Source organism: Serratia silvae (genome assembly GCF_023282985.1).
In the GTDB taxonomy this organism is placed as follows: Bacteria; Pseudomonadota; Gammaproteobacteria; order Enterobacterales; family Enterobacteriaceae; genus Chania; species Chania silvae.
Genome location: NZ_JAGQDC010000023.1, coordinates 1 through 46,309 on the forward strand (window position 1 = coordinate 1; position 46,309 = coordinate 46,309).

Genomic DNA, 46,309 nt, shown 5'->3' on the forward strand with positions numbered 1-46,309 from the left:
TGTGCGTTTAAACTCGGTCATTATCACGTTCTCCGGATTTAAGTCGAAAACGTGTCAACGCTATTCAGGACGGGTCATAATCATAAAAAAGGCCACCTGTGTTCGGTGGCCTTTTTGCTGTCTTATCCTGCAACTTACTGGAACAGATTCAGGTTTTCTTTGGCATAGGCTTCAAAATCGGTGCAGCCGCCAATGTGGGTCTGATCGATAAAGATCTGCGGCACGGTTTCTACCGGTTTGCCCACGGTTTTTTCCAAATCGGCCTTGGTGATGCCTTCTGCGTGGATATCAACATAACTGAAGTTGAAATCGTCACGCTCTTCAGTCAATTTCTCTGCCAGCTCTTTAGCACGGACACAGTAAGGACAGCCTGGACGCCCGAAGATTACAGCAAACATGTAACACTCCTAGTCTGTTATTAATAATTAACCGTTATTGTAACGACATTCCTTCCGTCATAAAAAGACTTCAGTTGCGCTATCACTCACGTCTGTCGCTTACTATGCCCGTTGGTTGAGCTAAAAAAAAGCAGGATCTGCCTCTTGGTCTGATTTATAGAACCGATTAATCAACTAGGGCTGTTGCTGCGATGGCGAATTAACTACACTGAGCACAGTGAGTCTGGAGAAAAAAATATGCGTTCATTCGGTGACTTACCGCGTTCGGTGCTGGTGCTTGAAGGGCTGGGCATGGTGCTGTTGATACTCTCTTATCTGAGTATTCATGACTACGTGCGTTTGCCGGGCATGCTGGCTTCGCAACAGGCGGCGGTTGGCATGATCTTTATTGGCGTCTTCATGATGGTTCCTGCCGCTGCGTTTTTGGTGTGGCGCGTAGTTCAAGGGTTCAGCCCGCTATTGCGCGGTGGTCTGCCGCCGCAGAACGATCGGCGTACTCCGCCGAAAGATAAACAAGACCAGGGACCGCAAGACTAAACGCGGCTATGGGGAATGCCTGCCAATGCAGGTGAGCAACGCCTTTAGGGGTGACGAGTGAAAATTGCCATTCTTTCACGCGATGGTTCGCTGTACTCATGTAAGAGACTGCGCGAGGCCGCAGAGCAGCGTGGGCACCATATCGATGTTATCGATCCGCAGTCTTGCTATATGAATATCAACCCGGCGGCACCAAGCATTCATTATCGTGGCCGCCAGTTGGAACGCTATGATGCGGTGATCCCGCGTATTGGTTCCGCCATTACGTTTTATGGCACCGCCGTGCTGCGCCAGTTTGAACTGCTCGGCAGCTATCCGCTCAACGAGTCAGTGGCCATTACCCGAGCGCGTGACAAGCTGCGTTCGCTGCAACTGCTGGCGCGCCAGGGGATTGACCTGCCCATTACCGGTTTTGCGCATTCGCCGGATGATACCGGTGATTTGATCGCATTGGTGGGTGGTGCACCGCTGGTGGTGAAGCTGGTTGAAGGGACTCAGGGGATCGGTGTGGTATTGGCCGAAACTCGCCAGGCGGCGGAGAGCGTGATCGACGCCTTCCGTGGCCTGAACGCCCATATCCTGGTGCAGGAGTATATCCGTGAAGCCAACGGCTGCGACATTCGCTGTCTGGTCGTTGGCGGCAGGGTCGTTGCCGCGATTGAACGCCAGGCAAAGCCTGGGGAGTTTCGTTCTAACCTGCACCGTGGTGGCACGGCCCGTAAAGTGCATATCACCGGCAAGGAGCGCGCTACGGCGATCAAGGCCGTGGAGACGCTGGGGCTGGATGTTGCCGGGGTTGATATCCTACGTGCCGATCGTGGCCCGCTGGTGATGGAAGTGAATGCATCGCCGGGGTTGGAAGGTGTTGAAACTACCACCGGGTTGGATATTGCAGGCATGATGATCGAGTACATTGAGCAACGAGCCCGGCCTGGCTTTCGTCTGAAATCTGGCGGATGAGAAATGGCGCTTTCCTCTGTTGCGCCAAGCGTATACGTGGGATAGCTGCTGTGGATACTCGTGGAATGTTGTCGCATTAGTGAATTAAGCGGCTTTGATCGTGGCATCTCGATTGAATATTCCGTAAGCTATGCGCCTTTTCATATTTTTGAACCCTGTGAGGCTGGTAATTTATGGATTCACTCATCGTCCCCGATTTGGCGTTATTACGACGTTGGTTGGATCAGTTGGGGATCTCGTTTTTTGAATGTGATTCTTGCCAGGCGTTACACCTGCCGCACATGCAAAACTTTGACGGCGTATTCGATGCCAAGCTCGATCTGGTGGATAACGTGATCCTGTTTTCCGCGCTGGCCGAAGTCAAGCCAACCGCACTGATCCCGCTGGTGGCCGACCTCAGTCAAATCAATGCCAGTTCGCTGACCATCAAGGCCTTTGTTGATATTCAAGACGATAACTTGCCAAAGCTTATCGTGTGCCAATCGTTGAGCATTGCTGTAGGCGTGGCCTATGAGCAGTTTGCCCACTTTATGCAACAGGGCGAAGAACAGATCTCGATGGTGATCCTGGAAGCCAGGGCGAACGATCTGCTGTTTATGGGTGATGAAGAAGAGAACCCGGCTACCGTAGCCAGCCAACCGATGCTGCATTAATTTTCGCTGTACATTATGTGTGCCGCAGATCTGGCGGCACGCAGCCCGGACTTTCCCCCACAACCAGATATTCTGCGTTTCTCCCTTATTGCCAGATATTTCTCGTCTTTTAGGGCGTTATTGCCGCATCACATACAGAACCCGTGCATAATTAATCGATAAAAGGCGTTTTTTACCCTGGAGGCTGGCACCGTCTGGCAACTCCGGTTATGCTGCTGATCTTGCTAAAGGCTCACGCTCCTGTTTGTGACCTCGTGAACTGGCAGGTGAGAGAATTGCATGCAATCAACTGCATAGCTATTCACTCGCGATCGCAACGATTGCGCTCGGTTAATCAAAGGCGTTGTATCATTTCAGGATACAAATTTACCCCTTGTTTTGGAGGAAGTTACGGATGGTCACCCAACGTAAAAAATGGTTATCGGGTGTGGTTGGCGGCTTGCTGATGACGGCTTGTCTCACCGCGTCGGCCGCAGACAACACGCTGCACATCTACAATTGGTCCGACTACATTGCGCCGGATACCCTGGCCAAATTCCAGAAAGAAACCGGCATCAAAGTGGTGTATGACGTCTTTGATTCCAACGAGGTTCTGGAAGGCAAACTGATGGCGGGCAGCACCGGTTATGACTTGGTGGTTCCTTCCTCCAACTTCCTTGAGCGTCAGTCCAAAGCCGGTATTTTTGAAGCGCTGGACAAGAGCAAGATACCTAATTACAAAAACCTTGATCCCGAGATGCTGCAACTGGTTGCACATAACGACAAGGATAATAAGTACGGTATCCCTTACATGATGGTGACCACCGGCATTGGCTATAACGTTGATAAGGTCAAAGCGGTGTTGGGTAAAGATGCTCCGGTCGATAGCTGGGATCTGCTCCTCAAGCCGGAAAACCTGGAAAAGCTGAAAAGCTGTGGTGTCTCCTTCCTGGATGCGCCAAGCGAAGTCTATGCCACCGTCTTACATTATCTGGGCAAAGATCCTAACAGCACCAGCGCGGAAGATTATACCGGTGCGGCCAACGACCTGTTGATGAAGCTGCGTCCGAATATCCGCTACTTCCACTCCTCCCAGTACATTAACGATCTGGCTAACGGGGATATTTGCGTGGCCATTGGCTGGTCTGGCGACATCATGCAGGCCGCCAACCGTGCCAAGGAAGCCAAAAACGGCGTCAATGTGGCTTACTCCATCCCAAAAGAAGGGGCGCTGACCTACTTTGACATGTTTGCGATGCCAGCCGATGCCAAAAACAAAGATGCGGCCTACCAGTTCCTGAACTTCCTGCTCAAGCCGGAAGTGATCGCGGATATCAGCAACCACGTGTTTTATGCTAACGCGGTGAAAGATGCAACGCCGCTGGTGAATGCCGAGGTGCGTGATAACCCGAACGTTTATCCACCGGCAGATATTCGCGCCAAGCTGTTCACGCTGAACGTGCAGTCGCCAAAACTTGACCGTGTTGTTACCCGGGCATGGACTAAAGTTAAAAGCGGGAAGTAAATACCCGTCGTCTTTCAAGCTGCAGCGTTTCGCCTAGCTTTAGCTCGAAATCCATAGGGTATTGATAAGCAGACGGGACTATAACCCGTCTGCATTGCCATTTTGGGCCATGGCAATTGCTGTGGTTGTTCGTATTGTTTTAGCCGGAGAGCACCCCGATTGAACGACGTTATCCCTCGTCCGCTAGCCAAATCGCAGAAGGTTTTCACCCCTCTGCTGGAAATCCGTAACCTCACCAAAACCTTTGACGGCCAGAACGCGGTAGAAGACGTCAGCCTGACGATCTACAAGGGCGAAATCTTTGCGCTGTTGGGGCCTTCCGGCTGCGGAAAATCGACGTTGCTGCGCATGTTGGCCGGTTTTGAACAGCCGACGGAAGGGCAAATTGTCCTCGATGGTCAGGACATGTCCCATGTGCCGCCATACCAGCGCCCGGTCAATATGATGTTCCAGTCCTATGCGCTGTTCCCCCATATGACGGTGGAGCAGAACATCGCGTTTGGCCTCAAGCAGGACAAAATGCCGCGCGCGCAAATTAACGAACGCGTCACCGAGATGCTCACCTTGGTGCATATGCAGGAATATGCCAAACGTAAGCCGCATCAGCTTTCCGGCGGGCAACGTCAGCGTGTGGCACTGGCGCGCAGCCTAGCCAAACGGCCGAAGCTGTTGCTGCTGGACGAACCGATGGGGGCGCTGGATAAGAAATTGCGCGATCGCATGCAACTGGAGGTAGTGGATATCTTGGAGCGCGTGGGCGCGACCTGCGTCATGGTGACTCACGATCAGGAAGAAGCGATGACCATGGCTGGCCGTATCGCCATCATGAACCGCGGCAAGTTTGTGCAAATCGGTGAGCCGGAAGAGATCTACGAGCACCCGAACAGTCGTTTCAGCGCCGAGTTTATCGGTTCGGTCAACGTGTTCGATTGCGTGTTGCAGGAGCGGCGGGACGATGCACTGATCCTGCAAAGCCCGGGTTTACGCCATGCGCTCAAAGTCGATCCTGATTCTTCGGTGGTAGACGGCGTGCCTATTCAGGTCGCGCTCCGCCCGGAAAAGATCATGCTGTGTGAGGAAGTGCCGGAAGACGGCTGCAACTTTGCGGTGGGTGAGGTGGTGAACATCGCCTATCTGGGCGATCTGTCGATCTACCACGTTAAGCTGCTCAGCGGGCAGATGATCAGTGCGCAGCTGCAAAACGGCCATCGCTTCCGCAAAGGCATGCCGACCTGGGGTGATGAAGTGCGCCTGTGTTGGGAAACCGACAGCTGTGTGGTTCTGACGGTGTAGTTGAGAAAGTGAGGAGTAACCACCATGACATTGCTTTCTGAACGTTCGCCGGAGCCTCCGGCAAGAGTACCTGGCCCGATTAAGGCGTTTATCCAACGTTTGCAGATGGCCCATGGCCGCAAGCTGGTGATCGCGCTGCCGCTGCTGTGGCTGCTGCTGCTGTTTATGTTGCCGTTCCTGATCGTTTTCAAGATCAGCCTGTCTGAGCTGGCCTTGGCGGTACCGCCTTATACCGATCTGATGAGTTGGGCAGACGGCAAACTCGATATTGCGCTGAACTTTGCCAACTACCTGCAACTGGCCGACGACCCGCTATACATTGATGCCTATCTGCAATCTCTACAGATTGCGGTGGTTTCAACGTTGTGCTGCCTGGTGATCGGCTATCCGCTGGCGTGGGCGGTAGCGCACAGTAAGTCGTCGACCCGTAACATTCTGCTGCTGTTGGTGATCCTGCCTTCCTGGACGTCATTCCTGATCCGCGTGTATGCCTGGATGGGGATACTGAAGAACAACGGGGTGTTGAACAACTTCCTGATGTGGCTGGGGGTGATCGATCAACCATTGGTGATCCTGCATACCAATCTGGCTGTGTATATCGGCATCGTTTATTCCTATCTGCCATTTATGGTGTTGCCGATTTATACCGCGCTGACGCGCCTTGACTATTCGCTGGTTGAAGCCTCGCTGGATCTGGGGGCCAAGCCGTTGAAAACCTTCTTCAGCGTGATCATGCCGTTAACGCGTGGCGGTATCATTGCCGGCTCGATGCTGGTGTTTATCCCGGCGGTGGGGGAGTTTGTGATCCCAGAACTGCTCGGCGGGCCAGACAGCATCATGATTGGCCGCGTGCTCTGGCAGGAGTTCTTCAATAACCGTGACTGGCCGGTCGCCTCGGCGGTTGCCACCGTGATGCTGCTGTTGCTGATTGTACCTATTCTCTGGTTCCACAAGCACCAGAACAAGGAAATGGGAGGGCAGGGATGAATAACTTGCCGGTAGTGCGCTCACCGTGGCGCATAGCGATTCTGGTGGTCGGTTTCACCTTCCTCTACGCACCGATGCTGATGCTGGTGATCTACTCGTTCAACAGCTCCAAGCTGGTTACCGTGTGGGCAGGATGGTCGTTCCGTTGGTATATCGAACTGTTCCACGATTCGGCGATGATTAGCGCGGTCGGCCTGAGTTTGACCATCGCGGCGGCTTCTGCCACGGCGGCGGTGATCCTCGGCACCATTGCCGCGATGGTGATGGTGCGCTTTGGGCGTTTCCGGGGGTCGACCGGGTTTGCCTTTATGCTCACCGCACCGCTGGTTATGCCAGACGTGATCACCGGTTTGTCGCTGCTGCTGCTGTTTGTGGCGATGGGGCACACCTTTGGTTGGCCTTCTGAGCGCGGGATGTTCACCATCTGGTTGGCGCACGTCACCTTCTGTACCGCCTATGTGTCGGTCGTTATCAGCTCGCGCTTGCGTGAGCTGGATCGTTCGATTGAAGAGGCGGCGATGGATCTGGGGGCGACACCGCTGAAAGTGTTTTCCGTGATCACCTTGCCGATGATTGCCCCGGCGCTGATCTCCGGCTGGATGCTGGCGTTTACCCTCTCCTTAGACGATCTGGTGATCGCCAGCTTCGTGGCCGGGCCTGGGGCCACCACCTTACCAATGTTGGTATTCTCCAGCGTACGTATGGGGGTTAACCCGGAGATCAACGCCTTAGCAACGCTGATCCTGCTGGTCGTGGGGATCATCGGGTTTATTGCCTGGTGGTTTATGGCGCGGGCGGAAAAACAGCGCGCGCGTGAACTGCAAAGGGCCGCTCGTGGCTGATGCTGTTGGCGATTCATCGAGCTTCAAGCGCCGCCTGACTGGGCGGCGTTTTATCTTCTCCTGGCCTGGTAAATAAGTTTTTGTCTGCGTTGGGTGGTACAATCTGCGCCCTCACTGGTCATCCTGATTTAACGGTTACTATTCATGCATTGCGCTTTGTACTCGGCGGGTACCTGCCGTTCCTGTCAGTGGTTGGAAAAACCCTATCCCCAGCAACTGGAAGAAAAACAACATCATTTGCAATCCTTACTGGCGGATCGCGATGTCGTGCAGTGGTTGGAACCGGTGACGGGTGAAGAGAGTGCATTTCGCAACAAGGCGAAAATGGTGGTCAGCGGTAGCGTTGAGCGTCCGCTGCTAGGCATGTTGCACCGTGATGGCACGCCGGTAGACCTGTGTGATTGCCCGTTGTATCCGGTCAGTTTTGCCCCGATTTTCGCGGTCTTGAAAGACTTTATTCCTCGCGCTGGTTTAACGCCTTATAACGTGGCGCGCAAACGTGGCGAGCTGAAATATTTACTTCTGACGGAAAGCACCTTCAGCGGCGGTCTGATGCTGCGCTTTGTGCTGCGTTCAGAGAGTAAGCTGGCGCAACTGCGTGCGGCCTTGCCTTGGTTACAGCAGCAGTTGCCGCAGTTGAAGGTGATCTCCGCCAATATTCAACCGGTGCATATGGCGATCATGGAAGGCGAGCATGAAATCCCGCTGACTGAACAGCAGGCGCTGGAAGAGCGGTTCAACCAGGTGCCGTTATACATTCGCCCGCAGAGCTTTTTTCAAACCAATCCGCAGGTGGCCAGCCAGCTGTATGCCACCGCACGGGAATGGGTACGGGCGCTAGGGATCGCTAGCATGTGGGATCTGTTCTGTGGCGTTGGCGGTTTCGGGTTGCATTGCGCACAGCTGCAAACCAGGCTGACCGGCATTGAAATCAGCGCAGAGGCGATTGCCTGTGCCAAACAGTCGGCGCAAACTCTCGGTTTACAGCAGGTGGATTTTCAGGCGCTGGATTCGACCCGATTTGCTACTGCTGAGGGAGAGGTTCCTGAGTTGGTTTTGGTGAACCCGCCGCGCCGGGGAATTGGCAACGAGCTGTGCGATTATCTCAACCGCATGGCGCCGGGTTTTATTCTTTATTCCAGCTGCAATGCGCTAAGTATGGCGAAGGATTTGGCGATGTTGCCCGATTACCGCGTTGAACGTGTGCAGCTATTTGATATGTTCCCGCATACTGCCCATTACGAAGTATTGACGCTGTTGGTGCGGAAATAATGGCCCTCCAGCGAGGGCCATTAGTCTAGCGGAGCGGGTTACTGTGGGAACCACTTATCGTTAATCGCCTTGTAGGTCCCATCCGCCTTGATCGCGTCCAGCGCAGCATTCAACTTGGCCAGTAGTGCCTGGTTATCCGGGCGCACGGCAATGCCCAGGCCGGTACCAAAGTACTGCGCGTCGGTTACGTGCTCGCCTACGGCAGCCAGTTCCGGGTTATTCTTCAGCCATTCATTAACCACTGCAGTGTCACCGAACACGCCATCGATACGGCCATTTTTCAGCTCCAGCACGGCGTTTTGGTAGCTGTCATAAGACACGGTATTAATTTCTGGGTGCTTATCCTGCATGTATTTCTGATGCGTGGTGCCGTTCTCCATCCCTAGCTTTTTGCCTTTCAAATCCGCCAGCGTAGCGAACTTGCCTTTCTGAGCAATGACGATGGCCGAGTTGGCATAATAGGGCTGAGTAAAGCTAACTTGCTTGCTACGCTCTGGCGTGATGTCCATACCGGAAATCACCGCATCATATTTTTTGAATTTCAGCGCGGCGATCAGGCTGTCAAAGGCCTGGTTAGTGAAGGTGCAGTCAGCCTGCATCTGTTTGCACAAGGCCTTGGCCAAATCGATATCGAAACCGACGATCTGGTTATTGGCATCCAGAGATTCAAACGGCGGGTAGGTCGCTGAAGAGGCGAAACGGATAGTGTCTGCGGCGGCAGCGTTAAAGGTGATCCCGGCGAGAATGGTGGCGGCAAGTAACAGCTTTTTCATCGGTACGGCTCCTGTCGTAAATTTGATTTTGTCTCGCCACCTTTTTTCTGACAACGCCCCAAGGGCATTGTGAGTGGCTATGCCGATAACAATGCCATTTAGTGAATTACTATGCAATATATATGACTAGAAAATTATTTTAGCCATAAAAAAGCCCTGCGCGTGGCAGGGCTGGTTCAGCGAGGCTTGGCTCAGTTACGCCGTTCAAACGCCAATGCGCGGCGTTCAACCATACGCATCAATAATGTCAGCAGGCCATTCACGCACAGGTACACAATGCCAGCGGCACCGAAGACCATCACGTCATAGGTTCGACCATACATCAGTTGGCTGTAGCCCATCACTTCCATCAGGGTAATGGTATAGGCAAGCGAGGTACTCTTGAACACCAGAACCACTTCATTGGAGTAGGATGACAAGGCACGTTTGAAAGCATACGGCAGCAGAATACGCAGCGTTTGCTGACGTGACATGCCCAGCGCTTCACAGGATTGCCATTGGCCCGCCGGGATAGCGCGTACCGCCCCATGGAACAGCAGGGTGGTGTAGGCCGCACTGTTCAGCGCCAACGCAATCATCGCGCAGAGCCAGGGTTGCGACAGCAGGTTCCACAGCCAGGGATACTCACGGATCGCCGGGAACTGGCCAGGGCCGTAGTAAATCAGGAAGATCTGCACCAGCAACGGCGTACCGGTGAACAACGTAATGTAGACCTTCACCAACTGCGTCAGCACCGGGGTTTTTAACGTCAGGATCACCGTCAGCACTAGCGACATCAGCAAGGCAACAATCAGTGCGACAATCGTCAGAGACAGACTGGTATGCAAGCCTTTAATGATTTCGGGGATGAATTCAAGCATCAGGCTGGCCCCTGCTCAAAACGCGTTGTGCGTAGTTCGATCCGCTTAAGGATGTACTGGCTCAGCAAGGTAACAACCAGATAGATCGCCGCCGCAATCACATACCAAGTAAACGGCTCCTGGGTGCGTGTGGCAATACTTTTGGTCTGCAACATCAAATCGTTAACGCTGATCAACGACACCAGCGCGGTATCTTTCAGCAGCACCAGCCACTGGTTGCCCAGCCCCGGCAGCGCGTGACGCCACATTTGCGGCATGATCAAGCGGAAGAAGATGGCGGTCTTGCTTAGCCCCAGAGCCTGGCCGGACTCCCACTGGCCCTGTGGCACCGCTTTCAGCGCCCCACGCAGCGTTTGCGACGCATAGGCAGAATAGAGCAGGGCCAGAGCGATAACGCCGCACAGGAACGGGCTGACTTCGAAATTATCGATGGACAGCTGTACCGGCAGTTGGAACAGGCCGAAGTTCAGGACGAAGCCGTCGGACAGCACCATCAGCAGCTGTGAAGAGCCGAAATAGATAAACAGCACCACCAGAATTTCTGGCAAGCCGCGCAGCAGGGTCACCCAGGCGGTACCGAGCCAACTGACCGCTTTCCAGCGGGATGACTCCCAGACGGCAAACAGCATCGCCAGGATCAGGCCGAGGACCAGGGCACAAACGGCAAGGCCGACGGTCATCCCGGCGGCGCTAGCTAAAGGTTGGATTTCATTCATGGATAATGATTACTGCTGGAACCATTTTTTGTAGATGGTTTCGTAAGTCCCATCCTGCTTGATTTTATCCAGGGCAGCGTTGAATTTGCCCTGCAGTTCGGTATTTTGCAGGCGCATGGCAATGCCCAGACCGCTACCGAAATAGTCTTTATCCGTCACTTTATCGCCCACGGCGGTCAGCGCAGCGTTCTCTTTCAGCCACTCGTTAACCACGGCGGTATCACCGAACACTGCATCAACACGGCCATTTTTCAGATCCAGAATGGCGTTCTGATAGCTGTCGTAACCCACGGTGGTGATTTCCGGGTGTTTATCGGTAAGGAATTTCTGGTGCGTGGTGCCGTTTTGCACGCCAACGCGTTTGCCTTTCAGCGCGGCCACGTCGGCCACTTTGCCTTTCTCGGCAATAAACAGGGCCGAGTTATCGTAGTAAGGTTTGCTGAACAGCACCTGCTTTTCGCGTTCTGGGGTGATATCCATACCGGCCATTACCGCGTCGAAACGCTTGAACTTCAGGCTTGGGATCAGGCTGTCGAAGCCTTGGTTGGTAAAGGTACACTCAGCCTGCATCTCTTTACACAGAGCATTGGCCAGATCGACGTCGAAGCCCTGGATCTTGTTATCCGCCGCGACAAATTCGAACGGAGGGTAGGAAGCTTCGGTAGCGAAACGGATAGTTTCGGCTGCTGAGGCAGAAACGCTGATGCCAGCCAGAACGGCGGCGATTAGTAGTTTTTTCATCGCAAACTCCCAGAGAACAGCAAATATGGCTATTAGTGTGATAAGTAATTGGCAAACTCTACGGTTTGCGGTTGTGCAAAGAGGCTGGCATCGCCCTGTTCGACGATATGGCCATTTTCCATATACACCACGCGGCTGGCGGTTTTACGCGCGACTTCAACCTCATGGGTGACGATCACCTGAGTAATACCGGTGCCCGCCAACTCGCGAATGATGCTGACGATCTGTGCGGTAATTTCCGGATCCAGTGCGGCCGTCGGTTCATCGAACAGTAGAACCTGAGGTTCCATCATCAGCGCACGGGCAATGGCTACGCGCTGCTGTTGGCCACCAGAGAGATGGAGTGGGAAACGATCGGCAAAATCGGTCAGGCGTAACCGGGTCAGCAACTTGTCGGCACGCGCCATCGCTTGTGCCTTGGTCAGGCCAAGAACGCGGCAGGGCGCTTCGATCAGGTTTTGCACCACGGTTAGATGTGGCCAGAGATTGTACTGCTGGAACACCATGCCCACGTTTTGGCGCAGTTCGCGGATGGATTTCTCCCCCGGTGACTGTTTAAAGTCGAACTGATTGCCCGCGATTTGCAGGTGGCCAGAGCGTGGCATTTCAAGCAGGTTAAGCACCCGCAGCAGCGAACTCTTACCCGCGCCGCTTGGACCAAGCAGCACCAGAGTCTCGCCGGCAGGGCAATCCAGTGTAATGTTAAACAGCGCCTGATGTGCGCCGTAAAAGCAGTTGATATCGTTTAGTTGAATACTCATGCGCTGAAATTGAATAGACATTGATGCCGAGAATGGTAACTTCCACAGAATACTTATGCAATCTTTGTGAGTTAAAATTTATTAGTACGTCGCAGAATGACTAAATAATAGCAGAAGATACCGTGAGCGCTGGCTGAATGGCGGATTTGTCGCGCACACTGTGATATAGCTAGCTATTTTTCTCAAGCTGATGGAATTTTGAGCATTTCTGAGGAGGTTAATTGGCAACCGGGTAAGACGTTACCCCCGGTTGCCATCTCGGTATTACTGGTTCTCAAGGACCTGACGCAGTGTACCGCTGGCGGCATGTTGCGGGATGTTGAGGAAGCGGATGTCGTCCACCACCCAGCAGGTGCCTTCACGTACCATCAGCACTTCATCCTGCCAGTTGATTGCACTGGCACCCTCTTTCTGGTGGGTCAGCTGTACGCGCAGCGGGATGTTTTTGGCATCGGTGTTAGGAATGGTGGAAGCGCTAGCAACCGATGCGCTGGTTGGCCCCTGGGCATTGCCAGAGAACAGATCGCCAGTGATGGTGTGTTTGCCAGGGTGCTGACCGGCACTGACCAGATCCTGATACAGCACCTGGCTCAGGTAAGGCTGCAACTGTGCCAGACGGCTGCTGTCCGGCAGTGCGGTGCTTGGACCTTGCTGAATGCGCAGGTCATAGAATTTCTGGGCCACCGTATCCGGGCCACCTTCCACGCAGGCGCCGGTGCGAACGCCAACATCCTTAAAGGCCGGATCGACGGTGGTACAGGCGCTTAAGAACAGGGCCAAGGGTAAAACAACAGCAAGCGTTTTTGTTTTCATCTCATAACCTTATGTAAAAGTCTCTCAACCATGAAGACCGAAAACCTCGGGACTAGCCTACAGTATAAAGGCGTTTTTGGTCCTTGCATTGGTGCTATGTGCCATTGTGCCACAGAACATCCGCTTAAATTAGCTGTCATAACGCAGCAATGATTTGATTTTATGAGGAGTTCTTGATGCCGTTGATTGGTTTACATCAATGCTATCCAATATTCACCGTACCGCTGCCAAGCACCATCCCCCCGCAGTCAATAGAGTCACCGGATCTGGCGGCGGCTTTACCATCAACAAAAACTGTTGTAGATCCTGAGGCTATTTTACGCGGGTGTAGGGGATGATTCGGTCTGCTATGGGGAAGTAAAGCATCCCCAACACGAGCCAAGCCGTGGTTATCCGCTTTCACCGTGGAAGAACCACTAATAACTACCGTTGCCGGGAAGCCATCATGGTCAGTTCCGATATCTCCTATTTTCACCGCTTGTGTCATATGTTTCCCTTTACTTTATGTATGTGGCATAAAAAACCTGCCACGATTAATCTATTATCAGCGTGTTAGTACCATTTTCCCATTAATCAAGGAGAAATAGGGGGCGTAGCCTGAAACAAAATCGCCATTTTTATCTAAAAGTTGCAAGGGTGAATTTCCCCGACTATCCAGCTTAACCAGACGGCCATTGTTTATGCTGATAAGTTCATATTCATCCCAGTTAATCGGCTTTGCAGAATCTATCTTTGGTAATCGATCTTCAAATAGTGATTGATACCAACTACCTGAAGGTAAAGATTCAGCCACTTCTTTTTCACTAAAAGAGAACTGAGCCATTCGCTGGATACCGGTGGCATCTTTATTTAACATAAGCTGCCTTAATTCCATATACGCTTGGTGTAATTTGGTCATGTTTTCGACATTAGGCTCAAAAGGTGTTGCTTTTGTCCAGGCCCATTCAGGGATACCTTGAATAGTAAAATTGCGCTTTACTTTATAAAGAAAAGTATCTTTCACCATACTCTCAGTAACCATGGTACCGCTTTCTTTTGGAGAAGAGGCCCCAGTTGGCTGAGATTTTTCATTGGACGTAGCAATAATTTTTGCTATCTCCGTCTCGCCTTGTGGGGTTGCAGCAGTGATCCGTAACTCACATTTAGCATCAGAGGGATAAGTATCATCTCCATCGAATGCCCCTAGTCCGGCGACTGCTACTGAGAGACTGTTTTTACCATTCATGAGGTAAGGTGTGATATTTACACCAGAGGTAAGGGGACCTTTCTCATAGTAATTATAGAACGTTTCCGTATCATTAACGTACGTGATACAAATAGAGTTATAAATATTAAAGTAAAGTAGATATTTAACCGGTGGCATTTTACTCCCTCCCAACACTGATGATGAAAATAGGCTTAACAATAAAAAAAGTTCTTTTTTCATTTGGCTACTCGCTATCGTCCCTGCGGCTTATCCGCTTAGCTTAATTCGATATGTTGATTCAGCTTTGGTCAACCCCTTATGGATCTTCCAGACTTTTTTGTTTTTACCCTTGAAAGGATCGCTGGTAGTTACTTGAGTGGTTGTGCGCCCAGTGACAACACCTCTGTCATTTCTTTTCGGTGCTGGCCTATTCTGAGGTTGTTTATCCTCCCCGATCCCATACTCCACCCAATACTCGGCCTGCACACCATTATGATAAAAAACCAGATACAGCTCTTTATTTTCCGGCAACAAGCCAAAGCATCCCTCAGCCTTCATTCCGCCACCGGCTTTAAAGTAACCGCTGATAAATCCTATTTTTGCTCCTGCCCGCAGGGTTAAATCCGCTGCAATGCTGAGTTTGCCTTCCAGTCTTTCATCGGCTTTGTAGCATAACTCTAGATTCTCATCAGTTTCCACGCTAAACTTGGTAGAGAGCGAGCCGGAAACAATCAAGTCAAATACCGCGCCCAAATAGGCCCCATTACGTCCAGACTTAACGCCACTCTCGCCTGCAGCCCCAGCTTCCCGTAGTACTTCAACAAAGCGTTGAGAACCATACTGAGCAGCGAAAGCCTGAATCAAGTCAATGGTGAATTTCACTCCGACTAGTGGGTCAAGTCCTACGCTCACCTTACCCCTCAAATAAGGCTGGGTGGTTTGCTTGGAAAAGGCTAGTTCATGTGTGCCATTAATTTTCAGCTTCGGATAGGCAAATTCACTCCTGAATATGGGGTAACCACCGCCGTCCTTGGGGGTACTAAACATCTTCCCCACCGTACTCAATGCCTTATCCGCATGGTCCAGCAATGAGAGCTTGTTTTTATAACGTGCAAACTCCTTTTTAAGCGTATCGGATTCTTTTTTGATTTCTGGCAGGTTGCCATAGATCACACTGGCTGACCCGTTGATACTTATCCCGGTTTGAACGGATTGTTTCCCCGTGCGTCGAGTCCACCCAGTGTGATTGTCTCCTTTACCAGATTGTTGGTTACTGTCACGCATTATTTCCCGTCGTTCATCTGCGGTGAGCTCTTTTACCTCAGACTCCAATCCAATCGTCACATCCATACTCAATTTATAATTTGGGTAAATCTGTATCTCACTGTCACTGACCGTATACGTTCCTACTTGAACTGCCGAGGAAGGGCTTGCCTTCACCAATGGATTCCCCTGGCACTCTGTGACGCGAAAGCGATATAGGGCAAAGGGTAATTGTTTAAAATTTGCTAACAGCACCAGTGTGATCAATGAAACAATATTGTATTTTGAGCTGAGTTCATTTTGATTTTTTTCTTCAGTATACTTAAGTTGGTAGGTTTTATTTCCTACGACCGTTTTGTAAACCTGTCCATATTGATCGTAAATAATCCCTTTAGGACAATCACTGTGTTTGCCAATGCAGCCTTTGCTTATAACATTAATCTTAACATCGGCACCTTCGCCTTTGCTGTCATGTGCAGCAATGTTTGGCAAATTTCCTTTTTGATTATAGGTATAAGTCGGTGCACCTTTGATGTTCGATGTAATATCAATCTTGCATATACAACTGTTGGGGAGATCACAGTCACACACAGCTTTCCCTGCTCCCATCATTATTATCCTTCTTCTAAAAGTGGCACGGAGCCAAGTTCGTCGATTAACAACAGCTCGGCATTGACTAGTCCCGGAGCGCCCAAAGACTCCAAGCGTGTTGTAATATATTCTGGAACATCACTTAACTGGTTATACCCTCTGGCGATAAACAAATTAGCCAACCCGCTGATGACTCTATCATCGGTAATGTCCCGTTGCTGAAGATAATAGAATAATGCTTGGGCAAATGGATGATAGTTATCATCAGTATATCGCTTGGCATTTGTTTTCATTCTTGCTGCTAACTTATTAATGTAACGCTCTTCAAAAGCCAAGTTGAAACGCACTAACTGATCTGGTTGTAAAACAAGCATTTTCTGCCGGGAACGTGCGTCGGCAGGGAATGCTGCACGCCGAGTAGTGAAATCACTCGCAATTTCAGTGCCTTTGCTTACTGTGACAATCGTCTTGATAGGACCGAGAAAGTGGTGTAATTGCCAATCAGATAAAACATCGCAGAGCAATTCGATATTACGTGGGTCATAGAAGCGAAAAAAAACCGGTTTTTCTTGGTCAGGGATCAGTACCTGAAGATACTTGCGTAAATGCTGGCGCAGCGTTTTCAAATCCGCCTCCGACATCAGATAGTATCCCCATGGGGTGTCTCGAGTGGTGAGCCAACGTTTAACTTCCTTGGTGACCAGAACCAGATAAGGTGCTAGTTCGACCAGCTCTGGCTGTACGGGCTCGGCATACAGGCAGGAGGCAGGGGGATCTAGCGCCTCTAACATAGGCAGGAGTCCTTTTTCCATGGCTCCATCGATAACGGCATAAGAAATCATGTCCAGTATGTCTCCTTTTTACTTGTCGGCATTTGGGCAATGTGCGACGAACAACGCTCCTTCTGCCGCCGCAGCGGCAAGTACCCTTGGGCTACTGGGCAAAGCCACTTCACTGGCAGCCCCTCCGCTATTCAGATTGATCATAGGGGCCTTAATATCAACACCGCCCGAGTGAATGGCAATAAAGCTGCCGCCGACTCGGAAAGTGATTTTACTGTCGCTATGGAACACCAGCTCATTACTAACATGCATCCCCACAGAACCGTCGATTTTTTGCGACAAATCGCCTTTGATATGGAGGTGGTTGTCCCCTTCTATAAGCTCAATAAAATTACCCGTGGTTTTTTGATCCTGCTGTCCTTCTACAGTCAAGGTTCGGTTGTTGGCGATGACAATCTCTTCATCATGGCCTATGCTGCTACTTCGGTTGTATGCCACCCGTTCATCTTTGGAGTTGAGTACCCGTATGGCCATGTTTTTCTGTGCATGAATAAAGACTTCTTCGTTATCTTTTTCATCCTCAAAACGCAGTTCATTAAACCCATCCCCTTTGTGGGTTTGTGAACGGATCGACATTTGGGTTTTGGTCCCGGGTAAATTACCGGGGGGCAAGTTGCTGGCGTGATAGGTCCTGCCAATAATCACAGGCTGGTCTGGATCACCATTCAAAAACTCCACTATCACTTCATGGCCAATACGTGGGATAGCTGACATTCCCCATCTTGGGCCTGCCCATGGATGGGATACCCGGATCCAACAGGAGCTGGTGTCATCTGTTCTCCCTGAGCGATCCCAGAGAAAACGAACCTTAACCCGTCCGTAGTTATCACAAAAAATTTCTTCGGTATCCGGACCTGTAACAATTGCAATCTGTGCACCATCGATACGCGGTTTCGGCAGCACATGGGGGCGCCAGGTTTGAATATCTGGAATAAAGGCGAATTGACAAACTAATGTTGTTCCTTGCCCACCGGTTGCCTTTTCCAGTGCTTGAGGTTGCCTGCCAATGTGAGTTGCCCCGCTGATTTGCCAGCGTCGATTGTTGCTCTCCAGCGGGTGGTTTTCCAATATAAAACGTTTGCCGGGTAGCAATGCTGGGCTATTGCTGGTCCCTTCCCCTTGATGGGCATCGTTGCGTAATGCTTGAACTCGCCAACGGGCAAAAGCTTTGCCTGCAGAGTCTTTATAGCGGCCAGGATAATCATAATGCATATATCTATTTGGCTGATGTTCTGTATCGCGGCCATAATCACGATATTCTGCGCCCCATAGGGGATCCTTAAAGGTATAATCTTTTAGCAAGACTTCAGAAGTGCGTACGCTTTCTCGGCGACGAAAACTGGTAATGCATAACTCGTCAGCTTGTTCTGTGCTGCTGGGGTAGTAGGGTAATGTAGGGCCATCCTCAGATGAGGCACTATCATCGAAAAATACCACTGTGTGCGTGTTGTTTCCATGCTCAAAGAGGTAGTAAATCCCTTCCTCTGCGGCGAGCCTGTTTATAAACTCAAGATCGCTTTCATCATATTGAACACAAAACTCACGGACACCATGGAGATGACGAAAAGCGTGATCGTAATCGCTGATTTTATTTTCTTTCAGCAGGGTCTCCAGTATGGTCAGAAAGTCCTGTTGCTGAAAAATTCGCGAGCGTCGCCCTAACCCTGCTCGCCAAAGCATGGGGCGGACACTAAGCCGGTAACAGGTCTGATGACGTCCAGTATCCCCTTGTTCGACGGAACTGATTATGCCATTGACGATGCGTAGCACCTCGGTATTGCGCCAAATGGTTAGAGTTGCGTTATTATCCAGAATTGAATGAAATTCCACACTGGGATTACCACTTGCGACTTCGAGTTCCAGCTCAAAAAGGGCAGAAAGTTGCTCATGCAAAGTATAACTCGATACTACGAAAGTATCAGGTGGTAGGCTACCTACACTGAGCGTAAACCTCAAACCCGTTGCATCCTTGCCAGTATCCAACATATGATTTTCCTTAATCTAAAGCGTTACTGCATCAGAAGCCTGCGATCTGCCATGTTTTGTGAGATTTTATAAATATTCAAATTAAAACAGTAGGATAATGCGAGGTGAGCGCTACGTCAATCTTGGGGAAGCATATTGATTCAACAATACTAGATGTCAGTAATGTGATTTTTAGTAAACTATATTTTTCTATCGTTGAAGAAGAATAAACCAGGCTTTTGTTCTGAGTGGATAACGTGTTGAAATCTCATCTTATTGTTTAATATTGATTTTGCTTATGAATATATATAGGGTTATCTGTACCCGTCATACTTTAATCATCAAATGTTAGTGGCAAGCGGTAAGAGTCAACTGCTGAGCGACAGCGCCGTTTACACGTTGAAATAACAAGGAAGTTAAATGGAAAATACCACACAGATCAGCAATGAACTGCAACAGAAAATTAGCCAACTGACCAAGTTGATGACTTGGCTGTTGATCGGGGGCGTTGCCACGCTTGGAATGGCTCTGCTTAAGTTCTTTACCGGTGAGTTTGACCCCATATATCATTCGATTGAGGCCGCGCTTGGGCTGTACTGTCTGGCTACGTGGGTCAAGAGCTATTACGGTCGACAAAAGCTGTTGCAGCAATTGCGTGCGGCAGAGACTGCGTCAGATTCCGCCATATCCTGATGGCGGCATTTCGCAGCAGGAAGGAGCATATTTTGGTTAAGTGGTTGTGGATCGCTGCGATTGGAGTTTTGACGGGGTGCCAACAGCAATCCACCAGCACGCTGGTGGATCACGGCAGCTATCAGTTGGAAACCCTGCATCAGGCTCCTGGGGCCGATCAGCGTATTCGGTTCCTGGTGATGCATTACACTGCAGAAGACTTTCACTCATCGCTGAAAACGCTGACGGATGAGCACGTCAGCGCCCATTACTTGCTGCCCGCCCATCCGCCACAGCGGAGCGGCAAACCGGTGGCTTATCAACTGGTACCCGAAACGCTACGTGCCTGGCATGCCGGGGCCAGCAATTGGCGTGGGCGTAGCAATTTGAACGATACCTCGATCGGCATTGAGATCGTCAACCAGGGCTTCACCCATAACTTGCTGGAGACAGACTGGCAGCCCTATACACCCGAGCAAATTGCGTTACTGATCCAGCTTAGTCGCGATATTGTGCAGCGTTACGCGATGCAACCGACGGACGTAGTAGGGCACAGTGACATCGCCCCCCAGCGCAAGCAGGATCCTGGCCCACTCTTCCCGTGGCAACAACTGGCGCAGGCAGGTATTGGTGCCTGGCCGGATGAGCGGGAAGTGGAATGTTATCTGGCCGGTCGTGACAAGCAAGCACCGGTGGCGATGGCATCACTATTGGAAAAGCTGGCGCGTTACGGCTATGGCGTCGATCCTACATGGGATACCAAGCAGCAGCGGAACCTGGTAGCGGCGTTTCAGATGCATTTCCGGCCCAGCGATTATCGCGGTGAGCCAGATGCGGAAAGCGAGGCGATTATAGAGGCGTTGCTGAGTAAATACGGAGCTATGCGCTAACGCCAAAAGAAATGCCCTCACGCTCTCCCACAGTGGGCCGATCGAGTTTGCTGAGATTATCTCTTTACTGCCAAATGTGCAGGGACTATCAGCTCCCTCTCCCTGTGGGTGAGGGTGAGTTATAGCCCGTGCAGATTACCGTGCTCTTTTAACCAGCGAGCGGTACGACTAATGCCTTCTTCCAGCGAAACAACTGGTTGATAGCCTAGCTCCCGCTGTGCGCGGGTGGTGTTCAGCGTCAGATCGAAATTGAGCTTGGCCACGCCGTAATGGGTCAAAACGGGTTCTTTGTCGCTTTTACTGCCCAGCTTTTCCATGCCACGCGCCATCATATCCAGCATCGGGTAGGGTACCGAACGGATGCGGCACTTCATGCCCAACTCATCGATCAGCTGTTGCAACACGGTGCGCAGCGGGCAGGCTTGCTGGTTGGATATGTTGTAGGCCCGTCCTGAAGGGGTGTCTTCCTTCATAGTGGCCAGCCACATGGCGTGTACCGCATTATCCAGATAGGTCATATCAACCAGCGCATTCCCGCCTCGCGGTAACAGCAGGCTGCCGTAATGTTTGATCATATGCAGCAGGCGCGGCAGCATGATCTTGTCGTGTGGGCCAAATAGCCCCTGTGGGCGCAGGATGGTGAAGTGGGTTTGCGGGTTGGACAGCGCCAACTGTTGCACCACCTGTTCCCCGGCGGCCTTGCTGCGGGCAAACTCGTTGGCATAACGAACCGGGCGGAAGTCTTCATCCACATTGCGGTGATGGTGATAATCAAAGTAAATCGCCGGCGACGAAATATGAATGAACCGTTCTACGCCGTAGGCCGCAGCCCATTCCCCCAAACGGCGGGTAGCGCGGACGTTGGCCAGTTCGAAGGCTTCTTCCGTGCCCCATGGGGAAGTGAAACCGGAGCAGTGCCACAGCACGTCCACATCCGCCAGCATGGCTTTGGCCTGCGAGGAGATCAGGTTGGTGAGGTCGCAATGGATGAATTCGGCACCCAGCTTTTCCAGCAGGCAGCCCATGGCCTGATTGCGCCCGGTGGCACGCACTTTTATGCCTTGGCGGCGGAGATATTCAACGGCGTTACGGCCTAACCCACTGGTTGCACCGGTGACCAATACCTTCATAACTCACTCTGTTCTCACCAAAAATCAGGATGCTGAGGGCGTTTTAGCGCGTCCCAGCAAATAAGATGCCATTCTTTCGTGATTTTGTGCGCTATGCAATGAGAAAGGACCTAACCGCAGCAGCAAACTGTGCGGTTGATCGACAATTAGACTAATGAGGACGTTGGTTATCGTACTCTTCAGCCAATTGGGCAATCCGTTTGGCCATGCCACGGAAAATAAACAGGTGGGCAGGCATCATGACAAACCAGTATAACAGCCCGCTGAAACCGGCAGGATGCCACCAGGCGCGGACATCGACCTGGCGGCGATCGCCCAGGTCTTTGATGCTGAAGGTCAGGCGGCCTAGTCCCGGCGCTTTCATCCCGAACATCAATGCCAACTGGCGCAACGGTTTCTTGGTGATCACCTTCCAGCCATCGACCAGATCGCCGATTTCCAGGGTGTCACGCTGCGGTCGGCCATAAACGACGCCGTTGCCGATCATATCGTCCATGCGGGCGCGGATTTGCCACAGGATATTGGCGTAGAAGTAGCCTTCTTTGCCACCCAACTGTTGAACGACATGCCATAGCGCCTCACTAGAGGCCTGTGTTTCCAGCTCACAGCCCGCATGTTTGGGGTAGAAGCCATAACCGGGGCGCCAGCGGGCCCGGGCTTCAGGATCATAACCCCAGTCGGCAGAGTCGACCACCTCATCTTCGCGGCGTAGCGTTTCCTTCACTGCCTCATCAAAGGTTTGGAGTGGCTGTGGGATCAAGGCTTGCAGCGGTTTACCATCGGCAGGCAGGTCATGGTTCAGCCCCTGGATGAGCGCGCTGGCAATCGAGGTCGGCACAGAAGTGATCATGCTGATAAACCATACCGAGATAAAGCGTGTCGGCAGCGGTACCGGGATCAACCAGCGCTTTTTGCCGCTAATCTTGATAAAGCGCTCAAACAGGGTTTGGTAGCTGATGTACTCCGGCCCGGCCACGTCAAAAGTACGGTTTTCCTGCGCCGGGTGTTGCAGCAGTTCGGTCAGGTAAGTGAGCAGGTTATCCAGTGCGACCGGGGAGGATTTTGACCGCACCCAACGCGGCGGCGTCAGGATCGGCAGGTTATAGACCATATCGCGCATGATCTCGAACGCGGCTGACCCTGGGCCAACTACAATACTGGCGCGCAATTCGGTAACAGGAATGCCGCTTTGGCGCAGGATTTCGCCGGTCAGTTTACGGGCAATGAGGTGAGGAGAGCTATTGCCCTCTGGTTGCAGTGCGCCAAGGAAAATAACCTGTTTAACGGTGGAACCCCGCAGGGCATCGCGCAGGTTTTCCGCCGCCTGGCGCTCCTTTTCGATAAAATCATCGCCATCGCCCATGCCGTGGATCAGGTAGTAAACGGCATCGATCTGCCATAGCGCCGCCGTTAGCGTTTCTGGACGATAGACATCCACATAGCGGCAGCTTACGTGCGGCCAGTTTTGCTCTTCCAACCATTCTATGCGGCGTGCTGCGGCGGTGATCTCGTGGCCTTGCTCGGTCAAACGGGGGATCAGGTGTTGGCCGATATAACCGCTGGCTCCAAGAACCAGAATACGTTGGGAGGTCATTGCGCTGCCTTAATTGATTGATGTTAATGTGAGCGTAGTTTTACCCGTCGTCTTTCAAGCTGCAGCGTTGTTACCTGCACTTACTCACCCCAGTCACTTACCCAAAAGTAAGCTCCTGGGGATGAGTAAGCTTGTCGCCTAGCTGCAGCTTGAAATCCATAGGGTATAGAATGACAAATTAGCGAGCTAAATGCACTTTTTGTATGGGTATCAAAAGTTGCATCTGCACGTAGGGCGGTTCACACTACGCGGCGATCAAGCAATGAGCCTATGCCCGATGAAAATCAATTCTCTGTGTTATTTGCTGCTGCTAATTGCCTTGGCTGGCAGCCTGTGTTTTCCCGCTCCGCTGTGGACGTGGTTGCTGCTGGTAAACTTGCTGACCCTGCTGATCTACGGTGCCGATAAGCTGGCCGCCTGCAAAAGTTGGCAACGGGTGCCGGAAATAACCCTCCTGCTGTTCGGCGTGCTGGGCGGTTGGATAGGGGCCATTATCGGGCAACGACTGTTCCGCCATAAAACGCAGAAACAACCGTTCAAAACCTATTTTATCCTCAGCGTAGTGCTGAACCTGCTGCTGATACTGGCTGTGGGTTACTGGCTCTATGGCCGGATGGTGGTTTGAGTTCCTGCAATGTGCACAATTAAACGGGCGCCGCATGCGCCGCCCGTTGTCATCAACTGCGTTAAGGTTTCTTCTCGCCGACGACCACTGGAGCATATTCAACCGGCACCCACGCATAGCCTTTACCTTCGACTCGTATATGGCCCAGGCCAGGGAAAGGTAAGTGCGCTCCGCCAACCCACAGCTTGTTTTCAGCCGCATCGGCAAACACCTTCTGCCGGGTAGCGATTGCCTGTTTGGAGTCCGTGTCAAAGTCCACTGCGACTTCAGGTTTGGTAAACTGCAAAGAGTGACTGTGGACGATATCCCCCCACAACAGCAGTTTCTGGCCGCCGGAGCTGAACAGGTAAGAGGTATGCCCAGGCGTATGGCCCGGTGTCGCTATCACCTCCAGCCCAGGAAGTAACTGCTCCCCAGGGCTGTACAATTTCAGCTTGCCCTGTTCGGCATAAGGGGCCACGGCGTCCTGGGCCATCTTGAACATCGGCTGCGCGTCCTTCGGGGCTTTGGACGCTATCTCTTTACTCAACCAATAATCTCCATCGGCCTTGGAGGCATAGACAGTAGCGTTAGGGAAGGCGGCCTTGCCCTGATCGGTGATGCCGCAGGCGTGATCGGGGTGCAGATGCGTCAGCAATATCATATCAACCTGCTCTGGCTGATAACCTGCCGCACGCAAGTTGTTTTTGATAGCCCCCAACGTTGGTCCAAAACACTGCGAGGTACCGGCATCGACCAAAACCAGATGCGTACCGGTATTCACCAGAAACGCGTTAACCGCCGTCTGTATGCCTGACTTGCTGTCGGTAAACATGCGGGCGAACAGCTTTTGCATATCCGGCTCGCTGACACCGTGGAACAGTTTGGCGTCCAGTTTGACGTAACCGTCGTACAGCGCTGTCACCTCCAGGTTACCCAACATCATGCGGTAATAGCCGGGAACCTGCGTCTGCTGTTGGGCTGGCGCCGGGGCGGCGCTGGCTGGCAAGGTAAACATCATTCCACTGCTAGCGAGGGTGAGAGCTAATAACGTCTGGCGAAATTTATGACTCATAGATGACATCCCTTCAGGTATTGGAACTAGGCTGAGATAGCGGGTTTGGCGAGAACCGGGAGGCGGGGCCTCCCAGTGTTACTGCAAAAAGTTAGGCGCGCTGCTGCAAGAATTCCCGCCACAGATCGACCACTTTTTGCAGATCCTGGCGGCTAACGTTGAGGTGCGTCAGGATACGGGTCAACGGCCCGGCGCTGATTAACACACCACGTTCGCGCATCCAGGGGCCGAGCTTGGCCGCCAGCTCCGGGGATTGGCGCAGGTACAGCACGTTGGTTTGTGCGCCAGGTTCGGCAATATCCACGCCAATGTCACGTAGCTGCTGTTCGAGCCATTTGGCGTTGTCATGATCTTCTTTCAGCCGCTCGACGTTGTGCTCCAGCGCATAGAGCCCGGCCGCCGCCAGAATACCGGCCTGGCGCATACCGCCACCGGTCATCTTGCGCCAGCGGTTGGCACGTTGAATAAACTCTTCGCTACCGCATAGCAGTGAGCCGACCGGTGCACCCAGGCCTTTCGATAGGCAAATGGTGAAGGTGTCGCAATACTGGGCAAGGGTTTTCAGCGGCACGTTAAGCGCCACCGCCGCGTTGAAAATGCGCGCGCCGTCAATGTGCAGGGCCAGCTTGTGTTCACGGGTGAACTGCCAGGCCTGTTGCAGATATTCCAGCGGCAGCACACGGCCGCTGATGGTGTTTTCCAGGCTCAGCAGACGAGTCTTGGCGAAGTGAATATCATCGGGCTTGATGGCGGCGGCGACTTTGTCTAACGGCAGTGTGCCATCGGGATTGGCTTCGATCGGCTGGGGTTGAATACTGCCCAGCACGGCGGCACCACCAGCTTCATATTTGTAGTTATGCGCCTGCTGGCCAACGATATATTCCTCACCACGTTGGCAATGGCTCAGCAGGGCTACCAGGTTGGCCTGGGTGCCGGTAGGCAGGAATAATGCCGCCTCTTTGCCAGAGAGCCTGACCGCTTCAGCCTGGAGGGCGTTGACGGTGGGATCGTCGCCATATACGTCGTCGCCGACGTCAGCCTGCGCCATGGCGGTGCGCATCTCTGCGCTAGGTTGGGTAACGGTGTCACTGCGTAAATCGATAAGCATACGGGTCCTTGGTAGCCGATGAGGAAGTGGCTTTCATCATAACCGGATTAGCGCGGGGCAAAAGCGGAAAATGCAGGGGACAACCAACTTCATTGTCCCCAGAAGCGATTAACGCAGCCAGTTGGTTTTAGCCAGTTCGACGACCTCATCACCACGGCCATTGATGATGGCGCGCAGCATATACAGGCTGAACCCTTTGGCCTGCTCGAATTTGATCTGCGGCGGCATCGCCAGCTCTTGTTTGGCGGTGACCACATCAAGCAAGGCGGGGCCTGGATGGGCCAGTATTTCCTGTAATGCTGCGTCCAGCTCGGAGGCCTTTTCTACCCGAATGCCTTTGATACCTGCCGCATTGGCGATGGCGGCAAAGTCCGGGTTGTGCAGATCGGTGCCATCGGTAAGGTAACCACCGGCCTTCATCTCCATCGCCACAAACCCCAGCACGCTGTTATTGAACACCACCACTTTGACTGGCAGCTGCAACTGGGCCAGCGAGAGAAAATCTCCCATCAGCATGGTGAAGCCACCGTCACCGCACATGGCGATCACCTGTTTATCCGGTTCGGTACCTTGGGCACCAATCGCCTGCGGCATGGCGTTGGCCATTGAGCCATGGTTGAACGAGCCGAGCAGGCGGCGTTTGCCGTTCATTTTCAAATACCGAGCTGCCCACACCGTCGGCGTGCCGACATCGCAGGTGAAGATGGCGTCATCCGTGGCTGAGTTGCTGATTTGCTGTGCCAGATATTGTGGGTGGATCGGCTGGTCATCGTTGGCGGTAGCCAACCCGTCGAGATCTTTACGCGCTTCTCGGTAATGCTCCAGCGCCTTATCGAGAAACTTGCGGTCGCTCTTGGCTTGCAGCTGTGGCAGCAAGGCGCTTAGCGTCGTTTTGATATCGCCCATCAGCGCCATATTGACCGGGCAATGTGCACCGATACTGCCGGGGTTGATATCGATCTGAATGATATTGGCATGGGTAGGATAAAACGCCCGATAAGGGAACTGAGTGCCTAGCAGCACCAGCGTATCCGCGTTCATCATGGCGTGATAGCCGGAAGAGAAACCGATCAGCCCGGTCATGCCGACGCTGTAAGGGTTATCCCATTCGATATGCTCTTTACCGCGCAGGGCGTGCACAATCGGGGCCTGCAAAAGTTCGGCCAGTTTGACGACTTCGTCATGCGAACCGGCGCAGCCGCTGCCGCACATCAGGGTGATATTTTTGGCGCTGTTCAGCGTTTCTGCCAGTTTTTGCAGCTCGCTCATCGGTGGCTGCATCAATGGGTGCGCAGGCGTATGCCACACCATGCTGGCATCTTCTGGGGCCATTTGCAGGGCGACATCCCCCGGCAGCACAATCACCGAGACGCCACGGTTGAGGATCGCTTTGCGCATGGCGATCTCGAGTACTCGCGGCAGTTGCTCTGGATTGGACACTAGCTCGCAGTAATGGCTGCATTCGCGGAACAGCTCTTGCGGGTGCGTCTCCTGGAAGTAGCCACTGCCGATCTCGCTGGAAGGAATATGAGCGGCGATGGCCAGCACCGGGACGTGATTGCGGTGGCAATCGAACAGGCCGTTGATCAGGTGCAGGTTGCCGGGGCCGCAGGAGCCTGCGCAGACCGCCAGTTGGCCAGTGAGCTGCGCTTCGGCACCGGCAGCAAAGGCGGCGACTTCCTCGTGGCGGGTGCCCATCCAGGCGATGGTTCCCATCCGATGCAGGCTGTCACTCAGGCCGTTGAGCGAATCGCCGGTAACGCCCCAGATCCGTTTTACACCTGCCTGTTCCAGCGTTTTGGCGATCAGCGTGGCTACTGTTTGCTTCATCGTTCCTCCAGTCATTATCCAAAATGAGGGATACTCGCCCGGTTAGAGGCAAACAGAAAGTGTAGAAGGGCATTAAGGGATACGCTTACCGATATGTGCCCCGTCGGGAAGATGGGGCCAAAGCTTCAGGCGAGGGTGACGTCACCCTGTAGCTGGCAGCTACAGGCCAACACGTAACCTTGTTCGATTTCCGCCGGGGTTAACGTCATGGTGCTGGTGGTGGTGTATTGGCCATCGATAATACGGGTTTTGCACGAGCCGCAAACGCCAGCACGGCAGGCGGCATTGACCGGTAACTTATGGGCTTCTAAAGCGGCGAGCAAGGTGCTGCCGACTGGCACGCGGAATTCACGCAATGGCTGACCGATGCGCAATGTTAACTGACCGCTTTTCCCATCGTCCAACGTTGCCGAGGTGTGGAACTGTTCCTGGTGGAAATTGGCGGCAGGGACGCCGAGCCCCAGGCAAAGCTGTTCAACCTGTTGCATGTAAGGGGCCGGGCCGCAGGTCATCACGGTGCGTGAGGCGATATCCGGCGCGGTCTGTTGCAACACCTGCTCATTGATGCGACCAGACAGGAAGCCGGGTTGCGCATCCTGCTCTGCCATTAAGGTCAGTTGCAATTGTGGATGGGCGGCACATAGCCGTTGCCACTGTTCGGCAAAAATCACATCGGCAGGGGTGCGGATGTTAAAGATCACCCGGATATCACATTGCGGCTTGTTCACCACCAGCCAGCGGCACATCGACATAATTGGCGTGACGCCACAGCCGGCAGCCAGCATCAGGTAGCTATCGCTGGGGTGTTGCACGCAGCTGAATTCTCCCTGGGCGTCTGATAGCCAAAGTATTTGGCCAGGTTTGACCTCTTGCGTCAGCCAGCGTGAGCCGAGGCCATCCGCCAGGCAACGTACGCTGATGCTGATAAAAGGACTCAGGCCGGGTGAAGAGGAGAGAGTATAGGCGCGCAGCGTATCTTCACTGTCGCGAATGCTGACCAACGCAAACTGACCGGGCTGATAAGGATAAAAGTCGTTATTGATCAGGTTCAGCGTCCAGACGTCGGCGGTTTCCTGTTGCAAGGAGTGCACCTGCATCGGGTTGGGGCAAAGTGGGCTGGGTTGGCTCATAGGGCACCTCAAAACAAACGGGGCCGCCGCGATGGGCAGCCCCGGAATAACGGCCTTAGCCGAGAAGGGTTTGCATATCCTGCTCTACGGTGGTGACCGAACGCAGGCCGAATTTTTCATTCAGCACCGCCAACAGATTGTCAGTCAGGAAGGCCGGGGCGCTTGGGCCGGTGACGATATTTTTCACCCCTAGCGACAGCAGCGTCAGCAGAATGACGATTGCTTTCTGCTCGAACCACGACAGCACCAGGCTGAGCGGCAGATCGTTGACCGTGCCACCGACTTTCTCGGCGAGTTTGACTGCCAGCATTACGGCGGAATAGGCATCGTTACATTGGCCAACGTCCAGCAGGCGCGGTAGCCCTTCCAGCGTGCCGAAGTCCAGCTTGTTGAAGCGGTATTTACCGCAACCCAGCGTCATGATCAGACAATCTTGGGGTACGCTGCGTGCAAAATCGGTGAAGTAGCTGCGCTCGTCACGGCTGCCGTCACAGCCTCCTACCAGGAATACGTGGCGCAGTTTTTTCTGAACGACCAGATCGACCACGGTATCGGCGGCGCTGAGCAGCACCTCACGGCCAAAACCGACCGTGATCAGTTGTTCGATTTCGCTGTAAGGGAAGCCAGCCAACTGCTGCGCCTGAGCGATCACAGTGCTGAAATCATCCCCTTCCAGATGGTTGACGCCAGGCCAGCCAACGATGCTGCGCGTCCAGATGCGATCGCCATAATTGCCGACGTTCGGATCGATAATGCAGTTGGAGGTCATGACTATCGAACCCGGGAATTTGGCGAACTCGGTCTGCTGATTCTGCCAGCCGCTGCCGTAGTTACCCACCAGATGCGGGAATTTCTTCAGTTCTGGATAGCCATGGGCCGGTAACATTTCACCGTGGGTATAGACGTTGACGCCTGTGCCTGCGGTCTGTTCCAGCAGTAGGCGCAGATCTTTCAGATCGTGGCCGGAAATCAGGATCGCCTTGCCCGCCACCGGGCGCACGTTGACCGTGGTCGGCTGTGGGTCGCCAAAGGCACTGGTTTCGCCGCGATCTAGAATAGCCATCACGCTGAAGTTCATTTTGCCGATGGCCATGGAGTTGTTCAGCAGGGTGTCCAGATCGCTCGGTTGGGTGCCCAGCCAGGCCATGAAGGCGTGGTAATCGGCATAGATCTGGTTGTCGAACTGGCCCAGCACATGGGCATGTTCCATATAGGCGGCGGCCCCTTTCAGGCCGTACAGGCACAGCATCCGTAGGCCGTGGATATCGTCGCCTACCTCGGCTTTATCTTTATTAAGAGCAAACTGTGCAGCCTGTTGCAACAGCGCAGGCATATCGTTGCCGGTCAGTTGCAGCTGAGCCAGCGGGTGATCGACCTGCACACTGGCGTCGAGCAGGCGGCAGCGAACCGCCAGCGAGTCACGCAGGGCAATGGTGTCATGTGCATAGCCGATAATGCGTTCGGAATCGAAGTTAACGTTGGTCAGCGTAGAGAAGAAGGCGCGTGGGGAGAAACTGTCGACATCATGATCGATAATACCCAACGCACGCGCCTGCAATGCCCAGGCAGATAGCCCTTGCAGCGCCGCTATCAACAGATCCTGCAGGTCGGAGGTTTCTGCCGTTTTGCCGCACATCCCTTGAGCGTAAGAGCAGCCGTTACCTGCCGGTGTCCGGATGGTTTGTTCACATTGCACACAGAACATAATCGCTTCCTTTTTTAAAGTTGCATTTATAATGCTTGTTTTGAAGCATAGATCGATGACGCAACCTTAAAAAGGCTTTTGTGATACAACTTTAACAAAGTTTGATTTAGAACAAGTTGGCGTGCGGATGGGAATTATTACGCTTTGATCAGCAGGCGCGGCGAGCCGCGCCCGTGGGCGTCAGGAGAACAGGGCGATTAACACCGGAGCCAACAGACTCAGCAAGAATCCGTGCACAATGGCCGGAGGCACCATTTCGATCCCGCCGCTGCGTTGCAGCACCGGCAGCGTGAAATCCATCGAAGTGGCACCACATAAACCCAATGCAGAGGAGCGACTACGACGCACCAGCGTAGGGAGCAGCATTATTGCCACCAGCTCACGAGCCAGATCGTTGAAGAAGGCGGTGCTGCCCATCACTGGGCCATAGGCGTCGGTGATCAGGATGCCGGAAAGAGAGTACCAACCAAAACCCGAAGCCATCGCCAAACCGGCTTTCAGCGGCAACCCCAGCAGCAGTGCGGCCACTGCACCACCCGCCAGCGAACTGAGCGCCACCACCACGGCGACCATCATGCCACGGCGATTGAGGGCAATCTGGCGCAGCGTCATCCCACTGTTGCGTAGCTGTGCGCCTACCAGAAGCAGCAGAAACAGTAGGGCGTATTCACTGCCTTGACCGGCATATTGCAGCCAGTGCCACTGGGTGAGGCCCAAGGCAAAGCCACCCACTACCACCCCACAAAGCTTCAGGGATTCCAATGCCATATGCAGGCGTGAGGGCAACGTTTCTTGCTTGTGGGTACTGTGCCAGGGGCGGCGGCGTTCAAACAGCGATAACCACAGGAGGTTGGCGCAGAAAATACACACAAAAAACACCAGGGTGTACTGAAAGATCAGCACCAGGTTGCTGCTGAGGTTTTCCAGGAATGCCAGGCTGATCCCCATGATGAACAGGATCACATACACCATCCAGCTCAGCAGGCGGTTAATGGCCCGGATCAGGGTGACGCTACGCAAGGGGACAAGATAACCGACGATCAGCGGTATCAGTATAATCAGCAGTCCTGAATACATGTGAAACTAGCGTCCTTTAATCAGATGGGAATACGGCAAACTCAACACGCTAACCAAAATGGGCTGCAGAGTAAAGTGGCTGATTTACGCTGTTTGCAGCACGCAGTGGGAATGTCTACTTGACCTGCAATGGCTTTATTGCTCATCCTCATGCTATCAGGCGAATAAAGGAGTCAGCAGATGTACCTGGAGCGTATTGAGATTGTAGGATTCCGCGGTATCAACCGGCTTTCACTGACGCTGGATGATAATACCGTGCTACTCGGGGAAAATGCCTGGGGCAAGTCCAGCCTGCTGGACGCCATGACCTTTTTGCTTGCCCCTGAACAGACGCTGTACCGCTTTGAAGCCAAAGATTTCTATTTCCCACCAGGCGACGAGGCGGCCAAAGATCGTCATTTGCAGATTATCTTCACTTTTTGCGAAAAGGATACTGGCCACGCGTACCTGCCGCGCTATCGCCATCTTTCACCGCTGTGGTCGAAGGGGGAAGATAACCTGAGCCGCATTCATTACTGCTGCGAAGGGGAATTAGACGATGATGGCACGGTATGCACCTGGCGGCGTTTTCTTGATGCCGATGGCAACGCCTTGCACCTGCACCATATCGATCAACTGGTGCACGCCCTGATCCGTATTCATCCGGTGCTGCGGCTGCGTGATGCGCGCTTTATCCGCCGTCTGCGGCCCAGCTCACTCAGCGATCGCCTCCCAGCCGATAACGAAGCCCTGGCACAGCAGTTGGATCAACTGACGCGTGAACTGGTGCGTAATCCGCAAAAGTTGACGAACTCCGAACTGCGGCAGGGGCTAGCGGCGATGCAGCAGTTGCTTGAACACTATTTTGCCGAGCAAGGTTCGCAGGTTGCCGGGCCTCGCCGCCATCGTCAGCCGCCGGAACAGCAGGCGTGGCGCTCGTTGGACAGCATCAACCGCATGATTGCCGAACCTAACAGCCGCAGTATGCGTTTGATCCTGTTGGGGATGTTCTCTACGTTGCTGCAGGCCAAGGGCAACGTAAAACTCGATCCCCATGCCCGGCCATTATTGCTGGTTGAAGACCCGGAAACGCGGCTGCATCCCATCATGCTGTCGGTGGCCTGGGGGTTGCTCAACCAGATGCCGTTGCAGCGTATTACCACCACCAACTCCAGCGAACTGGTGTCGCTGGTGCCGGTGGAGCATATTTGCCGCCTGGTGCGCGAGTCGGCCCGGGTTGCCACCTATCGCCTTGGGCCAAAGGGGCTAAGTGCGGAGGATGGGCGGCGCATTGCGTTCCACATTCGCTTTAACCGGCCGGCCTCGTTGTTTGCCCGTTGCTGGCTGCTGGTGGAAGGGGAAACCGAGGTCTGGCTGCTCAACGAGCTGGCACGCCAGTGTGGTTATCGTTTCGAGTCCGAAGGTGTGCGGGTGATCGAATTTGCCCAATGCGGTCTGAAACCCCTGCTGAAGTTTGCCCGACGCATGGGCATTGAATGGCATGCTTTGGTTGATGGCGACGAAGCAGGCAAGAAATACGCCAACACCGTACGCAACATGCTGGATAACCACGAAGATAACGAGCGTGATCGCCTGACCGCATTGCCTGCACCGGACATGGAACACTTCATGTATCGGGAGGGATTCAGCTCGGTCTATCATCGGGTGGCCTCGGTACCGCTAAAGGTACAGATGCCGGTGCGCAAAGTGATCCTCAAAGCGGTGCATCACACTTCAAAACCCGATCTGGCGATTGAGGTGGCCATGCAGGCCGGGGCGTGGGGCACCGACTCGGTGCCACCGTTGTTAAAGAAAATGTTCTCACGCGTGATGTGGTTGGCGCGGGGCCGGGCGGACTAGGAAAAGTGTTTGCTAATCCCCAGCTGGAGTTCATCCAGTAGTTGGTAACGGCGGCGATATTCCGCGCGTTTTTTGCTGGCGATGTCTTCCATTGGCTTGCGGGCAATGCGCTCGGGTAATAGGAAATAGTCGTTATCGAGTTGCTTGCCGCCCATTGAAAGCCAGAACTGATCGTAATCGGCATGCAACTGACTTTTCTTTTTGTGGTGGTAGCGCCAGTTCTGGTAAATATGGGTGGCGTTACCAACCGCGATCAACTGCCGGATCCCCAACTGTTGGGCCAGGTGGCAAATGCCTTCCAACACTAGGCGTTTTGGAAACAGGCCGTGGCAGGCTTTGGTCGTATTCTGGATCTCAGTGTGTGGTACCGCGCAATTAGCGCCTTGCATACCGCCGATAAATAACGTGGGTTTTTGCTGGTAATTCATCAAGGTGAAGGTCATTTCAGCCAGCATGATCCCTTGGCTATTGCGTAACAGCAGGGTCGTTTCACCCTCTTTATTCAAGTGGTCTAGCGATGCCAGTTGCAGGCAGATTTGCTCACTATTTTTGTCCTGTGCGTGGCTTAAGAGAAAGGGATGGCTACCAAGTTGGCCGAGGTGCATCTTCAGCGGCATGCGTTGGGCGATCAGATCGTAGTGATCGCGCAGGGCCAGCAGACGGTCGATGCGGCTTATGTTGTTCGCCAGATAGGGGCGATGCAGTTTGCATGGCAGATTGGGCTGTGCGCTTAAAATTTCATCCAGCAGAGGATTGGCGGCCAGTGTGTTGAGCAGGCTACGAGTCGTTGGCCAGCAGAGCAGTGAACGGCCAAGAAACTTTAGGCGGAATGACGTTTTTTTCCAGGCATTGCTGGGCACTTTCTCGCCATTGATCAGTGCCGTCATCAGTTGGCTGGCCGGTTTGGCCGATATGAGTGGATAGCTGAGCTGAGACATGATGAAATCCTGATCCGTGTCCAAATGACTATTTCATCAAGGTTTGACTAAACAGTAGTTCAATACGGCATGGCAAAATTGCATTGCATGAAATACGTTGAGCTTGGGTTTAGTTACTGATAGAGCAACATGATAATTTACTTGGGTTGCCATGGTTGGCAGCCTGAGAACGACAGGAAATAGGTAGGAACAGACATTGATGTGGTTATTCAGAGGTAAAAAACGCGGGTTGGTGGTGTGCGCCGTTCTGGTGGTGCTCGCCATTGTGGCTTATTGGCGCTTTAGCCATCCGACTCCAATAGAGTTTACAACGGTCAAGGTCGCTAAACGCGATCTAGAGCAAAGTGTATTGGCAACTGGCCAACTGGATGCGGTACGTAAGGTTGATGTGGGGGCTCAGGTCAGCGGTCAGTTGGAGAGCCTGAAGGTCGAGATTGGCGAAAAGGTGCAAAAAGGCCAACTGCTCGGCATTATCGATCCTCAACAGGCACAAAACAGCATTCGCGAAGGCGAAGCCACGCTACAGCAACTGCACGCCCAACTGCAACAGGCGTTGGCGGAGCAGCAACTGGCGACAGTGACCTTGCAGCGTAACCGCGAACTGGCCAAGGTGCAGGCGGTATCGCACCAGGATTTGGATAAATTCACCACAGAACTGGCGGTAAAAAAGGCGCAGGTTGAAACTACCCGTGCGCAGATCGCCAAAAATCAGGCCAGCCTGGATACCGCCAAGATAAACCTGACCTATACCCGTATCGAAGCGCCGATGGACGGTGATGTGGTGCAGATCACCACCTTGCAGGGCCAGACGGTGATCGCTGCGCAGCAAGCGCCCAACATTCTGACGTTAGCAGACATGAGCACCATGCTGGTGAAGGCTCAAGTTTCTGAGGCAGATGTGATCCACCTCAAGCCGGGGCTGAAAGCCTGGTTTACCGTGCTGGGCGATCCGAGCAAACGTTACGATGGCGTGCTGAAAGACATTCAGCCCACGCCAGAGAAGGTTAACAATGCCATTTTCTATTACGCGCGTTTCGAAGTACCAAACCCACAGGGCTTGCTGCGTCTGCAAATGACCGCGCAGGTGCATATTCAGCTGGCTGGCGTCAGTGATGCGCTGGTGATCCCGCTGGCGGCATTGGGGGATCAGATTGCCGATAACCGTTACCATATTTCGGTACTAAAACAGGGCAAGGAAGAGAAGCGTGAAGTCACGATCGGCATTCGCAACAATGTGGATGTGCAGATTGTCAGCGGGTTACAGGCCGGTGAAGAAGTGATTGTCAGCCGCGGCGGCGCGGAGGCCAGTTGATGACGGCACTGTTAGAACTTAGTGATATTCGGCGCAGCTATCTCTCCGGCGATCAGACCATAGACGTGCTGAAAAACGTCAGTCTGCGCATTGATGCCGGTGAGATGGTGGCGATTATGGGGGCTTCAGGCTCCGGTAAATCGACGCTGATGAACATTCTCGGCTGCCTGGACAAGCCCAGCGCCGGGACTTACCGCGTAGCCGGGCAGGACGTGGCAACGCTTGATGGCGATGCGCTGGCTCAGCTGCGGCGCGAGCACTTTGGCTTTATCTTCCAGCGTTATCATCTGCTACCCCATCTAAGTGCGGCGCATAACGTGGAGGTGCCTGCGGTTTATGCCGGGTTGAGCAAGGCAGCACGGCGCGAAAGGGCGGCGGCTTTGTTGCAACGTCTGGGGCTGGGGGAACGTATCACCTACCGGCCAAGCCAGCTTTCGGGGGGGCAGCAGCAGCGCGTCAGTATTGCGCGGGCTTTGATGAACGGTGGTCAGGTGATCCTGGCGGATGAACCGACCGGTGCGCTCGACAGCCATTCCGGTGAAGAGGTGATGACGATCCTCAAGCAACTGCGCGAGCAGGGGCACACCGTGATTATCGTCACGCACGATCCGGCGGTAGCGCAGCAGGCGGAGCGGATTATCGAGATCCGCGACGGTGAAATCATCGCCGACTCTCGGCCACAGGCGCAGGGTAACCCGCAGGCCAAAATGCTGGATATGGCCACGCCAGCACCTTCCTGGCAGCAGATGGCTGGCCGTTTCCGTGAGGCGTTGGTGATGGCTTGGCGTGCTATGGCAGCCAACAAAATGCGCACGGCGTTAACCATGCTGGGGATCATTATCGGCATTGCCTCTGTGGTTTCGATCCTGGTGATCGGCGACGCGGCCAAGCAGATGATCCTGGCAGACATCAAATCCATCGGCACCAACACCGTGGACATCTATCCCGGCAAAGACTTTGGAGACGATGATCCCAGCTTCCGCCAGGCGTTGAAGTATGGCGATCTAAGTGCGTTGCGTGAACAACCCTATGTCAGTGCGCTTTCACCGAATATCAGCAGCAGCATGCGGCTACGGTTTGGCAATATTGATGTGGCCGCCAACGTTGCGGGCGTCAGTGAACAATATTTTCGAGTTTACGGCATGACCCTTTCCCAGGGGGTTGGTATCGATACCCTACAGGTGCAATCCCAGGCGCAGGTGGTGGTGATCGACGCCAATACCCAGCGGCGGCTGTTCCCGCATAAAAAAAACGTGGTGGGTGAGGTGATCCTGATCGGCAATATGCCAGCCACGGTAGTGGGTGTGGCGCAGGAAAAGCAGTCGATGTTCGGCAGCAGCAAGGCGCTGAGCGTATGGGTGCCCTATAGCACGATGGCCAATCGCCTGATGGGCAACGACTATTTTGACTCGATCACCGTGCGTATCCGTGAGGGCTATAACAGCCAGGAAGCGGAACAGCAACTGACGCGGTTGTTGACGTTGCGCCACGGCAAGAAAGACTTCTTCACCTACAATATGGATAGCTTGGTGCAAACCGCCGAGAAAACGACGCGAACTCTGCAACTGTTCCTGACCCTGGTGGCGGTGATTTCGCTAGTGGTTGGTGGGATTGGGGTGATGAATATCATGCTGGTTTCGGTAACGGAAAGGACGCGTGAAATCGGCATTCGCATGGCGGTGGGCGCGCGCTCCGGCGATGTTCTGCAACAGTTCCTGATCGAGGCGGTGCTGGTCTGTCTGGTGGGGGGCGCGTTGGGGATCGCACTGTCGTTCGCGATTGGCCTGTTGGTGCAATTGGCGATGCCGGTCTGGCAGATCAGCTTCCCACCAGTGGCCTTGTTGAGTGCGTTCTTGTGTTCCACCGGTATTGGCGTGGTGTTCGGCTATCTGCCGGCACGCAGCGCTGCGCGGTTGAACCCGATTGACGCCTTGGCGCGTGAGTAATAGCAAAAATAAAATGCCAGCCTTACGGCGGCTGGCATTTTAACTTGGCTATGCAGAAGTGGCTTGGGGAAGCGTTTAGGCCATTACCTCGCTTTCCAGCGGCATAATCAGGCTCGCGTGGTTCCCTTTCGGCCCTTGATGCACGTCGAACCTGACCTGTTGACCCGCTTTCAACGTTCGGTAGCCATCCATTTTAATTGTTGAATAATGCGCGAAGATATCTTCACCGCCGCCTTCCGGGCAGATAAAGCCGAACCCTTTGGCGTTATTGAACCATTTAACAGTACCCGTCTCCATGCTGCTACATCCCTCGCAATGCTATTTTTAAAATGAGATGAATAACTGATCCATGTGAGTACCAACTGGTCAAAAGACCAACAACTCACAAAATTACACTCTAGAGCAAATGATCAACACGTCAAGGGATCGGCCAATGAGCGCGTCGGGCAGTTCACCAAAGTTTGAAGTAGTTAACGCTATTGACATGGTTTGGTAACAAATTATGGCCGCGACAACAGCGATTAATCGCGTTGTGCTGCGGCACGTTAACCGCGAAGATGGTAAAATAGTCTTGATACTCCCGTTTGAATAACCCGAACATGGCCCCATATACTGAGGCATGGCAGAGAAGATGAGCAGCAATGGGCAATAGCAACGATTGGCTAAATATTGAACACTTGGCCGAAGAAAAACAAATCGATGCGGTAAAACCGCCGTCAATGTATAAAGTTATACTTAACAACGACGATTACACACCGATGGAATTTGTGATTGACGTTCTGCAAAAGTTCTTTTCTTATGATATTGAACGTGCAACGCAACTGATGCTCACGGTCCACTATCAAGGCAAGGCGATCTGTGGTGTTTTCACCGCCGAGGTGGCGGAAACCAAGGTGGTCCATGTGAACCGTTACGCAAGGGAGAATGAGCATCCGTTGCTCTGTACGCTGGAAAAAGCCTGAAAAGGCAATCTATTGGGGAGGTGCCTATGCTCAATCAAGAATTGGAACTCAGTCTCAACATGGCTTTCGCCAGAGCGCGCGAGCACAGACATGAGTTTATGACCGTGGAGCACCTGTTGCTGGCATTACTCAGCAACCCTGCCGCGCGCGAAGCGCTCGAGGCTTGTACGGTGGATCTGGCCGCGTTACGCCAGGAGCTGGAAGCCTTTATCGAACAAACCACACCAACGCTGCCCACCAGCGAAGAGGAGCGCGACACCCAGCCGACGCTCAGCTTCCAGCGAGTGCTGCAGCGTGCGGTATTCCATGTGCAGTCCTCCGGCCGGAGCGAAGTGAGCGGTGCCAACGTGTTGGTGGCGATCTTCAGCGAACAGGAGTCCCAGGCGGCATACCTGCTGCGTAAACACGACGTCAGCCGTCTGGACGTGGTGAACTTCATTTCACATGGTACACGTAAAGATGAGCCGGGCCAGGCACCTAATGCGGAAAACCCGGTAAACGAAGAGCAGCCTGGAGGGGAAGACCGTATGGAAAACTTCACCACCAACCTCAACCAACTGGCCCGCGTCGGCGGTATCGATCCGCTGATTGGTCGTGACCGTGAACTGGAGCGAGCCATTCAGGTGCTGTGCCGCCGCCGTAAAAACAACCCGCTGCTGGTGGGTGAATCCGGCGTAGGTAAAACCGCCATTGCCGAAGGGCTGGCGTGGCGGATCGTGCAGGGCGACGTGCCAGAGGTGATGGCAGACTGCACGCTCTACTCGCTGGACATCGGCTCATTGCTGGCGGGCACCAAATACCGTGGTGATTTCGAGAAGCGCTTCAAGGCGCTGCTCAAACAGCTAGAGCAGGATAAGAACAGCATCCTGTTTATCGACGAAATTCACACTATCATCGGTGCCGGTGCGGCTTCTGGTGGGCAAGTGGATGCCGCCAACCTGATCAAACCGCTGCTGTCGAGCGGCAAGATCCGGGTGATTGGCTCCACCACCTATCAGGAGTTCAGCAATATTTTCGAAAAAGACCGTGCGCTGGCGCGTCGCTTCCAGAAAATAGACATTACCGAGCCGACGCCAGAAGAGACCATTCAGATCATCAACGGTCTGAAAACCAAATACGAAGCGCACCATGACGTGCGTTACACCGCTAAAGCGGTACGTGCTGCGGTGGAGCTGTCGGTGAAATACATCAACGACCGTCACCTGCCGGACAAGGCGATTGACGTGATCGATGAGGCTGGTGCGCGTAGCCGGTTGCTGCCGGTGAACAAGCGTAAGAAAACGGTCAACGTGGCGGATATCGAATCCGTGGTTGCACGTATTGCGCGTATCCCGGAAAAAACCGTCTCCGCGAGCGACCGCGACGTACTGAGAAGCCTGAGTGACCGCCTGAAAATGCTGGTGTTTGGCCAGGATCCGGCCATCGAGGCGCTGACCGAAGCGATCAAGATGAGCCGTGCTGGTCTGGGCCAGGATCGCAAGCCAGTGGGTTCCTTCCTGTTCGCCGGGCCGACCGGGGTAGGTAAAACTGAGGTTACCGTGCAGTTGGCGAAGGCGCTGGATATCGAGCTGCTGCGATTTGATATGTCCGAATATATGGAACGTCATACCGTCAGCCGTCTGATTGGTGCGCCTCCGGGCTACGTTGGTTACGATCAGGGCGGCCTGCTGACCGATGCGGTGATCAAACATCCGCACGCGGTGGTCCTGCTGGATGAAATCGAGAAAGCGCACCCGGATGTGTTCAACCTGCTGTTGCAGGTGATGGACAACGGGACGCTGACCGATAACAACGGCCGTAAAGCAGACTTCCGTAACGTGATCCTGGTGATGACTACCAACGCCGGGGTACGCGAAACCGAACGCAAATCGATTGGCCTGATCGAACAGGACAACAGCATCGATGCGATGGACGAGATCAAGAAGGTGTTTACGCCAGAATTCCGTAACCGTCTGGATAACGTCATCTGGTTCAACCATCTGTCTCCTGCGGTGATCCAGCAGGTGGTCGACAAGTTTATCGTCGAACTGCAGGCCCAGCTGGATGCCAAGGGTGTATCAATGGAAGTGAGCGACGAAGCGCGTGACTGGCTGTCGGTGAAAGGCTATGACCGTGCGATGGGCGCTCGTCCAATGGCGCGTGTGATGCAGGAAAGCCTGAAAAAACCGCTGGCCAACGAACTGTTGTTTGGTTCTCTGGTTGACGGCGGCTCGGTGAAAGTCGAGCTGGATGCAGACAAAAAACAGCTGACTTACCACTTCCTCAGCGCCCAGAAGCGTAAAGCGGATGAAGGTGCTGTGCACTAAGCGGTAGACTGGTAATAAAAAAGCGATGCCTTGGCATCGCTTTTTTTATACGTGAATTTCACGGACTGCTGTAAGGGCGTCGTATGCTGTTAAAAAGGCGCAGCATGCGGTCGAACAGAATATGTCGCCCTTATAAAATGAGTGAGCCCTCTCAGTTTACCTGCGCCAATACAACTCGGTGGAGAACGTTGCTGCGGGGGTAAACGGAAAGGGCTCTTTTGAGGGATCACATCCTCGGTGTCGCCAGTGGCTGGCGACGAGTGAGCCGATTAACGGCTACGGAAGACAATGCGGCCTTTGCTCAGGTCGTACGGGGTCAGCTCTACAGTGACTTTGTCACCCGTCAGGATGCGGATATAGTTTTTGCGCATTTTACCGGAGATATGAGCGGTAACCACGTGCCCGTTTTCCAATTCAACACGGAACATGGTGTTCGGCAGCGTATCAAGAACGGTGCCCTGCATTTCAATATTGTCTTCTTTGGCCATCGAATCCTCTAGGTGTAACTACCTTAGTTTTTAACCGGCAAGATAATGCCGAAAAACCCACATTATGTAAAGGAGTGTCGGTGAACAATGCACCGATTCCACAAAATTAGTCAGTTTGGGAGGGCAGTTCAACCAGCTGTGGGGGTATGACTTGCGCTGTCCAGCATTCCGGCGCTAACACTCTGCGCTGAAGGTTGCTCAACTGCTGCAAAAATTGGCGGCGGGGAATTTCTCTCGCTCCAAGCCGGGCAGTGTGAGCGTTAAGCACCTGACAGTCAACCAATTCTCCTCCATAACCGGCAAAATGGCGGCAAAACGCCCATAAAGCACACTTTGATGCGTTGGTGGTGCGGCTAAACATTGATTCACCGCAGAACAGCGCTCCCTGGGCGACACCGTATAGGCCGCCGACCAGTTCTTCCCCCTGCCACACCTCAATGGAATGGGCGTACCCGAGGTGATGCAATTGTAAATAGGCTTGCTGTACCTCCTCGCCGATCCAGGTGCCTTCATCGGGGCGGTATGAACATGCGGCGATCACGGCGGCAAAATCATGATTGAGAGTAATGCGAAACGGCGGGTTGCGCAGGAATCGCTTGAGGCTGCGGCTGACATGGAATTGCGCTGGGAACAGCACCGCCCGTGGGTCTGGTGACCACCAGAGGATGGCTTCCCCTGGCGAATACCAGGGGAAGATCCCGCGCTCATAGGCCGCCAACAACCGTGCAGACGTCAGATCGCCACCGATGGCCAGCAGTCCGTTAGGATCGTGCAGGGCGGTCTCTGGTGAAGGAAACGCTGTAGACTGCGATGACAGCTTAACAATGCGCATAAAACCTCTTAGCGTCGCCCACAGGCGGTTTTACAGCGATACATTACTGATACGTTGGTGGAATTGGGCGTAACGACCATGCTGGTGCATTAGCGCTGCGTGGCTGCCTTGTTCCACGATACTGCCGCCGTCCATCACGCAGATGCGATCGAAATGCTCCAGCCCATAGAGCCGGTGAGTGACCAGAATTAACGTCTTGCCGCGGCAATGCTGGCGGAGCAGGGCCAGGATCTGTTGCTCGGTTTCGGCATCCAGCCCTTCGGTTGGCTCATCCAGCAGCAACAACGGCGCCTGATGCAGCAGGGCACGGGCAATGCCCAGACGGCGTTGCTCACCACCGGAAAGCTGGCGGCCACCTTCGCCCAGCCAGGCATTCAGCCCCTCATTTTCCAGCAGCTTATCCAGACCGACTTGTTGCAGTGCGAGGGTTAATTCCTCATCGTTGGCCGCAGGTGCCGCTATACGCAGGTTTTCACGCAGCGTACTGCTGAAGATATGCACCCGCTGGCTTACCACCGTCGTCATGGCACGCAGCGTAGATTCATCATAGCTGGCCAGTGGTTGCCCGTTGAGCTGAATTTTGCCACCGTCGGCATTCCAAGCGCGGGTCAGCAATTGCAGCAGGGTCGATTTACCACAGCCAGTGCGGCCCAGCAGCGCTATGTGCTCGCCAGCGGCGATGTTCAACGTCACGTCGTTCAACACCGGCAGCGGCTGGTCGGGATAGGTGAAGGACACCTCGTTCAGTTGCAGCGCTGCGCCCGGCTGTGAGGCTGGGCCGCTGGCAGGGAAGATGACTTCCGGTTGCTGATCGATGATCTGCTTGACCCGGGTCGCTGAAGCGATCACCTGGCCCAGATGTTGGAACGCGGCGGCGACGGGCATCATGGCTTCAAAAGAGGCTAGGGCGGCAAAGACAAACAGGGCAATCAGGGCCCCCGGTTGGGTATTACCACCGATCCCTGCGGCTGCAAGCCACATCAGTAGCGTGACGGTGAGACCACTTGCCAGGATCATCAGCGCTTGGGCAACCCCCCCTAGCGAAGCCTGTTGCCACTGACGGCTCTGCCAGCGCTGTTCGGTCGCGCTGAGTTTATGACGGAAGCCGTCCAGCGCGCCAAACACCACCAGTTCGGCCTGCCCCTGTAGCCAGGCGGTCAGGTCGGTACGGTACTGGCTGCGTAACAGGGTCAACTCTTCCCCGATGGGCTTACCTGCGCGATAGAAGATCGGTGGAACGGCCAGCAACAGCAATAACAAGATCCCGCCTAGCGTCAGTGCTAGCGAGACATCCAGCCAACTGAGGCCGACGGTGACTACCACAATAATCACCGCGGCACTGACCATCGGCGAAATAACGCGTAGGTAGAGGTGATCGAGTGTATCAACATCGGCAACCAGGCGGTTGAGCAGTTCAGCCTGACGGAAGCGGGCAATACCCCCCGGTGACAGCGGCAGGATTTTGCGGAAGGTAAATACCCGCAGATGGGATAACACGCGGAAGGTGGCGTCATGGCTGACAACCCGTTCTGCATAACGCCCGGCAGTACGGAAGATTGCCGCACCCCGTACGCCAGCGGCCGGCAGCATGTAGTTGAAGGTATACAACCCTGCCAGGCCGGCCAGCGAAGAGGCAGCCAGGAACCAGCCAGACAGGGCTAACAGGCCGATACTGGCCAGCAGGGTGACGATGGCCAGCACGATACCCAGTAAAATCAGAAACGTGTGGCGGCGATACAACGCCAGGAATGGCAGCAAAACGCGCATGATTATAGCTCCCCGCTGCGGTGTGCAATCAGTTTGGCAAACAGACCGGGCTGAGCGCTGAGCGTGGCGTAGTTGCCCTGCTGCACGATTTTCCCGCTGTCCATCACCCAAATCTGGTCATAATCTTCGGTATCTTCCAACTGGTGTGTGACCAACAGCGTGGTCTGCTGATGGGACGCTGCATTCAGCGCCTGCATCACCAAACGTTCGCTGTGGGCGTCCAGGCTGGCCGCAGGTTCATCCAGTAACAGCAAGCGGCGGGGGCTGAGCAGCGCCCGCGCCACGGCCACCCGCTGAGCTTGACCAACGGAAAGCCGGGCAGCGCCATCGCCCAGATCGGTTGCCAACCCTTTTGGTAAATGCGGCAGGAATTCACTGACGTAAGCCTGTTCAACCGCCTGTTGCAATTGGGCCTCGCTGGCCTGCGGGTAGCCGAGCAGAATATTGTCCCGCAGCGTTTGAGCTGGCAGATGGGGGTTTTGCCCCACCCAGCCCAGTTGCTGACGCCAGTTAACCGCAGCCAACTCGCGCAGTTCGATACCGTTGATCAGCAACGAGCCCCGGTAGGGCAGGAAGCCGAGCAGCAGGTTTAGCAGCGAACTCTTCCCGGCACCGCTAAGCCCAACCAAGGCAATGCGTTGATTGGCAGGCAAGGTAAAATCAAGCGGCCCGGCAAGCACTACACCGTTAGGCGAGAGGATTTCCAGCGCCTGCGCCTGCACGGTCAGTGGGTCTTCACTATTTAGCGTTTGAGAACCATTGCCAACCTGCTCGCCCTCGGCGGCCAGGAAGGTTTCCAGCGCTTCGGCGGCACCCACGGCCTGAGCTTTGGCATGATAAAAAGCGCCCAGATCGCGCAGCGGTTGGAAAAACTCCGGCGCCAGGATCAGCACCAGAAAACCGGCAAACAGCGTAACGCCCATGCCGTAGCTACCAAAATCCAGTTCACCGAGATAGGAGAAGCCAAAATAGACTGCTACGACGGCGATGGAAATAGAGGCGAAGAATTCCAGCACGGCGGAGGAGAGGAAAGCCAGGCGCAGCACTTCCATGGTGCGCTGGCGGAAATCTTCCGAAGATTTGGCAATGTGATCGGTTTCCGCCTGGCCGCGATTAAACAGGCGCAGGGTATCCAGGCCGCGCAGGCGATCGAGGAAATTGCCGCTGAGCCGAGCCAGCGCGACAAAGTTACGGCGGTTGGCATCGGCCGCCCCCATACCGACCAGCGCCATAAACAGTGGGATCAGCGGGGCGGTCGCCAGCAGGATAAACCCGGCCGCCCAGTTGATCGGGAAGACGGTGATCAGGATCAGCACCGGGATAAACACGGCCAGATACATTTGCGGCAGATAGCGTGAGTAGTACTCCTGCATGTCCTCGATCTGCTCAACGATGATGCTGGCCCAGCTCCCGGCGGGCTTGCCCTGGATCCAGGCGGGGCCAAGCTGTTGCAGCTTATCCAGCACCTGTGCACGCATACGCTGGCGAATAACCTGCCCGCAAATGAAGCCAACTCGTTCGCGCAGCCAGCTCAGGAAGGCCCGCAGTGCAAAGGTTGTTGCCAACCAGATAAACGACGAAACCAGTTCGCCACGGGGTTGATGCTCGATAATCAGCGCATGGAGCAAGGAAGCCAACAGCCAGGCCTGGGCGACGATCAAAATGCCGCTTGCCAGACCTAACAGCATGGATAAACGCAGCCAACGCTGCGCCAACGTACTCTGTGTTTTGAGCCAACGGGTTAACTGGTGCTGTCTGGTTTTTTTCATCAGGTAGTCTGCGTCGCCGATGCCTGTTGTAGCAGGCTTGGTTAACGTACTGTTAAAAAAGTGTTTGTCTCAGCGGGAAATAAGACAAGTGAACGCTAATGTTACCTCGTCACTAGATAGACGTGAAACAAATATCCTTATACCCGTCGTCTTTCAAGCCGCAGCGTTGTGATCGCCGAGCTATGCCGTACAGGGATGTACCAATGCCGCGAGCGCAGGGATGCGCTAGAGCGGTCGACTTGAAATCCATAGGGTTTAAGAGATGCACCTTTTAAGAAGGGGGAGAGCGAGGACAGAGTTGAAAGTAAAAATCCGCCTTCATAGAAGGCGGCATTGCTTTGGCGCCCCAGAGGGGCGTACTAAGCTCGAACCCGTAGG

Annotated in this window: 42 protein-coding genes; 16 read left to right on the plus strand and 26 right to left on the minus strand. The window is 53.9% G+C overall.

Translation table 11 applies throughout. The features are described 5' to 3' along the window. Positions 1-134 precede the first annotated feature (134 nt). Positions 135-398: a GrxA family glutaredoxin gene (locus KAJ71_RS21045; protein ID WP_248947481.1), complete on the minus strand. Its 264-nt coding sequence runs from the start codon at positions 396-398 to the stop codon at positions 135-137. A gap of 237 nt (positions 399-635) precedes the next feature. Between KAJ71_RS21045 and KAJ71_RS21050 the strand changes: the two genes are divergently transcribed. The 8 genes from KAJ71_RS21050 to rlmC all read left to right on the plus strand — a co-directional run bounded on the left by KAJ71_RS21050 (position 636) and on the right by rlmC (position 8,446). Next, positions 636-935, plus strand: a complete 300-nt coding sequence (locus KAJ71_RS21050; protein ID WP_248947482.1) for a YbjC family protein — start codon at positions 636-638, stop codon at positions 933-935. A 57-nt stretch (positions 936-992) separates the two neighbouring features. Beyond that, positions 993-1,895, plus strand: a complete 903-nt coding sequence (rimK, locus tag KAJ71_RS21055) for a 30S ribosomal protein S6--L-glutamate ligase (RefSeq protein ID WP_248947483.1) — start codon at positions 993-995, stop codon at positions 1,893-1,895. Between the two features lie 173 nt (positions 1,896-2,068). After that, positions 2,069-2,548 (plus strand): type III secretion system chaperone family protein, encoded by a 480-nt coding sequence (locus KAJ71_RS21060; protein WP_024528635.1) that lies wholly within the window; start codon positions 2,069-2,071, stop codon positions 2,546-2,548. A gap of 394 nt (positions 2,549-2,942) precedes the next feature. Further along, positions 2,943-4,052, plus strand: a complete 1,110-nt coding sequence (gene potF, locus KAJ71_RS21065) for a spermidine/putrescine ABC transporter substrate-binding protein PotF (protein ID WP_248947484.1) — start codon at positions 2,943-2,945, stop codon at positions 4,050-4,052. A gap of 159 nt (positions 4,053-4,211) precedes the next feature. Further along, complete coding sequence (potG, locus tag KAJ71_RS21070) at positions 4,212-5,345, plus strand: putrescine ABC transporter ATP-binding subunit PotG (protein ID WP_121606445.1); 1,134 nt, start codon at positions 4,212-4,214, stop codon at positions 5,343-5,345. A gap of 24 nt (positions 5,346-5,369) precedes the next feature. Next, the gene (gene potH / locus KAJ71_RS21075) at positions 5,370-6,332 is read left to right on the plus strand and encodes a putrescine ABC transporter permease PotH (RefSeq protein WP_248947485.1); all 963 of its coding nucleotides are present in this window, start codon (positions 5,370-5,372) and stop codon (positions 6,330-6,332) included. Further along, positions 6,329-7,174, plus strand: coding sequence for a putrescine ABC transporter permease PotI (potI, locus tag KAJ71_RS21080; RefSeq protein WP_021804974.1), 846 nt, complete (start codon positions 6,329-6,331; stop codon positions 7,172-7,174). Before potH ends, potI begins: the two co-directional genes overlap by 4 nt. A gap of 144 nt (positions 7,175-7,318) precedes the next feature. Continuing rightward, positions 7,319-8,446: a 23S rRNA (uracil(747)-C(5))-methyltransferase RlmC gene (rlmC, locus tag KAJ71_RS21085; protein WP_248947486.1), complete on the plus strand. Its 1,128-nt coding sequence runs from the start codon at positions 7,319-7,321 to the stop codon at positions 8,444-8,446. 38 nt (positions 8,447-8,484) lie between these two features. On the opposite strand, the gene artJ (KAJ71_RS21090) is transcribed toward rlmC, so the two are convergent. The 11 genes from artJ (KAJ71_RS21090) to KAJ71_RS21140 form a co-directional block, all read right to left on the minus strand. After that, positions 8,485-9,219 (minus strand): arginine ABC transporter substrate-binding protein, encoded by a 735-nt coding sequence (artJ, locus tag KAJ71_RS21090; RefSeq protein WP_248947487.1) that lies wholly within the window; start codon positions 9,217-9,219, stop codon positions 8,485-8,487. A 191-nt stretch (positions 9,220-9,410) separates the two neighbouring features. Beyond that, on the minus strand, positions 9,411-10,079 hold the full coding sequence (gene artM, locus KAJ71_RS21095) for an arginine ABC transporter permease ArtM (protein ID WP_065685357.1): 669 nt from the start codon (positions 10,077-10,079) through the stop codon (positions 9,411-9,413). Beyond that, positions 10,079-10,795, minus strand: a complete 717-nt coding sequence (gene artQ, locus KAJ71_RS21100; RefSeq protein ID WP_248947488.1) for an arginine ABC transporter permease ArtQ — start codon at positions 10,793-10,795, stop codon at positions 10,079-10,081. The genes artM and artQ overlap by 1 nt, the downstream gene beginning before the upstream one ends. A 9-nt stretch (positions 10,796-10,804) precedes the next feature. After that, a complete protein-coding gene (gene artJ / locus KAJ71_RS21105) occupies positions 10,805-11,536 on the minus strand; it encodes an arginine ABC transporter substrate-binding protein (protein WP_021804969.1) in 732 nt (243 codons plus the stop codon). A 32-nt stretch (positions 11,537-11,568) separates the two neighbouring features. After that, positions 11,569-12,297 carry an arginine ABC transporter ATP-binding protein ArtP gene (artP, locus tag KAJ71_RS21110; protein WP_248947489.1) on the minus strand — a complete coding sequence of 243 codons (729 nt, stop codon included), beginning with the start codon at positions 12,295-12,297 and terminating at the stop codon, positions 11,569-11,571. A gap of 264 nt (positions 12,298-12,561) precedes the next feature. Further along, on the minus strand, positions 12,562-13,110 hold the full coding sequence (locus tag KAJ71_RS21115; RefSeq protein ID WP_248947490.1) for a lipoprotein: 549 nt from the start codon (positions 13,108-13,110) through the stop codon (positions 12,562-12,564). A gap of 202 nt (positions 13,111-13,312) precedes the next feature. Next, the gene (locus KAJ71_RS21120; protein WP_248947491.1) at positions 13,313-13,597 is read right to left on the minus strand and encodes a type VI secretion system PAAR protein; all 285 of its coding nucleotides are present in this window, start codon (positions 13,595-13,597) and stop codon (positions 13,313-13,315) included. 57 nt (positions 13,598-13,654) lie between these two features. Further along, on the minus strand, positions 13,655-14,536 hold the full coding sequence (locus KAJ71_RS21125; protein ID WP_248947492.1) for a hypothetical protein: 882 nt from the start codon (positions 14,534-14,536) through the stop codon (positions 13,655-13,657). Positions 14,537-14,563: 27 nt separating this feature from the next. Next, positions 14,564-16,171 carry a hypothetical protein gene (locus tag KAJ71_RS21130; protein WP_248947493.1) on the minus strand — a complete coding sequence of 536 codons (1,608 nt, stop codon included), beginning with the start codon at positions 16,169-16,171 and terminating at the stop codon, positions 14,564-14,566. Between the two features lie 2 nt (positions 16,172-16,173). Continuing rightward, the gene (locus KAJ71_RS21135) at positions 16,174-16,992 is read right to left on the minus strand and encodes a DUF4123 domain-containing protein (RefSeq protein ID WP_248947494.1); all 819 of its coding nucleotides are present in this window, start codon (positions 16,990-16,992) and stop codon (positions 16,174-16,176) included. An 18-nt stretch (positions 16,993-17,010) separates the two neighbouring features. Beyond that, the gene (locus tag KAJ71_RS21140) at positions 17,011-18,978 is read right to left on the minus strand and encodes a type VI secretion system Vgr family protein (RefSeq protein ID WP_248947495.1); all 1,968 of its coding nucleotides are present in this window, start codon (positions 18,976-18,978) and stop codon (positions 17,011-17,013) included. A gap of 399 nt (positions 18,979-19,377) precedes the next feature. On the opposite strand from KAJ71_RS21140, the gene KAJ71_RS21145 reads away from it, so the two are divergent. Further along, the gene (locus KAJ71_RS21145; protein WP_248947496.1) at positions 19,378-19,650 is read left to right on the plus strand and encodes a hypothetical protein; all 273 of its coding nucleotides are present in this window, start codon (positions 19,378-19,380) and stop codon (positions 19,648-19,650) included. Between the two features lie 32 nt (positions 19,651-19,682). Continuing rightward, positions 19,683-20,519: an N-acetylmuramoyl-L-alanine amidase gene (locus KAJ71_RS21150; protein ID WP_248947497.1), complete on the plus strand. Its 837-nt coding sequence runs from the start codon at positions 19,683-19,685 to the stop codon at positions 20,517-20,519. Positions 20,520-20,638: 119 nt separating this feature from the next. Here the strand turns inward: KAJ71_RS21150 and KAJ71_RS21155 are convergent, their stop codons facing one another. Both KAJ71_RS21155 and KAJ71_RS21160 read right to left on the minus strand, forming a co-directional pair. Continuing rightward, entirely contained in the window at positions 20,639-21,649 is a 1,011-nt protein-coding gene (locus KAJ71_RS21155; RefSeq protein WP_248947498.1) for a 3-beta-hydroxysteroid dehydrogenase, read from the minus strand. 151 nt (positions 21,650-21,800) lie between these two features. Beyond that, positions 21,801-23,243 (minus strand): DUF2867 domain-containing protein, encoded by a 1,443-nt coding sequence (locus KAJ71_RS21160; protein WP_248947499.1) that lies wholly within the window; start codon positions 23,241-23,243, stop codon positions 21,801-21,803. 277 nt (positions 23,244-23,520) lie between these two features. On the opposite strand from KAJ71_RS21160, the gene KAJ71_RS21165 reads away from it, so the two are divergent. Then, positions 23,521-23,868, plus strand: coding sequence for a DUF1294 domain-containing protein (locus tag KAJ71_RS21165; protein ID WP_065685346.1), 348 nt, complete (start codon positions 23,521-23,523; stop codon positions 23,866-23,868). 61 nt (positions 23,869-23,929) lie between these two features. On the opposite strand, the gene KAJ71_RS21170 is transcribed toward KAJ71_RS21165, so the two are convergent. From KAJ71_RS21170 to KAJ71_RS21195, 6 genes are all read right to left on the minus strand, one after another. Beyond that, the gene (locus KAJ71_RS21170; RefSeq protein ID WP_248947500.1) at positions 23,930-24,922 is read right to left on the minus strand and encodes an MBL fold metallo-hydrolase; all 993 of its coding nucleotides are present in this window, start codon (positions 24,920-24,922) and stop codon (positions 23,930-23,932) included. Positions 24,923-25,013: 91 nt separating this feature from the next. After that, a complete protein-coding gene (gene ltaE, locus KAJ71_RS21175) occupies positions 25,014-26,030 on the minus strand; it encodes a low-specificity L-threonine aldolase (RefSeq protein WP_248947501.1) in 1,017 nt (338 codons plus the stop codon). Between the two features lie 108 nt (positions 26,031-26,138). Continuing rightward, on the minus strand, positions 26,139-27,860 hold the full coding sequence (gene poxB / locus KAJ71_RS21180; protein ID WP_248947502.1) for a ubiquinone-dependent pyruvate dehydrogenase: 1,722 nt from the start codon (positions 27,858-27,860) through the stop codon (positions 26,139-26,141). A 125-nt stretch (positions 27,861-27,985) separates the two neighbouring features. Next, positions 27,986-28,990, minus strand: coding sequence for an NADH oxidoreductase (hcr, locus tag KAJ71_RS21185; RefSeq protein ID WP_248947503.1), 1,005 nt, complete (start codon positions 28,988-28,990; stop codon positions 27,986-27,988). A 55-nt stretch (positions 28,991-29,045) separates the two neighbouring features. Next, the gene (hcp, locus tag KAJ71_RS21190; protein ID WP_248947504.1) at positions 29,046-30,695 is read right to left on the minus strand and encodes a hydroxylamine reductase; all 1,650 of its coding nucleotides are present in this window, start codon (positions 30,693-30,695) and stop codon (positions 29,046-29,048) included. A 180-nt stretch (positions 30,696-30,875) separates the two neighbouring features. Beyond that, positions 30,876-31,772 carry a LysO family transporter gene (locus KAJ71_RS21195; RefSeq protein ID WP_248947505.1) on the minus strand — a complete coding sequence of 299 codons (897 nt, stop codon included), beginning with the start codon at positions 31,770-31,772 and terminating at the stop codon, positions 30,876-30,878. A 180-nt stretch (positions 31,773-31,952) separates the two neighbouring features. On the opposite strand from KAJ71_RS21195, the gene KAJ71_RS21200 reads away from it, so the two are divergent. Next, positions 31,953-33,611, plus strand: a complete 1,659-nt coding sequence (locus tag KAJ71_RS21200; RefSeq protein WP_248947506.1) for an ATP-dependent endonuclease — start codon at positions 31,953-31,955, stop codon at positions 33,609-33,611. Here KAJ71_RS21200 and KAJ71_RS21205 read toward each other — a convergent pair. Further along, positions 33,608-34,549, minus strand: coding sequence for a VirK/YbjX family protein (locus KAJ71_RS21205; RefSeq protein WP_248947507.1), 942 nt, complete (start codon positions 34,547-34,549; stop codon positions 33,608-33,610). The two genes, KAJ71_RS21200 and KAJ71_RS21205, sit on opposite strands and share 4 nt — an antisense overlap. A 199-nt stretch (positions 34,550-34,748) precedes the next feature. Here KAJ71_RS21205 and macA point away from each other — a divergent pair, with 199 nt between their 5' ends. Both macA and macB read left to right on the plus strand, forming a co-directional pair. Continuing rightward, positions 34,749-35,861: a macrolide transporter subunit MacA gene (macA, locus tag KAJ71_RS21210; RefSeq protein WP_248947508.1), complete on the plus strand. Its 1,113-nt coding sequence runs from the start codon at positions 34,749-34,751 to the stop codon at positions 35,859-35,861. After that, complete coding sequence (gene macB, locus KAJ71_RS21215) at positions 35,861-37,807, plus strand: macrolide ABC transporter ATP-binding protein/permease MacB (protein ID WP_248947509.1); 1,947 nt, start codon at positions 35,861-35,863, stop codon at positions 37,805-37,807. Before macA ends, macB begins: the two co-directional genes overlap by 1 nt. Before the next feature lie 75 nt (positions 37,808-37,882). Here macB and cspD read toward each other — a convergent pair whose 3' ends face one another. After that, on the minus strand, positions 37,883-38,104 hold the full coding sequence (cspD, locus tag KAJ71_RS21220; RefSeq protein WP_248947510.1) for a cold shock-like protein CspD: 222 nt from the start codon (positions 38,102-38,104) through the stop codon (positions 37,883-37,885). Between the two features lie 344 nt (positions 38,105-38,448). Between cspD and clpS the strand changes: the two genes are divergently transcribed. Next, on the plus strand, positions 38,449-38,769 hold the full coding sequence (clpS, locus tag KAJ71_RS21225) for an ATP-dependent Clp protease adapter ClpS (RefSeq protein WP_021804950.1): 321 nt from the start codon (positions 38,449-38,451) through the stop codon (positions 38,767-38,769). A gap of 26 nt (positions 38,770-38,795) precedes the next feature. Next, positions 38,796-41,075, plus strand: coding sequence for an ATP-dependent Clp protease ATP-binding subunit ClpA (clpA, locus tag KAJ71_RS21230; protein ID WP_024529873.1), 2,280 nt, complete (start codon positions 38,796-38,798; stop codon positions 41,073-41,075). Positions 41,076-41,344: 269 nt separating this feature from the next. On the opposite strand, the gene infA is transcribed toward clpA, so the two are convergent. The 4 genes from infA to cydD all read right to left on the minus strand — a co-directional run bounded on the left by infA (position 41,345) and on the right by cydD (position 45,931). After that, positions 41,345-41,563, minus strand: a complete 219-nt coding sequence (infA, locus tag KAJ71_RS21235; RefSeq protein ID WP_002211347.1) for a translation initiation factor IF-1 — start codon at positions 41,561-41,563, stop codon at positions 41,345-41,347. A 106-nt stretch (positions 41,564-41,669) separates the two neighbouring features. Next, entirely contained in the window at positions 41,670-42,395 is a 726-nt protein-coding gene (gene aat / locus KAJ71_RS21240) for a leucyl/phenylalanyl-tRNA--protein transferase (RefSeq protein ID WP_248947511.1), read from the minus strand. A 30-nt stretch (positions 42,396-42,425) separates the two neighbouring features. Next, on the minus strand, positions 42,426-44,162 hold the full coding sequence (gene cydC, locus KAJ71_RS21245) for a heme ABC transporter ATP-binding protein/permease CydC (RefSeq protein ID WP_248947512.1): 1,737 nt from the start codon (positions 44,160-44,162) through the stop codon (positions 42,426-42,428). A gap of 2 nt (positions 44,163-44,164) precedes the next feature. Next, entirely contained in the window at positions 44,165-45,931 is a 1,767-nt protein-coding gene (gene cydD / locus KAJ71_RS21250) for a heme ABC transporter permease/ATP-binding protein CydD (RefSeq protein ID WP_248947513.1), read from the minus strand. Between the last annotated feature and the right edge of the window lie 378 nt (positions 45,932-46,309).

What these genes read in the sequence shown, in the direction of transcription:
- KAJ71_RS21140 (WP_248947495.1), bottom strand. Translation starts at nt 18,978, where the DNA reads ATGTTGGATACTGGCAAGGATGCAACGGGTTTGAGGTTTACGCTCAGT.
- hcr (WP_248947503.1), bottom strand. Translation starts at nt 28,990, where the DNA reads ATGAGCCAACCCAGCCCACTTTGCCCCAACCCGATGCAGGTGCACTCC.
- potF (WP_248947484.1), top strand. Translation starts at nt 2,943, where the DNA reads ATGGTCACCCAACGTAAAAAATGGTTATCGGGTGTGGTTGGCGGCTTG.
- hcp (WP_248947504.1), bottom strand. Translation starts at nt 30,695, where the DNA reads ATGTTCTGTGTGCAATGTGAACAAACCATCCGGACACCGGCAGGTAAC.
- cydC (WP_248947512.1), bottom strand. Translation starts at nt 44,162, where the DNA reads ATGCGCGTTTTGCTGCCATTCCTGGCGTTGTATCGCCGCCACACGTTT.
- clpA (WP_024529873.1), top strand. Translation starts at nt 38,796, where the DNA reads ATGCTCAATCAAGAATTGGAACTCAGTCTCAACATGGCTTTCGCCAGA.
- infA (WP_002211347.1), bottom strand. Translation starts at nt 41,563, where the DNA reads ATGGCCAAAGAAGACAATATTGAAATGCAGGGCACCGTTCTTGATACG.
- poxB (WP_248947502.1), bottom strand. Translation starts at nt 27,860, where the DNA reads ATGAAGCAAACAGTAGCCACGCTGATCGCCAAAACGCTGGAACAGGCA.
- KAJ71_RS21205 (WP_248947507.1), bottom strand. Translation starts at nt 34,549, where the DNA reads ATGTCTCAGCTCAGCTATCCACTCATATCGGCCAAACCGGCCAGCCAA.
- KAJ71_RS21135 (WP_248947494.1), bottom strand. Translation starts at nt 16,992, where the DNA reads ATGATTTCTTATGCCGTTATCGATGGAGCCATGGAAAAAGGACTCCTG.
- ltaE (WP_248947501.1), bottom strand. Translation starts at nt 26,030, where the DNA reads ATGCTTATCGATTTACGCAGTGACACCGTTACCCAACCTAGCGCAGAG.
- rlmC (WP_248947486.1), top strand. Translation starts at nt 7,319, where the DNA reads ATGCATTGCGCTTTGTACTCGGCGGGTACCTGCCGTTCCTGTCAGTGG.
- macA (WP_248947508.1), top strand. Translation starts at nt 34,749, where the DNA reads ATGTGGTTATTCAGAGGTAAAAAACGCGGGTTGGTGGTGTGCGCCGTT.
- KAJ71_RS21060 (WP_024528635.1), top strand. Translation starts at nt 2,069, where the DNA reads ATGGATTCACTCATCGTCCCCGATTTGGCGTTATTACGACGTTGGTTG.
- KAJ71_RS21195 (WP_248947505.1), bottom strand. Translation starts at nt 31,772, where the DNA reads ATGTATTCAGGACTGCTGATTATACTGATACCGCTGATCGTCGGTTAT.
- KAJ71_RS21155 (WP_248947498.1), bottom strand. Translation starts at nt 21,649, where the DNA reads ATGAAGGTATTGGTCACCGGTGCAACCAGTGGGTTAGGCCGTAACGCC.
- artJ (WP_248947487.1), bottom strand. Translation starts at nt 9,219, where the DNA reads ATGAAAAAGCTGTTACTTGCCGCCACCATTCTCGCCGGGATCACCTTT.
- KAJ71_RS21145 (WP_248947496.1), top strand. Translation starts at nt 19,378, where the DNA reads ATGGAAAATACCACACAGATCAGCAATGAACTGCAACAGAAAATTAGC.
- artJ (WP_021804969.1), bottom strand. Translation starts at nt 11,536, where the DNA reads ATGAAAAAACTACTAATCGCCGCCGTTCTGGCTGGCATCAGCGTTTCT.
- clpS (WP_021804950.1), top strand. Translation starts at nt 38,449, where the DNA reads ATGGGCAATAGCAACGATTGGCTAAATATTGAACACTTGGCCGAAGAA.
- KAJ71_RS21165 (WP_065685346.1), top strand. Translation starts at nt 23,521, where the DNA reads ATGAAAATCAATTCTCTGTGTTATTTGCTGCTGCTAATTGCCTTGGCT.
- KAJ71_RS21050 (WP_248947482.1), top strand. Translation starts at nt 636, where the DNA reads ATGCGTTCATTCGGTGACTTACCGCGTTCGGTGCTGGTGCTTGAAGGG.
- artM (WP_065685357.1), bottom strand. Translation starts at nt 10,079, where the DNA reads ATGCTTGAATTCATCCCCGAAATCATTAAAGGCTTGCATACCAGTCTG.
- KAJ71_RS21115 (WP_248947490.1), bottom strand. Translation starts at nt 13,110, where the DNA reads ATGAAAACAAAAACGCTTGCTGTTGTTTTACCCTTGGCCCTGTTCTTA.
- KAJ71_RS21170 (WP_248947500.1), bottom strand. Translation starts at nt 24,922, where the DNA reads ATGAGTCATAAATTTCGCCAGACGTTATTAGCTCTCACCCTCGCTAGC.
- cydD (WP_248947513.1), bottom strand. Translation starts at nt 45,931, where the DNA reads ATGAAAAAAACCAGACAGCACCAGTTAACCCGTTGGCTCAAAACACAG.
- KAJ71_RS21125 (WP_248947492.1), bottom strand. Translation starts at nt 14,536, where the DNA reads ATGAAAAAAGAACTTTTTTTATTGTTAAGCCTATTTTCATCATCAGTG.
- KAJ71_RS21045 (WP_248947481.1), bottom strand. Translation starts at nt 398, where the DNA reads ATGTTTGCTGTAATCTTCGGGCGTCCAGGCTGTCCTTACTGTGTCCGT.
- KAJ71_RS21160 (WP_248947499.1), bottom strand. Translation starts at nt 23,243, where the DNA reads ATGACCTCCCAACGTATTCTGGTTCTTGGAGCCAGCGGTTATATCGGC.
- cspD (WP_248947510.1), bottom strand. Translation starts at nt 38,104, where the DNA reads ATGGAGACGGGTACTGTTAAATGGTTCAATAACGCCAAAGGGTTCGGC.
- artQ (WP_248947488.1), bottom strand. Translation starts at nt 10,795, where the DNA reads ATGAATGAAATCCAACCTTTAGCTAGCGCCGCCGGGATGACCGTCGGC.
- KAJ71_RS21120 (WP_248947491.1), bottom strand. Translation starts at nt 13,597, where the DNA reads ATGACACAAGCGGTGAAAATAGGAGATATCGGAACTGACCATGATGGC.
- KAJ71_RS21130 (WP_248947493.1), bottom strand. Translation starts at nt 16,171, where the DNA reads ATGATGGGAGCAGGGAAAGCTGTGTGTGACTGTGATCTCCCCAACAGT.
- aat (WP_248947511.1), bottom strand. Translation starts at nt 42,395, where the DNA reads ATGCGCATTGTTAAGCTGTCATCGCAGTCTACAGCGTTTCCTTCACCA.
- potI (WP_021804974.1), top strand. Translation starts at nt 6,329, where the DNA reads ATGAATAACTTGCCGGTAGTGCGCTCACCGTGGCGCATAGCGATTCTG.
- KAJ71_RS21200 (WP_248947506.1), top strand. Translation starts at nt 31,953, where the DNA reads ATGTACCTGGAGCGTATTGAGATTGTAGGATTCCGCGGTATCAACCGG.
- artP (WP_248947489.1), bottom strand. Translation starts at nt 12,297, where the DNA reads ATGAGTATTCAACTAAACGATATCAACTGCTTTTACGGCGCACATCAG.
- macB (WP_248947509.1), top strand. Translation starts at nt 35,861, where the DNA reads ATGACGGCACTGTTAGAACTTAGTGATATTCGGCGCAGCTATCTCTCC.
- potH (WP_248947485.1), top strand. Translation starts at nt 5,370, where the DNA reads ATGACATTGCTTTCTGAACGTTCGCCGGAGCCTCCGGCAAGAGTACCT.